The 57,671-nt window shown below is 40.2% G+C and carries 38 protein-coding genes (2 of these 38 running past the window's edge); 25 read left to right on the top strand and 13 right to left on the bottom strand.

Features of this window, described 5'->3' with window-relative positions; all coding sequences use genetic code 11:
- The 3 genes in view from FRX97_RS04160 to FRX97_RS04150 are tightly spaced (at most 21 nt apart) and all read left to right on the top strand, a layout consistent with a single transcriptional unit that may run on beyond the window.
- Positions 1–2,504, top strand: partial view of a gliding motility-associated C-terminal domain-containing protein gene (locus tag FRX97_RS04160; protein ID WP_147013699.1) — the 3' portion only. Its footprint begins 1,402 nt before the window's first position; 2,504 of the gene's 3,906 nt are visible here — the last part of the coding sequence; its start codon lies beyond the left edge, outside the window; it ends in the stop codon at positions 2,502–2,504.
- A gap of 5 nt (positions 2,505–2,509) precedes the next feature.
- Complete coding sequence (locus FRX97_RS04155) at positions 2,510–3,463, top strand: PorP/SprF family type IX secretion system membrane protein (RefSeq protein ID WP_147013697.1); 954 nt, start codon at positions 2,510–2,512, stop codon at positions 3,461–3,463.
- 21 nt (positions 3,464–3,484) lie between these two features.
- Positions 3,485–5,707: an OmpA family protein gene (locus tag FRX97_RS04150; protein ID WP_147013695.1), complete on the top strand. Its 2,223-nt coding sequence runs from the start codon at positions 3,485–3,487 to the stop codon at positions 5,705–5,707.
- 87 nt (positions 5,708–5,794) lie between these two features.
- Here the strand turns inward: FRX97_RS04150 and FRX97_RS04145 are convergent, their stop codons facing one another.
- Together FRX97_RS04145 and dnaX are read right to left on the bottom strand one after the other, a co-directional pair.
- Complete coding sequence (locus FRX97_RS04145) at positions 5,795–6,253, bottom strand: hypothetical protein (RefSeq protein WP_147013693.1); 459 nt, start codon at positions 6,251–6,253, stop codon at positions 5,795–5,797.
- A gap of 191 nt (positions 6,254–6,444) precedes the next feature.
- Positions 6,445–7,545 carry a DNA polymerase III subunit gamma/tau gene (gene dnaX / locus FRX97_RS04140; RefSeq protein WP_147013691.1) on the bottom strand — a complete coding sequence of 367 codons (1,101 nt, stop codon included), beginning with the start codon at positions 7,543–7,545 and terminating at the stop codon, positions 6,445–6,447.
- A 125-nt stretch (positions 7,546–7,670) separates the two neighbouring features.
- Between dnaX and rpsF the strand changes: the two genes are divergently transcribed.
- From rpsF to rplI, 3 genes are read left to right on the top strand one after another with little or no spacing between them, the layout of a single operon-like run.
- A complete protein-coding gene (gene rpsF / locus FRX97_RS04135; RefSeq protein ID WP_147013689.1) occupies positions 7,671–8,015 on the top strand; it encodes a 30S ribosomal protein S6 in 345 nt (114 codons plus the stop codon).
- Positions 8,016–8,029: 14 nt separating this feature from the next.
- The gene (rpsR, locus tag FRX97_RS04130) at positions 8,030–8,296 is read left to right on the top strand and encodes a 30S ribosomal protein S18 (RefSeq protein ID WP_147013687.1); all 267 of its coding nucleotides are present in this window, start codon (positions 8,030–8,032) and stop codon (positions 8,294–8,296) included.
- A 21-nt stretch (positions 8,297–8,317) separates the two neighbouring features.
- The gene (gene rplI / locus FRX97_RS04125; protein WP_147013685.1) at positions 8,318–8,764 is read left to right on the top strand and encodes a 50S ribosomal protein L9; all 447 of its coding nucleotides are present in this window, start codon (positions 8,318–8,320) and stop codon (positions 8,762–8,764) included.
- Positions 8,765–9,145: 381 nt separating this feature from the next.
- Here the strand turns inward: rplI and FRX97_RS04120 are convergent, their stop codons facing one another.
- Entirely contained in the window at positions 9,146–10,378 is a 1,233-nt protein-coding gene (locus FRX97_RS04120; protein ID WP_147013683.1) for an ABC transporter permease, read from the bottom strand.
- Between the two features lie 222 nt (positions 10,379–10,600).
- Between FRX97_RS04120 and FRX97_RS04115 the strand changes: the two genes are divergently transcribed.
- The 7 genes from FRX97_RS04115 to lhgO all read left to right on the top strand — a co-directional run bounded on the left by FRX97_RS04115 (position 10,601) and on the right by lhgO (position 21,553).
- A complete protein-coding gene (locus FRX97_RS04115) occupies positions 10,601–13,381 on the top strand; it encodes a bifunctional aconitate hydratase 2/2-methylisocitrate dehydratase (RefSeq protein WP_147013681.1) in 2,781 nt (926 codons plus the stop codon).
- Positions 13,382–13,670: 289 nt separating this feature from the next.
- A complete protein-coding gene (locus tag FRX97_RS04110) occupies positions 13,671–15,944 on the top strand; it encodes an aconitate hydratase (protein WP_147013679.1) in 2,274 nt (757 codons plus the stop codon).
- A gap of 159 nt (positions 15,945–16,103) precedes the next feature.
- Entirely contained in the window at positions 16,104–16,739 is a 636-nt protein-coding gene (locus tag FRX97_RS04105) for an outer membrane beta-barrel protein (protein ID WP_147013677.1), read from the top strand.
- Positions 16,740–16,850: 111 nt separating this feature from the next.
- The gene (gene hemE, locus FRX97_RS04100; protein WP_147013674.1) at positions 16,851–17,870 is read left to right on the top strand and encodes a uroporphyrinogen decarboxylase; all 1,020 of its coding nucleotides are present in this window, start codon (positions 16,851–16,853) and stop codon (positions 17,868–17,870) included.
- A gap of 1 nt (position 17,871) precedes the next feature.
- Entirely contained in the window at positions 17,872–19,023 is a 1,152-nt protein-coding gene (locus FRX97_RS04095; RefSeq protein ID WP_147013672.1) for an OmpA family protein, read from the top strand.
- Positions 19,024–19,029: 6 nt separating this feature from the next.
- Positions 19,030–20,319 (top strand): MFS transporter, encoded by a 1,290-nt coding sequence (locus FRX97_RS04090; protein WP_147013670.1) that lies wholly within the window; start codon positions 19,030–19,032, stop codon positions 20,317–20,319.
- A 7-nt stretch (positions 20,320–20,326) separates the two neighbouring features.
- Positions 20,327–21,553, top strand: coding sequence for an L-2-hydroxyglutarate oxidase (gene lhgO / locus FRX97_RS04085; protein ID WP_147013669.1), 1,227 nt, complete (start codon positions 20,327–20,329; stop codon positions 21,551–21,553).
- 7 nt (positions 21,554–21,560) lie between these two features.
- Here lhgO and FRX97_RS04080 read toward each other — a convergent pair whose 3' ends face one another.
- The 3 genes from FRX97_RS04080 to purB all read right to left on the bottom strand — a co-directional run bounded on the left by FRX97_RS04080 (position 21,561) and on the right by purB (position 25,362).
- Entirely contained in the window at positions 21,561–22,100 is a 540-nt protein-coding gene (locus tag FRX97_RS04080) for a hypothetical protein (protein ID WP_147013668.1), read from the bottom strand.
- An 89-nt stretch (positions 22,101–22,189) separates the two neighbouring features.
- A complete protein-coding gene (locus tag FRX97_RS04075) occupies positions 22,190–24,013 on the bottom strand; it encodes an ABC transporter ATP-binding protein (RefSeq protein ID WP_147013667.1) in 1,824 nt (607 codons plus the stop codon).
- Complete coding sequence (gene purB / locus FRX97_RS04070; protein WP_147013665.1) at positions 24,013–25,362, bottom strand: adenylosuccinate lyase; 1,350 nt, start codon at positions 25,360–25,362, stop codon at positions 24,013–24,015. Before purB ends, FRX97_RS04075 begins: the two co-directional genes overlap by 1 nt.
- A 72-nt stretch (positions 25,363–25,434) precedes the next feature.
- Here purB and FRX97_RS04065 point away from each other — a divergent pair, with 72 nt between their 5' ends.
- Positions 25,435–26,223: an EI24 domain-containing protein gene (locus tag FRX97_RS04065; RefSeq protein WP_147013663.1), complete on the top strand. Its 789-nt coding sequence runs from the start codon at positions 25,435–25,437 to the stop codon at positions 26,221–26,223.
- On the opposite strand, the gene FRX97_RS04060 is transcribed toward FRX97_RS04065, so the two are convergent.
- The 3 genes from FRX97_RS04060 to FRX97_RS04050 all read right to left on the bottom strand — a co-directional run bounded on the left by FRX97_RS04060 (position 26,216) and on the right by FRX97_RS04050 (position 28,909).
- Positions 26,216–26,824, bottom strand: coding sequence for a hypothetical protein (locus FRX97_RS04060; protein ID WP_147013661.1), 609 nt, complete (start codon positions 26,822–26,824; stop codon positions 26,216–26,218). The genes FRX97_RS04065 and FRX97_RS04060 overlap by 8 nt on opposite strands.
- Positions 26,825–26,936: 112 nt before the next feature.
- The gene (locus FRX97_RS04055; protein ID WP_147013659.1) at positions 26,937–28,148 is read right to left on the bottom strand and encodes a 3-deoxy-D-manno-octulosonic acid transferase; all 1,212 of its coding nucleotides are present in this window, start codon (positions 28,146–28,148) and stop codon (positions 26,937–26,939) included.
- Between the two features lie 2 nt (positions 28,149–28,150).
- The gene (locus FRX97_RS04050; RefSeq protein ID WP_147013657.1) at positions 28,151–28,909 is read right to left on the bottom strand and encodes a hypothetical protein; all 759 of its coding nucleotides are present in this window, start codon (positions 28,907–28,909) and stop codon (positions 28,151–28,153) included.
- An 82-nt stretch (positions 28,910–28,991) separates the two neighbouring features.
- On the opposite strand from FRX97_RS04050, the gene FRX97_RS04045 reads away from it, so the two are divergent.
- The 3 genes from FRX97_RS04045 (at position 28,992) to FRX97_RS04035 (ending at position 32,836) form a co-directional block, all read left to right on the top strand.
- Positions 28,992–30,119, top strand: coding sequence for a DegT/DnrJ/EryC1/StrS family aminotransferase (locus tag FRX97_RS04045; protein WP_147013655.1), 1,128 nt, complete (start codon positions 28,992–28,994; stop codon positions 30,117–30,119).
- Positions 30,116–31,438, top strand: a complete 1,323-nt coding sequence (locus FRX97_RS04040; protein WP_147013653.1) for a UDP-glucose dehydrogenase family protein — start codon at positions 30,116–30,118, stop codon at positions 31,436–31,438. Before FRX97_RS04045 ends, FRX97_RS04040 begins: the two co-directional genes overlap by 4 nt.
- Positions 31,439–31,564: 126 nt before the next feature.
- On the top strand, positions 31,565–32,836 hold the full coding sequence (locus FRX97_RS04035) for a sensor histidine kinase (protein WP_147013651.1): 1,272 nt from the start codon (positions 31,565–31,567) through the stop codon (positions 32,834–32,836).
- Here FRX97_RS04035 and FRX97_RS04030 read toward each other — a convergent pair.
- The gene (locus FRX97_RS04030; RefSeq protein ID WP_223266559.1) at positions 32,829–34,298 is read right to left on the bottom strand and encodes an MFS transporter; all 1,470 of its coding nucleotides are present in this window, start codon (positions 34,296–34,298) and stop codon (positions 32,829–32,831) included. The genes FRX97_RS04035 and FRX97_RS04030 overlap by 8 nt on opposite strands.
- Positions 34,299–34,344: 46 nt before the next feature.
- On the opposite strand from FRX97_RS04030, the gene FRX97_RS04025 reads away from it, so the two are divergent.
- From FRX97_RS04025 to FRX97_RS03990, 8 genes are all read left to right on the top strand, one after another.
- Entirely contained in the window at positions 34,345–35,328 is a 984-nt protein-coding gene (locus FRX97_RS04025; RefSeq protein WP_147013649.1) for a UDP-glucuronic acid decarboxylase family protein, read from the top strand.
- A gap of 1 nt (position 35,329) precedes the next feature.
- Entirely contained in the window at positions 35,330–35,899 is a 570-nt protein-coding gene (locus FRX97_RS04020; RefSeq protein WP_147013647.1) for an acyltransferase, read from the top strand.
- 5 nt (positions 35,900–35,904) lie between these two features.
- Positions 35,905–36,924: a Gfo/Idh/MocA family protein gene (locus tag FRX97_RS04015; RefSeq protein ID WP_223266558.1), complete on the top strand. Its 1,020-nt coding sequence runs from the start codon at positions 35,905–35,907 to the stop codon at positions 36,922–36,924.
- Between the two features lie 3 nt (positions 36,925–36,927).
- Positions 36,928–38,232 (top strand): nucleotide sugar dehydrogenase, encoded by a 1,305-nt coding sequence (locus FRX97_RS04010; RefSeq protein ID WP_223266557.1) that lies wholly within the window; start codon positions 36,928–36,930, stop codon positions 38,230–38,232.
- Positions 38,232–39,281 carry a dTDP-glucose 4,6-dehydratase gene (gene rfbB, locus FRX97_RS04005; RefSeq protein ID WP_147013642.1) on the top strand — a complete coding sequence of 350 codons (1,050 nt, stop codon included), beginning with the start codon at positions 38,232–38,234 and terminating at the stop codon, positions 39,279–39,281. The genes FRX97_RS04010 and rfbB overlap by 1 nt, the downstream gene beginning before the upstream one ends.
- Positions 39,282–39,732: 451 nt before the next feature.
- On the top strand, positions 39,733–47,193 hold the full coding sequence (locus tag FRX97_RS04000; protein WP_147013640.1) for a T9SS type B sorting domain-containing protein: 7,461 nt from the start codon (positions 39,733–39,735) through the stop codon (positions 47,191–47,193).
- Positions 47,194–47,340: 147 nt separating this feature from the next.
- Positions 47,341–47,793, top strand: coding sequence for a hypothetical protein (locus FRX97_RS03995; RefSeq protein WP_147013638.1), 453 nt, complete (start codon positions 47,341–47,343; stop codon positions 47,791–47,793).
- 1 nt (position 47,794) lies between these two features.
- On the top strand, positions 47,795–54,181 hold the full coding sequence (locus FRX97_RS03990) for a T9SS type B sorting domain-containing protein (protein ID WP_147013636.1): 6,387 nt from the start codon (positions 47,795–47,797) through the stop codon (positions 54,179–54,181).
- A gap of 88 nt (positions 54,182–54,269) precedes the next feature.
- On the opposite strand, the gene FRX97_RS03985 is transcribed toward FRX97_RS03990, so the two are convergent.
- From FRX97_RS03985 to FRX97_RS03975, 3 genes are all read right to left on the bottom strand, one after another.
- The gene (locus FRX97_RS03985; RefSeq protein WP_147013634.1) at positions 54,270–55,025 is read right to left on the bottom strand and encodes a methyltransferase family protein; all 756 of its coding nucleotides are present in this window, start codon (positions 55,023–55,025) and stop codon (positions 54,270–54,272) included.
- 243 nt (positions 55,026–55,268) lie between these two features.
- Positions 55,269–56,357: a sensor histidine kinase gene (locus FRX97_RS03980; RefSeq protein ID WP_147013632.1), complete on the bottom strand. Its 1,089-nt coding sequence runs from the start codon at positions 56,355–56,357 to the stop codon at positions 55,269–55,271.
- A gap of 75 nt (positions 56,358–56,432) precedes the next feature.
- Positions 56,433–57,671, bottom strand: the 3' portion of a protein-coding gene (locus tag FRX97_RS03975) for a hypothetical protein (RefSeq protein WP_147013630.1). It continues 165 nt past the right edge of the window; the window shows 1,239 of its 1,404 coding nt (coding positions 166–1,404); its start codon lies off the right edge, out of view — the gene reads right to left on this strand; the stop codon is at positions 56,433–56,435.

The following is a 57,671-nucleotide window of genomic DNA, read 5'->3' as shown; positions in this document are numbered from 1 at the left end:
CTTTAGGAGCATCTTTGTTAGAAACCTCAGCTTTTTTAGAACTTGGCTTTGATAACCCTAAAGCAGCAGGTTCAAATCTTTCTTTTTCGGTTCAATCATTAAATCAAACGCTAAATGCCGATGTGTTAGATCAACTGGTGATTACAGTGTTTGATATAGAAGGTAATGTGGTTGTGAAAAGGGAAAACATAAACACCACCGATGTGCAGCTTATATCTGCAGAAAGTGGCTTGTCTCTTATTACTATACCTACTCCTTTTGGAGCATACGAAATTCAGCGTGTACGTTTCGAAATTGAAGCTTTGGCTAACGTTGTTCAAGATTTGGCATTATTCTCGGTTTTTGCCGACTGTGCTTGTCCTGCAACCCAGGCAACCAAGGTTAATGACTTCGCTAACGCTAGCGATGTCGGAAATATCATTGATAACAACCCAAATAGCTATGCAACCCTTGACTTACCAGTTGGATTGGTTGATGACGCATTTGTAACACTTGAATTTTCATCTGCAGCTCAGTCGGGTGATTATGTTGGATTTGTTGTAGCTGCAAATAGCGATGTGCTTGATGCAGGAGTAATTGAAAATTTAACGGTTGTTCTTTTAGACGACTTAGGTAATGAACTAGCACAGTTCGAGGATTTCACTTTGTTGGATTTAGTGGCAGCTGAAAAGGCTGCAGGGATTTTAGGTTCTGTTTTAGGTTTAAGTAGCGGTTCTGCTTCTCCCTACGTTCTTGGAGGTATTGTTCCAGATAGCCTTCCTCCTGTTAAAGGGATTAAATTGGTGCAGGAACCAGTTATTGGATTGAACTCTAGTGTTCGCGTATACGCTGCATTTTACCAACCTGGTACGCAGGGTATAGAAGTGCTGGGAACATCCACTTTTGTTTGTGAACAATCGGCTGCAACGCTTTCCGCTCCAGAGGGGTACGCTGGATATTTATGGTCTAACGGAGAAACAACGCGTGAAATCACTACCAATGTTCCTGGTTTATATGGTGTAACAGTGTTTAGAGATAACGGTTGTAGCTTATTTGGTGCTTACGCACTTGAATCTAACAACATTGAAATTGATGCTCAGGTTACCCTTCCTACTTGTGGAAATGCAAATGGAAATATTAGCGTTGACTTAAACGTTGAAGAAGGAAGTTTCGAATTTATTTGGTCTAATGGAGCAACCACTCCAGAGCTATCTAATATCCCAAGTGGTATATATGCGCTAACTGTTACCGAAACTACTACAGGTTGTTCGGCTAGCGAGGAATTTATTGTAAATGATATCGATGCACCGAAGTTTGTTCATTGGGTGCGCCATTCAAATTGTGGTTCTAATGATGGAGCTATTTTCTTGACAATACCTAATGGTGCTATCGTTAATTGGTCCAATGGTGCTGAAACGCCAATTATTAGAAATCTATCTCCTGGGGTGTACATCGCTACCGTTACTTTCCCAAATGGATGTAAGCGAATTGAAAAGTATACTGTAATCAATCAAAGTAACTTCCAGCTATCAGCGGAGGTAACTCCAAGTTTGTGTTCGGAGCCAACTGGTGCTATTAATTTAACCATAGGAATTCCTGGAAACTATTCTATTGCCTGGTCGAACGGTTTGGATACCGAAGATTTGGTTGGACTCGCTCCTGGTATTTACACCGTGATTGTAACTAATGTTGCAACCGGTTGTCAGGATATCCTTCACTTGGAATTATCCACTGTAGGAGCTCCTGTTATCCGACAACTGCAATTGGTTGAGGAAACTTGTGCAGGTGACGCCAACGGTATGATCGAAATTGAAGTTACAGCTGCAACAGATGTTACGGTTGAATGGAATAATGGTGAATTTGGTCCTGTTCTGGAGAATTTAGGTCCAGGTTTCTTCACAGTGCGCGTGTACGATACCCTTGGATGCGAAGCCAATGGAATTTTCCCATTAGTTGCTCGCGATGCTATGGTAACCAGCATTTCCTCAACAGAAACAGGATGTGAGCCTCCATTTGATGGAACAGCAGTTACTTCAACAAACGGAGGTAGAGCTCCATATTTCTACGATTGGAATACTGGAGAAACAAGTTCTAGTTTGTCTGGATTGGGAGAAGGGGAGTACATCGTAACGATCTCCGACTTTAATGGCTGTGAAAGCATTTTATCTACTCTAGTAAACAAAAAGGAGATTTGTAAAAGCGATACCCTTCCAGAGCCAGAAGAGGAAAAACCAATTACAGTAACCGAGGATGACCTGTTTAACATCTATACTCCTAACGGTGATGGTAGAAATGATACTTGGGTTTCTGGCCTAGACTTACCTAGTTACGATAGAGTAGGAGTTCAGTTCTACAACATTTATGGTGATAAGGTTTATTCAGCACACAATTATCAAGACGACTGGGATGGGACTTATCTAAATTCTTCAGACCCACTTCCCGATGGAACCTATTACTACAAAATTAGACTAGAGCGTGGTCGACAGATTAAGGATTTAGCTGGATTTGTTACCATTAAAAGATAAGATTGATGAAAAGTTTATATAGAATTTTTATTGCATCGTTATTGTGTCTTCCCTTCATAGGTAATGCACAGCAACATCCACAGTACAGCTTGTTTATGTTTAACAAGCAAACGATAAACCCAGGTTATGTGGGGTCTAGAAATACATTTAGTATAAATGCTGATTACCGTACCCAATGGGTAGGTGTAGAGGGTAATCCCGAAACATTTAATATAGGACTTCATACTCCACTTGGAAAAGGGGCTACCATTAAAAGGTTGGCTGCTGGACTACTTTTTTCTAGTGAAAATATTGGTGTGCAAACCCGACAAGGGTACTCAGCTCAACTAGCTTACAGACTTCCTCTTGGTCAAAAAACGGTTTTGTCCTTTGGTGTAGAGGGATCTATTTACAACATAAGCTACGAAACCAGCAAGCTAAGGGCGGAGAATCCTGATGATCAAACTATCAACCAGTTGAATCAGGGAATTTCTAAACCAAATGTTTCTGCTGGGGTGTATGTTTATCATCCTAATTATTTCCTTGGGGCTTCTTCTATGCTTTTATTAAATAAGGAAAGAGAGGAAGGGAATGATAACGATTTAAGCTTCAGAAGGCATTACTTCTTTATGGGAGGATATTTACTTCCGGTAAGTAACAACTTTAAGCTAAGGGCTTCAACAATAGTGAAATACCTATTCTTGGCTGAGGCAAATGAATCTCCAAGTAACGGGGATATAAACCTTTCTGGAATCATCGCAGATCGATTCTTAATTGGCGCTTCCTATAGAACGGATGGAGCATGGGTGGCAATGGCTCAAATTCAGCTAAACAAGCATCTTAATGTTGCCTATGGTTACGACTTTAAAACCTCAAATTACGCATCAGTTGCTGGGGTTTCTCACGAAGTTTATTTAGGAATTGATATCGCTGGAAAGTCAAAACCCATGACTTCGCCTAGATTTGTTACTTACTTCTAATAAAAAAACGAACAAACCCCAATGAGATCGTTACGTTATTTGATCCTTTTGCTTATTAGCTTAAGCACCGTGGTTTCTTATGCTCAGTCTTCTAAACTAGTAAAGGCCGACGATAAATATTCCAACTTAAAATATGCCGAGGCTGCTGAAGTTTACAAGCAAGTTTTAGAAGAAGAGACCGAAAACCATTACGCCATGTTGCGTTTGGCAAATTGTTATCGCTTAATGGCTCAACCCGAAAAGGCTGTGGTTTGGTTCAAAAAAGGGATAAACAATGAAGCTCAACCAATAAACAGGCTTTATTACGCACAAACGCTAAAGCAGTTAGGTCGCTACGAAGAGGCCAGAACTCAGTTCGAAAGTTACCAGCAATGGAAGCCAGATGATAAACGAGCTGAAAGTGGATTAAACTCTATTGCTCAAGCAGAAAACCTTAGAAATAGACCTATTATTTTTCAGGTGGCGGCATTTAATGCTTTAAACTCGGAGTATAATGAGTTTGCTCCGGTAGTACACCAAAATAGCATTGTATTTACTTCGGACCGTTCCGTTCCATTTAAGTTGGATAATACTTTTGGATGGACTGGAAATCCTTATTCGGATAATTTTAAAAGTAAAATATCTGAGGACGGAACCTATGGAACACCAGTACTTTTCTCTGGCAAAACTAACGCGGAGTACAACGATGGACTTGCATGCTTTTCTCCTAATGGTAAGTTAATGGCTTTCACAAGAAACCAATATCAACCTGGTTTTATTTTTAGCAAAAGCACGGAAAGTAAAGTGGATAACGTGGTTAAGTTAAAAGTTATGTTGTCCGAATTAGCGGATGATGGGGCTTATGGTAAACCATTTGGAGCAAGCTTCAATGATCCAGCTTATTCGTATACACATCCTGCTTTTGGTTTGGATGGAAGAACACTTTATGTGGTTTCAGACATGCCAGGTGGTTACGGTGGAACCGACATTTGGAAAGCCGAATTAACCAACGATTTACTTTTTGGTGAGTTGGTAAACTTGGGTCCAGACATAAATACTCCTGGAGATGAAATGTTCCCTTTTGTAAGTGCTGCCGGTGACTTCTACTTTTCTTCTACAGGACACCCAGGAATGGGAGGTCTAGATATTTTCAGAGCGAAAATGGATACTTCGGGTAACTTCAGTAACATTTTTAATCTCGGAGCTCCTATAAACTCCACACGCGATGATTTTGGAGTTTACACAGGTAATAACCAAGATTATTACTTCTCATCCAATCGTCCTGGAGGAAAAGGTGGAGATGACATTTACCGCGGAAGACAACAAGGTATTATTGCAGATTTCCAAGTGGTAGATGCTACTACAGGTGTGGGGATAGATGCAGCTCAATTAATCGTTGAGCAAGAAGGACAAGTTTTTAGTCCCGTTAATACCAACAAATACGGTAGTGTTTCCTATCCATTAGCCATTGATAAGGAGTATAAAATCCTGGTTAGCAAAGAAAACTACCAGACTAGAAAGGAAATTATCAATACGGCTGGATTTAAACCTGGGGAAACCTTGAAGAAAAAGATTCTTCTCTATCCTAATTACGATGCGTTTGTAGAAGGTATTGTAATAGAGGAAAAGTCTCAACTTCCGGTTGCCGACGCCCAGGTTACGTTAAGAAACATGGATACGGGTGAAGAGGAAACTGTTACAACCGACTTTACTGGTTTATTTAAAATAGAATGGTACCCAAATTTCGATTATCAGCTTAGTGCAGATCGTCAGGGATACAAGCCAGATGTTGTGAACTTAAATACCGACAATATCAAGCCAAAATCTACTACCAAGCAGAACTTGGTACTAAAGGATGGGGATTTTATTTGTAATGTAGAGTTCAAACATATCTATTTCGATTTTGATAAATACGATATTAGAGAAGATGCTTCTACCGACCTCAATAAAATGTACCAGATTTTGAGTAACTCTAAGAATGTTAGAGTGCAGATTGCGGCTCATACTGATAGCAGAGGTAGCGACTCATATAACTATAACCTTTCTGATAAGAGAGCAGCTTCTGTTGTGAAATGGTTAGTGAAAAAGGGAATTAAAAAATCTAGATTAATCCCTAAGGGTTACGGAGAAACTGAGCTAAAAAACAGGTGTGGTAACTACGTAGACTGCACCGAAGAGGAGCATCAGAAAAATAGACGCGTTGAGTTTAAATTAATCAACGAGAAGGATGAGGTAATTTGCGAAAGCGAAGCTAAGAATTTCTAAACATCAGATGGTATTCAAAGAAAAAGCCGACTAAAATCTTAGTCGGCTTTTTTTATGCCTTAAAAATGGTGAGACCATGATGTGTAATTAAAAATCCAGTCCAAGTTTTTTAATAAGCGTTGCCAAGTGAGGATTTTTTTCCACCATGGCTTTTAATCGTTCTTCCTCGGAATATAAAATGGGTGTATTGATTGGAGCATTTTTAATGAGTTCCAATTCTAAACTGTAGTTATTGAGTTCAGACCTTAAAAAATCGAGTAGTGGCTGGCGGTTGAGTTCGAAATCTTTTTCCTGTACCGAATTGGCAATTCCAAATTTAATGGTGGTTCCATCAAGCTTTGGATCCGATAATTTTAGGGTACTAAAAAAGCTTTCGTTTTTGTTGGCTTTTACCCGCAAAGCATACTCGTCCCATTTTGCGATAAGCATATCTAGCGTAACCTCCGACTTGGGCATCTTGGCTCGCTCCTCAGCGCTTAATTCGGTTATTTCAGCCCCAGCTTCATCTTTTGCTTTAGGCTGCGCTTTAAGCTGTTTTATGGTCAATCCTATTTTTGGGACTTTTCCCTTCGCTTTTACCGCTTCCTTATCACCTTGGGGTTGAGGTTTAGTGTCGTTGCTTGGGTGCGGCGTTGGGCTAACACTGGTTTTTTCTTGAGGTAGGATGGGATTTTTAGCCGGTGCATCCGCCTGAGTCTTACCAGTAACGGACGGTGTCGATTTTTTGGAAGGCTCCTTTAATTTGGGCTCGCTACTTTTTTTTTTAGCTCTTCCATCTCAGATTCTAGCATTTCAATTAATGCCAGCTCTACTAATAACCTAGGGTGTTTACTAGCCTTGTAGTTATTGTCTGCCTTGTTACAAAGCTTCAACCATTTAACCAGTTTGTTGGTTCCACTTTCCTGGGCCTGCTTTGCATATCGGCCTTTTAAGTCGTCACCAGCAATAATTAAATCTATGGTTTTAGGATCTAAACCTACCAACAGATTTCTGAAGTGATCGGCCAATCCAACAATAAAGTTATGTCCATCGAAACCTTTTGATAAAACGTCGTTGAACAAATTTAGAACGCTCGGTAGGTCTCCACCATTTAGGCCATCGGTAATTTTAAAGTAGTATTCGTAATCGAGAAGGTTTAGGTTCTCGATTACCAATTCGTAGGTAATTTCTTTACCACCGAACGCCACCATCTGATCAAAAATGGAAAGTGCATCTCTAAGTCCACCATCTGCTTTTGTAGCAATAATGTGTAGCGCCTCTCTTTCAGCTTTTATTCCTTCTTTTTGAGCAATTTGTTCCAGGTGGTCGGTAATGTCCTGAACCTTTATTCTTTGGAAATCGAATACCTGACAACGAGAAAGAATAGTGGGAAGGATTTTATGCTTTTCTGTGGTAGCCAGTACAAAGATGGCGTATGAAGGTGGTTCCTCTAATGTTTTAAGAAAGGCGTTAAAAGCACTGGCAGAAAGCATGTGTACCTCATCAATAATGTAGACTTTAAATTTTTTCCCACCTGCAGGAGCAATTCTCACTTGCTCAATAAGATTTCTAATATCGTCTACGGAGTTGTTAGAGGCGGCATCCAGCTCAAAAATATTCATCTGATCATCAGCAATATCTTCGAGTTGATCTGGGTTTTCTGCGTTAACGGCCTTGGCTAATATTCGAGCGCAAGTGGTTTTACCCACTCCGCGTGGACCACAAAATAAAAAGGCCTGAGCCAGTTTATTATTTTTTATTGCGTTTTTTAGCGTATCAGTTACGGCGCTTTGTCCAACTACCGATTCAAAGGTTGCAGGTCTGTATTTACGGGCCGAAACGATAAACTGATCACTCATTCTAATTAGCTTTGTGCAAATATAACGGCATTTCTTAGCCGACAAGAAATTGTTAATAAGGTATATATGCTTGTTAAAAAACAAAAGTTTAATACCTTTGCAGTCCTTTTTTCAAAAATAATATTATGTCTAACCGTTACGAAACTGTTTTCATTTTAACTCCCGTTTTGTCTGAAGACCAGGCAAAGGAAGCAGTAGCCCGCTACAGAGACTCTATCAAAGAGGCTGGAGGGACTATTAAACATGAAGAGAACTGGGGCCTAAGAAAACTGGCTTACCCAATTCAGAAAAAAACAACCGGATTTTACCACTTGCTAGAGTTTGAGGTGAACGGAGAATTTATTTCCAACATGGAATTGGATTTCCGTCGCGACGAGCGCGTGTTGAGATTCTTAACCGTGAAACTTGACAAATACGGCGTTCAGTACGTAGAGTCTAGAAGAACTAAAAAAGCAGAGGTAGAAAACTAAAAAAGTATTAAATCATGGCAGGCGATTCAGATGTAAGATATCTTACCCCTATCGATATAGAAACCAAAAGGGAAAAGTATTGTCGCTTTAAAAAGCACAAAATCAAGTACATTGATTACAAAGACCCTAATTTCTTATTGAAATTTGTAAACGAACAAGGGAAAATTCTTCCAAGAAGAGTAACAGGTACCTCTTTGAAGTATCAGCGCAAAGTGGCTACGGCGATTAAAAGAGCGCGTCACCTTGCTTTACTTCCATACGTTGGAGACCTTTTGAAATAATCTTAAAAAGCGTAAAAGAAAATGGAAGTTATATTAAAGAAAGACGTTCAGAATTTAGGATATAAAGACGAGCTAGTAACCGTAAAAAACGGATACGGTCTTAACTACCTAATTCCTCAAGGATTTGCTGTTTTAGCTACTGAGTCTGCAAAAAAGGTGTTGGCTGAAAACCAACGTCAAAGAGCACACAAAGAAGCTAAAATTAAAGATGAAGCTCAGAAACTTGCTGACAAGGTAAGTGGAGTTAAACTTACTGTTGGAGCAAAAGCTGGTGAAAACGGAAAAATCTTTGGTTCCGTTAATACCATTCAGTTAGCTGAAGCTTTCAAAGGAAAAGGATTAGAAATTGATAGAAAGCATATCATTTTAAAGGATGATAGCGTTAAAACATTAGGTTCGTACAAAGCAACTGTAAAACTTCACAGAGAAGTTTCTGCAGAGTTCGAATTCGAAGTTATTGAGGAATAAGTACGTTGTAGGGTTAGTACTGTTCTCAATTTGCCCTCACGCTTTACGTGGGGGCTTTTTTTTTGCCCAATAATTAAAATTATGACCCTGTTTAACTTTTTTCCTGATTAGCCTCAGATTTCATTTTTCGAAATTAAAAACGAAGCATATTAGCAGCAGGAAACAGCAAGAGTAAGGCTATGACAAGTTCATAGTTGGTTCAAAAAATGGATTATCCGCAGTTTCTCTTCATTAAAGGATAATCCAAGGTTGGTGGTAAGGAGCGGGACCTGGTAAGTCCCGCTTTTCTTTTGCCCTAATGTTTCAGAAAAGATAGTAGGTAAAAGGCGCAAAGAATCTTCCGAATCCTGGCGCTTTAATCTTTAAAAAAGGAATTCTGGCTTATTCGTACCGCAAGGCATCAATTGGATCTAAGGCTGCTGCCTGTTTAGCAGGGTAATAACCCGAGGCTACACCTACAAAGAAACAAAGTGCAATTCCTCCTCCTATCCATAACCAGGGTACAATAAATCCACCCCCAACAACATTGGAGATGAGATTTCCTATGATGATTCCTAAGACAATTCCCAACAATCCACCCAATTGACCTATCAAAATGGATTCAATTAAAAATTGATTTCGAATTAACTGTGCGGTGGCACCTATGGCTTTTCGAGTACCAATTTCTCTGGTTCTTTCCTTAACGGAAACCAACATGATATTCATAAGTCCAATTGCTGCACCTAGCAAGGTTATTAATCCTATTGCGGTGGCAATAACAGAAATAAGAGATAGCTGCTCGATTACAAAGCTGGCAATTTGATCACTTTTCCTTATAGAGAATGTATTGTCCTTCCCCGGAGGATCCTTTCTTATTATTCTGAATAATCCCGTAGCTTCTGAAATAGCTGGTTCTAGATTTTCGGTGTTGTAAACCATAACGTTTACATTATAGCTTCCCTGATCCAATCCATAATTTAGCCGCAAATTAGAAAGGGGGATGATACATTGATTGTCGCCACTGAATCCCATGGAATTTCCTTTGGACTCCAGTACTCCAACAACTTTGTAAATACCCGCTCCAACTCGAATTTCTTCCCCTACAGGGTTTTCCCCTTTTTTAAACAGGTTGGATACCACATCGGCACCAATTACCACTACGTTGTTGGCTAATTGAACGTCTGTTTTGGTAATATTCCTACCTGAGCTTGTTTTGTATCCTGTGGTAAGTAAATAGTTTTCATCACCTCCAATTACGCGAACGTTAGGGTTGGTTTTTTCAGATTTATATTTCAATGTTGCGGCACCCGTAGCTACTTGAGAAATGGATACAAACCCAATGTTTTCATTGAATCTATCCTTAAGGTCCATTGCTTCGCGGTACGTGATTTTTCGGTTAATTTCCCTTTTGTCGGCGCGAGTAAGTCTTAAATTTCTGTGGGTGATACTAAATGTGTTGGAACCCATGGTGGCAAAATCGTCACGAAGTTTTCCCTTAATCGCATCTATTGCGGTTAAAATTCCCACCAAAGCCATAATCCCAATGGCTATGATTAAAACAGTGAGTATGGTTCTAAGTTTTTGACTTTTTACCGAGCGGAAAGCGAGCTTTATATTCTCTGTAGATACCTTCATGACTACAATTGTTGCGTGAAGAAAGTGAAAATTATTACGCTAGACCAAAATAAGGAGGAACAGTAAGGGCATTTTTTGATAAATGGTCGGGAAGAAATATTACTGGTAAATAGTTGCTGCTCATCTTATCTGTAGTTATTCTATATAGGTAAGTCACTGTGCGACTGCTTGTAAAAACACCTTGCATTGATTATTTTCGCGAGCCTTTAAAAACAGTATTTTATGCGCCTATACGACGAGTATCTTAAAGAAATTGAAGCAAGAAAAGCTCAAAATTTACATCCAAAACCTATTGAAAGCGCAGAATTACTGTCTGAGATTATCGAGCAGATTAAAGACCTTGATAATCCACACCGTGCAGATTCTTTGCATTTCTTTATTTATAATGTAGTTCCTGGAACCACTGCGGCAGCGGCTACAAAAGCCAAGTACCTAAAAGCGATAATTTTAAATGAGGAGTCGGTAGAAGAAATTACTCCTGATTTTGCTTTTGAATTGCTTTCACATATGAAGGGTGGACCTTCAATAGAGGTGTTGCTAGACCTAGCATTAGAGAATTCTGGTGATATAGCTAATAAGGCTGCGGAAGTCCTAAAAACACAGGTGTTTTTATACGAGGCAGATATGGCCCGTATCGAAAAAGCATATAAAGAAGGGAATGAAATTGCTAAGGAATTACTTAGAAGCTATAGCGAGGCAGAATTCTTTACCAAGCTTCCAGAAGTAGAGGAAAAAATCGATATCGTAACCTTTATTGCAGGAACGGGAGATATTTCAACTGATTTACTTTCTCCAGGAGCCGATGCTCATTCGCGCTCGGATAGAGAACTACACGGGCAGTGCATTTTCGAGCACAATAAGGAAATGCAGCAAGAGCTAAAAGAGCTAAAAGCAAAACACCCAGATAAGCGTGTAATGCTTGTTGCAGAGAAGGGAACTATGGGAGTTGGATCTTCTAGAATGTCTGGAGTGAATAACGTTGCCCTTTGGACAGGTATTCAGGCTAGTCCATATGTTCCATTTATCAACATTGCACCAATTATCGCGGGAACAAATGGAATTTCCCCAATATTCTTAACCACTGTTGGTGTAACCGGTGGGATTGGAATCGATCTTAAAAACTGGGTAAAGAAAACAGATGCCAATGGAAATACCGTGGTAGATGAAAATGGCGATCCAGTTCTAGAACAAAAATATTCTGTTGAAACCGGAACGGTTTTAACCATTAATACCAAAACCAAAAAGCTTTGTAAGGGAGATCAAGAGCTGAGAGATATCTCCGATGCGCTTACTCCTCAAAAAATGGAGTTCATTAGAGCAGGAGGATCTTACGCAGTGGTATTTGGTAAAAAACTACAGACTTTTGCTGCCTCTGTGCTAGGAGTTGAGGCTCCAGTTGTATATGCTCCAGCAAAAGAAGTTTCTCTTGAAGGACAAGGTCTTACTGCGGTTGAGAAAATATTCAACAAAAATGCAGTAGGAACTACTCCCGGAAAGACTTTACACGCCGGATCGGATGTGCGCGTTGAGGTAAATATTGTTGGGTCTCAGGATACCACTGGATTGATGACATCGCAAGAGTTAGAAGCGATGGCAGCAACGGTAATTTCCCCTATTGTAGATGCCGGGTACCAATCGGGGTGCCATACCGCTTCGGTTTGGGACGATAAGTCTAAAGCCAACATTCCAAAGCTCATGAAATTCATGAACGACTTTGGATTAATTACAGCACGCGACCCAAAAGGGAAATACCACGCCATGACCGATGTAATCCACAAGGTGTTAAACGACATTACTGTGGACGATTGGGCAATAATCATTGGTGGAGATTCGCATACGCGTATGTCTAAAGGAGTTGCTTTTGGAGCAGATTCAGGTACTGTAGCATTAGCTCTGGCTACTGGTGAAGCTACCATGCCTATCCCACAATCAGTTAAAGTGACTTTCAAAGGTGAAATGCGCAGCTTCATGGATTTCCGTGATGTTGTGCACGCTACGCAGCAGCAAATGCTTAAGCAGTTCGATGGTGAGAACGTATTCCAAGGTAGAGTTATAGAGGTGCACATCGGAACGCTTACTTCGGATCAAGCCTTTACGTTTACCGACTGGACTGCAGAAATGAAAGCGAAGGCTTCTATCTGTATTTCAGAGGATGAAACCCTTATCGAGTCTTTGGAAATTGCTAGAGGTCGTATCCAGATCATGATAGACAAGGGGATGGATAACGATAAGCAAGTACTACAGGGATTAGTAGATAAAGCTAACCAAAGAATCCAGGAGATTAAAACAGGCACCAAGCCTGCGCTTAAGCCTGACGCCAATGCAAAATATTATGCAGAGGTAGTAATTGACTTGGATGAGATTGCTGAGCCAATGATTGCAGATCCAGACGTAAATAACGAAGACGTTTCTAAGCGTTATACCCACGATACCATCCGTCCGCTATCTTATTACGGCGGAACTAAAAAAGTAGATCTTGGATTTGTAGGATCTTGTATGGTGCACAAAGGCGATATGAAAATATTGGCCCAAATGCTTAAAAATATAGAGGCACAGCAAGGAAAAGTAGAGTTTAAAGCTCCGCTTGTGGTAGCACCTCCAACCTATAATATAGTTGACGAACTAAAAGCCGAAGGCGATTGGGAAGTATTAGAAAAGTACTCTGGCTTTGTGTTCGACGATGCCGCACCAAAAGCTGCAGCTCGTACCAAATACGAGAACATGCTTTATCTAGAGCGTCCAGGTTGTAACCTTTGTATGGGTAACCAAGAAAAAGCCGAGCCCGGAGATACCGTAATGGCAACCTCTACCCGTTTATTCCAAGGTCGTGTGGTAAAAGATTCTGGAGAGAAAAAAGGAGAGTCTTTACTTTCTTCTACTCCGGTAGTGGTACTTTCTACCATTTTAGGTCGCACTCCAACCATGGAAGAATATGAGGCAGCAGTAGACGGAATAGTATTAACCAAGTTTAAGCCATCTGAGAAGAGTTTGGTACTGGCTTAAGTTGAGATTCATTTATTTATATGGAAAACCCGCGCTTTAACAAGTGCGGGTTTTTTTTGTGCCTAAAAATCGCGCAGAATGCAAAATTGTATTCTGGATATTAATGTTTGATATTGAATCCTTCTGTGCTTAAATGCATTTCGGCTATGCAAAGGAGAAATTGGTTGGATAAATGTACTTCTTCAACTACTCCTTAAATTTTCCTCCTCTTTAACATATCTAAAGGACTACTAGTTGTTCTAATCGCTTACAAATTGTATTTTACGGTCGCCCAAAAAATGACCTTAAGATGAGTAAAGTATTTGATTTAGATATGATTAAAGCGGTGTACGACCGTATACCGAAAAGAATTGCCGCAGCAAGAAAAGTGGTGAATAAACCGCTAACGCTGTCGGAAAAGATTTTGTACAGTCACCTTTGGGACGGAGAGGCCAAGGAAGCATTTACCCGCGGTAAATCGTACGTGGATTTCGATCCAGACCGGGTGGCGATGCAAGATGCAACCGCGCAGATGGCATTGTTGCAATTTATGCAAGCCGGAAAAGATAAAACGGCTGTACCTACTACAGTGCATTGCGATCACCTAATCCAAGCAAGAATAGGTGCTGATAAGGACCTACAGGAAGCATTTAATAAAAGCTCAGAGGTATTTAACTTCCTAGAAAGTGTTTCTAATAAATACGGAATAGGTTTCTGGAAACCTGGAGCAGGTATCATCCACCAAGTTGTACTAGAAAATTACGCCTTCCCAGGGGGAATGATGATAGGTACTGACTCGCACACCGTAAATGCGGGTGGATTGGGAATGGTAGCCATTGGAGTTGGTGGAGCCGATGCCGTAGATGTTATGGCAGGAATGCCCTGGGAATTGAAATTCCCGAAACTTATCGGTGTTAAACTTACCGGAAAATTAAACGGTTGGACAGCTTCTAAGGATGTGATCCTCAAGGTAGCAGGTATCCTTACGGTAAAAGGTGGTACGGGTTGCATAGTAGAATACTTTGGGGAAGGTGCAAAAAGTCTGAGCTGTACCGGAAAAGGAACCATTTGTAATATGGGTGCCGAAATTGGTGCAACAACTTCCACCTTTGGGTACGATGAAAGCATGGAGCGTTACTTGCGCGCAACCGACAGAAACGAGGTTGCGGACTTGGCTAATGGTATAAAGGAGCATTTAACAGGTGATGCCGAGGTGTATGCCAACCCAGAAAAGTATTTCGACCAAGTAATAGAAATAGACCTAAGCACATTAGAGCCGCACCTTAACGGTCCATTTTCTCCAGATATTGCTACTCCTATTTCTAAGTTGGGAGTAGAAGCCAAGAAAAACGGTTGGCCACTAGAGGTAGAATGGGGTCTAATTGGTTCTTGTACAAACTCATCCTACGAAGATTTAACTCGCGCGGAATCCATCGCGAGGCAGGCAGTTAATAAGAAACTAAAAACCAAAGCAGAATTTGGGATCAACCCCGGCTCGGAGCAGGTGAGATACACCACTGAACGGGATGGTGTACTGCAGGCTTTCAAAGATTTAGAAGCTAGGATTTTCACCAATGCCTGTGGTCCTTGTATTGGTCAGTGGGCTAGAGCTGGCGCTGAAGAGCAAAAAAAGAATACCATCGTGCATTCTTTCAACAGAAACTTTGCAAAAAGGGCAGATGGAAACCCCAACACCCATGCATTTGTTGGTTCACCGGAATTGGTCGCAGCAATGGCTATAGCGGGAAGGTTAGATTTTAACCCCTTAACCGATTCATTAGAAAACGAAGATGGCGAAATGGTGAAATTAGATCCCCCAAGTGGGATTGAGTTGCCAAAGTTAGGTTTCGCGGTAGAGGATAACGGTTACCAAGCTCCCGCTAAGGATGGATCTAGTGTTGAGGTTGTGGTAAAATCCGATTCGGAGCGACTGCAACTTCTTACCCCTTTTGATCCTTGGGATGGTAAAAACATCACGGGAGCCAAGCTTTTAATTAAGGCCTTTGGCAAATGTACTACCGACCATATTTCTATGGCTGGACCTTGGTTGCGTTATCGAGGTCATTTGGACAACATTTCTAACAACTGTTTAATCGGAGCAGTTAATGCTTTCAATAAGGAAACCAACAAGGTTAAAAATCAAATCACTGGCGAATACGGTGAGGTTCCAGCTACGGCAAGAGCTTATAAAGCAGCGGGAATTCCTTCTGTTGTAGTAGGAGATCATAACTACGGAGAAGGTTCCTCTAGAGAGCACGCCGCCATGGAGCCAAGACACCTCGGAGTTAGGGCGGTTATTGTTAAGTCTTTTGCAAGAATCCACGAAACCAATCTTAAAAAGCAAGGAATGCTGGGACTAACTTTTGCAAACGAAAACGACTACGACAAAATTCAGGAGGATGATGTATTTAACTTCCTGGATTTAGACCAGTTTGCAGAAGACAAACCCTTACACATAGAAGTAGTACATAAAGATGGTTCTAAGGATACGATAAAGTTGAACCATACTTATAATACCGCTCAGATTGAGTGGTTTAAGGCGGGATCCGCACTTAACTTGATAAAGGAAATGAATAAAGGCTAGGGTGCCAGGAATCTATTTTAACGCACGCTCTGTGTATTATTAACTCAGAGAATTTTATTTTCATAAAGCTCGGGTGGTTTTTTAAACTTATCTGGGCTTTTTTTTTTACGATTTCATTTTTAATGTAAATTGGTCTGATTAACTATAATTTTTGATTAAATGAAAAAGTCCCTACTTGTATTGATCACCTTTTGTTCCTTTGGCCTGTTTGCCCAAGAAATATCTCTTCAAGGTGGAGTTTCCTTTGGAGCGCTAGATTATGAAATTGCCGCATTTCCAAATTCCAATTTATATGAGGAAAGCACCACTGAGGCCAATTTTAGATTTAGTTTCCTTAAACCATTAAAGGAAGGACAGAGTTTGGATTTTGGATTGGGGTACTTGGTTAAATCTGGGCAAAACGAGTTCGTATTCACCAATAATCAGGGTGAAGAAACGGGGTCAACCACAACCCAGTTGCGTTTTAATTACCTTAGTCTATCGGGTTTATATACTTATAATATTAGTAGCGATGGAATTATTCCATATGTGCAAATTGGTCCTAAGTTGGATGTTTTGATTGACGACAATACGGGAGAAGGATTTGATAAAGACAACTTAAATTCCGTACAGTTTGGAGCTGTCGGTGGTCTGGGAGTCAAGAAGGAATTTGGTAAGATGGTTCTTGGATTAATTTCTAGATACCATTTAGACTTTAACAAAATTGGAAAGTGGCAAAATGATGGACAGGAAGGAACCAATAGTATTTCTGGAAATCGGTTTACATTAAACGCGTCTATTTCCTACAGACTTTAATTAAGGAATGATTAACTTGTTAGATAAGGGGCATTGTTGCCCCTTTTTTATTGTTAAAACTCAAAGGGTAATCAGGCATAGGCTGGCCAAACTTCCTTACTTTTGCCCGCGATGAAGAACGATTTATTTTTAAGAGCAGCAAGAGGTGAGCAGGTAGAGCGTCCACCGGTATGGTTAATGCGCCAAGCAGGTAGGTCGCTACCTGAATACAGAGCCGTTAGGGCTTCGGTTTCTGGCTTTAAAGAACTCGTAAAGAATCCTCAACTTGCGGCGGAAGTAACCGTGCAGCCCGTTGATATATTAGGGGTAGATGCTGCAATAATCTTCAGTGATATTCTTGTTGTGCCCGAGGCTATGGGGTGTAACTATGAAATGGTAGAATCGGTAGGTCCTGTTTTTCCAGATCCAATTAGCTCAGTAAGTGATATAGATAAACTTACCGTTGAAGGTGCAGAAGAAAGTTTGGCCTACGTTACTGATGCACTTCTTGAAACCAAAAAAGTTTTAAATGGTAGAGTGCCATTAATCGGCTTTGCTGGAGCACCATTTACCATTTTTACATACATGATAGAAGGGAAAGGTTCTAAGACCTTTTCAAAAGCCAAAGCCTGGTTGTATAAAAACCCAGAAGCATCGCATAAGCTTTTACAGAAAATAACCGACTTTACTATTTCCTATCTGAGAACTCAAATAAAAGCTGGGGCGGATCTTGTACAAGTTTTCGATTCCTGGGCTGGAGTTTTAAGTCCTGAAACGTTCAATACGTTTTCCCTTCCATATATCCAGCAAATATGCAAGGCCATTAATGAAGTGCCGGTAACGGTATTTGCTAAGGGTGCTTGGTTTGGAATGGAGGAAATGAGCAAATTAGATTGTCAGGTACTTGGATTAGACTGGAATATTGCACCTGAATTGGCGCGAAAATGGGCGCCGAATAAAACGCTACAAGGAAATTTAGATCCTTGTGTTTTATATGGTACGCGTGAAACCGTAGCCCAGGAGGTAACCAAGATGATCGATAGATTCGGTTCTCAAAAATACATTGTTAACTTGGGCCATGGTGTGTATCCAGATACACCAGTTTCTAGTCTTAAAACAGTCATAGAGACGGTAAAAGCTTACAAAAAATAATATGAGATTCTTTCTTTCTTTTTTTCTGCTTGGATTTGCGATAAGCTCCTTTGCTCAAAGTCCAAATCTAGTTGTCAATGGTGATTTCGAAGAACTTGATCAGAAAATTAAAGATTTAGGTGCCATTAGTGCCGCAAAAGGGTGGGCACCAGGAAATGGTGCACCGGCTGATTTGTTTTCGCCAGAATCCAAAATCGACGAGGCCAAGTCTCCCTCTAATATTTATGGGAAGGAGAAGGCGTACAGCGGTAATAACTACGCGGGTATTAGAGCTTACTCATATAAAGGTAAAGACCCAAGAACCTATATAACTGGTAAATTAGAAAAGAGCTTGGAAGCAGGTAAGCGTTACTGTGTTACTTTTTACCAGAGCTTATCGGAGGATAGCAAATTTGCCATTTCAAATGTTGCTGCTGTTTTTAGTTCAGAGCCTTTCGAAATGGGTGAAATGAGCTACAATATCCTTATGGAACCTTCGGTGCAATTAAACACCCCATCTATCATTACTCGCCAACTTTATTGGGATGACGTTTGTAATGTTTATGAAGCTGAAGGTGCAGAGAACTACATAACCATAGGTGTTTTTGAATCAGAAAAAAATATTGACTACAAAAAGATAAAAAGACCTGGAGACTTTAGTGGCGCCCAGCAAAATCACGCCTATTATTATATAGATGGGGTTGAGGTTAAAGAGCTAGAAGAGGGGGAAAAGTGTGACTGTGAAAAGCAACAATTCGTAGATACCCCTAAAATTGTTAGGGTTACCGTAGAATCTAACGTCTCAAAAAGCGATGTAGCCAAAGAAATAGAGAGTTTGGTTATTGGTTTTCCTCAGGGAAGCTTTAAGCTTGATCCCAACCAAAAAGGAGTGGAAGAATTGCTGAAATACGCAAAATTGGACTCGGATCTTAAACTGAAATTTGTAGGCCATATCTCCGAAGAAGAGGAGAAAATGGGAATGAAAAACCCAAGAATCAAAACCCTTGCAAAGGGAAGAGCCCAGGCTGTTGTGAATTACCTTGCAGAACAAAAATTAGATAAAACCAGATTTGTAATTGAAGAAGCTGATTATTTCGATACTGTTGGAACCAAAGAGAATCCAGATTTTACTGAAAAGAATCAATCGGTAACTATTAAAGTGCTAAGCAAATAATGTACTATGGGGGTAGTGGCAGATAAGAAAGTAACTAGAGCCTGGGCAATGTACGACTGGGCGAATTCGGTTTACCCCCTGGTTGTAACTACTGCTATCTTTCCCATATTTTACGAGAAAATATCTACGGGTCCTGATGGAAGTGACATCGTAAATTTTTTCGGATTCGATGTGGTTAACACCGCTTTGGTTAGCTATGTTTCGGCCACCATGTTTGTACTGGTATCTATATTATCACCCTTACTTTCTGGGGTTGCAGATTATACGCAGCGAAAAAAGTTTTTTCTAAAGTTTTTCTTTGTTCTGGGATCCATTTCCTGCGCTTCGCTTGCATTCTTTAAAATGGAATATCTAGAATTAAGCATGTTAATTTACCTGCTCGCTGGTTTAGGATTCTGGGCATCTCTGGTGTTTTACAATGGTTTTTTACCATTAATTGCTCCTAGAGAACAGCAGGATGCGATAAGTGCCCAGGGTTACTCCTTGGGTTACATCGGCTCTTCAATTTTGCTAATTATTTGCCTCGCCCTGGTAATGGGTGTGGGAATGGATGCTCGTTTGTCTTTTGTCATTACCGCCATATGGTGGATGGGCTTTGGATTTTGGTCGGTTAAAAAACTGCCAGAATTCCCAGTTAAAATAGACCCAAAGGTTCCAGTTTTTTCAAAGGGGTTTTACGAGTTACGACAAGTATGGAAAGGTCTTAAGAACACCCCACGTTTAAAGCGCTACTTATCGTCGTTTTTTGTTTTTAGTATGGGAGTACAAACGGTAATGATTATGGCCGTTTACTTTGGTACCAAGGAAATTACATGGGCGAGTGAAGACGAGAAAACGGTTGGACTTATCGTTAGCGTTCTTATCATTCAAATTATTGCGGCACCGGGATCTAAAGGTTTAGCTTGGTTAAGTACCAAAATTGGAAATGTGAAAGCCCTGGCTGTGGTTTTACTGATATGGTGCGTGCTCTGTATTTCTGCGTTGTGGGTAACTACTCCAGTTCATTTTTATGTAATTGCCGGATTTGTTGGGCTGGTAATGGGAGGCGTTCAATCCCTATCCCGATCAACTTATAGCAAACTTCTTCCAGATACGGAGGATACCACTTCATATTTTAGTTTTTACGATATATCAGAGAAAATTGGACTGGTTATAGGAATTCTTTCTTACGGTCTTATAGAGCAATTAACGGGAAGTATGCGAAACAGCATTTTTGCCCTAATTGTATTCTTTATAGTTGGATTATTAATTCTTTTAAGCATGCCCAAAGAAGAGCGTGCATACCTCAAAAAATAAGTTCCCGATGGAGAAAATTTATGATGTTGTTATAGTTGGAGGAGGAATTGTTGGAGCAGCAACATTTTATAAAATGGCTTCTAGGTTTCCAGACCTTAAACTAGCTCTTATTGAAAAAGAAGACCATCTAGCAGCACACCAAACGGGAAATAATTCAGGGGTAATCCACAGTGGATTGTACTATAAGCCGGGCTCCCAAAAGGCTACACATTGTGTGCAAGGTAGGAGGGAACTGGTAAAGTTTGCACAGGAGTATAATGTTACCCACGACGTATGTGGTAAAGTGGTAGTCGCCGCAGAAGATCGTGAAATCCAATACCTAGATAAGATATTCAACATCGGGTTGGAGAATGAGATTGAAGGGATAGAAAAAATCACTAGAGATCAGGTAAAAGAAATTGAGCCTTTTTGTGAAGGTATTGCCGGTATACGAGTTCCATGTACTGGAATTATAGATTTTAAGCAAGCTACACGCACCATGGTGGAAGTTGGTCTGTCTAAATGCAAACAGGCAGATGTTTTCATGGGTGAGAAAGTAGAGGCTGTTGTTAAACAAGATGGGATTTCCATCCTAAAAACGAATAAACAACAAGTTAAGGCGAAGCATGTTATATTCTGCGCTGGACTTTGGGCAGATAAAATGGCCAAGAAGGATGGCGTTAAGCTCAAGGAAAAAGTTGTAGGATTTAGGGGTGACTATTACGAGCTTACCGATCAAGGTAAACACAAAGTGAAGCATTTAATTTACCCGGTACCCGATCCGGCATTTCCATTTTTAGGAGTTCACTTTACTCGCATGACAGATGGAGAAATAGAATGCGGACCCAATGCTGTTTTTACCTTTAAAAGGGAAGGGTATGGAAAAACAGATTTCAGTTTAAAAGATACGGTTGATGCACTAAGCTATGGTGGGACTTGGAAGCTGTTTTTCAATAACATGTCTTTTGGAATAAACGAATACAGAAGAGCCTTTTCGAAAAAGAGATTTTTAGAAACCCTTCAACGACTTATTCCAAGTTTAACTATGGAGGATATTCGTCCGGGTAGATCGGGAGTAAGAGCACTTCTTTTAAGTGAGGATGGCGATACTAGAGACGATTTTAGAATAGCGCATGCCGATAATAACATCCATGTTCTAAATGCTCCGTCACCAGCGGCTACGGCATCATTGGCAATTGGAAATTCGGTGGTAAATATGGCCGAGAAGCATTTCGGGCTAGAAACATTGGTTTAGAAATATTCTACACTACTTTGTATTTCCCTATAAACTGTTCCCAGTTAAAGATGTAGGTTGTCATTACACTATCCAATCTCTTTTGGAACATTGGGTTAGGTACTTTTTGGGTACGGAAAAATTCTTCCTGACAATCATTTAATCCGTACTTTCTAAAAAATGATTTAGACATTGCATAAATCATGTTTTTAGAGGGGTGGTTAACCCTAACCATGAAATCTTTGTAGGTTTTAATTTGGGTTTTTAGGGTGGCTACATCCAGCTGGGTAGCCTTGGCAAACTTTTCAATGATTTTATCTCTGAGCCTTTGTTCTTGGTCCGGATTAAAGTAAATGGGGATGAAATTAAGATTCCCTACCAATACGATCATCAGAAAATCCTCAATATTTTCTGGATCTATATCGGGCTTTACGATAAACTCAGGTGTGTTTTCAACGATCTCAATTAGTTCAGGGAAACCGTTTTCGGTATGCTTAAAAATAAAGTTGACAACGATGTTGGCTACGTTATTTTCTGAGATTTTTTTCTTTCCAAAAATTGACAACATAACCGAGAAAAGCTTTTTGCTAAATTAATGATTTGTAGACCGATTATTCTTTTGCTGAAAATTGCCTTTTAACAAAGTTATTCACCGGTTTACAGCTGCTGGAGGGTATGGAGATTGTAGTATTTCCCTTTCTTATCTAGCAGCTCTTTGTGGGTACCTATTTCCGCTATTTCCCCATCGTGCATTACCACTATTCTGTCGGCCTGATTTATAGTAGACAAGCGATGGGCAATAACAATGGAGGTGCGGTTTTGCATTAACTTGGTAAGGGCGTCTTGAACCAGTTTTTCCGATTCCGTATCAAGTGCAGAGGTGGCCTCATCCAATAATAAAATGGGTGGATTTTTTAATATGGCTCTCGCGATAGAAACTCGTTGCTTTTGTCCGCCAGATAATTTCGTACCACCATCTCCAACTCTGTAGTCGTAACCGTTCTCAAATGAGCTGATAAACTCATGGGCATTCGCAATTTTTGCTGCTTGCTCAATCTCCTCCCTGGTTGCATTAGGATTCCCCACTGCAATGTTGTTTGCAATGGTGTCGTTGAATAAAATGGCATCCTGAGTTACTATGCCGAAAAGCTTTCTAAGGTCTCTTAGGTTGTAATCTGTTAGGCAAGTTCCATCAAGTAAAATAAGCCCTTTTTCAACTGGGAAAAAGGCGGGAAGTAATGAGATTAATGTGCTTTTCCCCGATCCCGATTGTCCAACCAAAGCAACAGTTTCCCCTTTTTTAATTTCAAGATTTAACTGCTTAAGAGCCGTTTTTCCGTTGGGGTATTTAAAGTTTAAATTCTTAAGTACTATTGAGCTATTGAACTCCTTCAAAGGAAGATTTTTCCCTTTAACAACAGGTTCTTCTTCCGCCAAAAACAATTCGTTAATTCTATTGGCCGACGCCATACCCTTTTTCAGCTTAAAGAAGGCCTCAGAAAAGGACTTTGCTGGCGGGATGAGTTGTGAGAAAATAATCAGAAAGGTTACGAAGAATGCTCCATCAAAATTGGAGGTGTCGTTAAGAATTAAATTCCCACCATAAAACAAGACAACAACAAGCGAAGTGGCTCCAAGGACTTCGGAGATTGGTGAAGCCATATATTGTCTTCTGAAAAGCTTAACCATTAGCGAATAGTAATGGTTGTTTTCCTTGTTAAACTTATCGTGCTGTTGCTCTTCAGCGTTAAAGGCTTTAAGAATGCGCATTCCACTTAGCGACTCCTCAATTATAGAAATAACTTCTCCCAGTTTGTTTTGACCTTGTTGCGCTGCTTTCTTTAATTTTTTCGCAATGCTGGAAATAATTATTCCCGAAATGGGCAGAAGAATTAATACAAAAAGCGTCAGTTTCCAATTCATTAGGAACATAGTCCCGAGGTAAATAATGAAGGTAATGGGATCCCTGAAAATCATTTCCAAAGAACCTATTATACTCCACTCTATTTCGGTAACATCACTAGTAACTTTGGTTATAAGATTTCCCTTTCTTTCCTCAGAAAAATAAAATATGGGAAGCTTAAGCATGCGCTGATGTATGCTCTCTCTAATGTCCCTTACCACTCCGTTTCGGATAGGAGCCATGTGGTAAAAAGCAAAGTAGCGGCAAATATTTTTCATTATAAACATGGAAACAATAAAGAAGCACACATAAAGGAGTGCCTCCATTTTTCCTTGTTCCGAGATAAATTGAGCAATGTGATGATTAAGTAAACCGAGGATATAATCTGACGAAAACTCAAACTCACCAGGGTGGGGTAGAAGCTCGGTTTTTCCACCAAATAGAATGTCCAAAAAAGGAATGATGGATGCAAAAGAAAATAAACTAAAAAGGGAGGTGAGGAGGTTGAAAAAGATGTTAAGCCCTACATGGAGTTTGTAGGGCTTAAGCTTGCTGAATACAAATTGAAATCGATTCATTACACCAAGGTTACTCCAGTGTAATTCCAAGGAGTAATTTGTTTTAGTTCTGCTTTAAGTTCTTCATTGATGTTTAGTCCATCCACAAAATTCGAAATACTATCTTGATTTATTACCGTATTATTTCTGGTAAGATCTTTTAAAGCTTCATAGGGTTTAGGGTAACCAATTCGTCTTAAAACAGTTTGGATAGCCTCGGCAACAACCGCCCAGTTCTGCTCTAGATCAAATCTTATTTTATCCTCGTTTACAATAACCTTATTAAGTCCTCTTAAGGTTGCGTTTATTGCTACGATCATGTGTCCCATTGGAACTCCGATGTTTCTTAAAACGGTTGAATCGGTCAGATCTCGTTGGAGTCTACTAACAGGTAATTTGTTAGAAAGGTGATCGAAAATTGCGTTAGCTAAACCAAGGTTTCCTTCACTGTTTTCAAAATCTATTGGATTTACCTTGTGAGGCATTGCCGAAGATCCTACTTCTCCCTTTTTAATTTGTTGTTTGAAGTAGTCCATGGAGATGTAGGTCCACATATCGCGATCTAAATCTACAATGATGGTGTTGATTCGCATCAACCCCTGAAAGTAAGCTGCAAGGTTATCGTAATGCTCTATTTGTGTTGTGGTTTGCTGACGTGTTAGTCCTAGCTTTTCAGCTACAAATTTGTTTCCAAAATCCACCCAGTTAATTTGCGGATAGGCAATGTGATGCGCATTAAATGCTCCGGTAGCTCCACCAAATTTAGCTTCGAAAGCAATGGTTTCAAGGTTCTTTAATTGCTTTTCGATACGCTCAACAAACACCATAATTTCCTTACCCAATTTTGTTGGGCTTGCAGGTTGTCCGTGCGTACGTGCTAGCATGGAAATATCCTTCCATTTTTTAGCAAGATCTCTTAAAAGATTCAGTAGCTCATTAACTTTTGGAACTACTACTTCCTCGTGGCAATCCTTTATAGATAATGGTACGCTGGTGTTATTTACATCTTGAGAAGTAAGTCCAAAATGAACAAATTCTTCGATTTGAGAAAGATTTAAATCCTGCAGTTTTGCTTTAATAAGGTACTCTACTGCCTTTACATCGTGGTTGGTAACTTTCTCAGTTTCTTTAACCTGGATAAGGTCATTTTCCTGGAGGTTTTCACCCCATTCAACCAGTTTATTTATTGAGCTTGGATCGATGTTTTCTAATCCTGGAACCTTTGCTTCTATTAGGGCAATTAGGTATCTAACTTCAACTTTTACTCTGTAGCGAATAAGTCCTGCTTCTGAAAAATACTTTCTTAGCTCTTCCGTTCCTCTTCTATATCTTCCGTCTAATGGTGATAAAGCGTTTAAGCTTTCCGTCATAACTCTCGATTAACTTTTGGCAAAATTATTATAATTGGCGGGGACACGAACACAATTCGATTATAATTACACATGAACCGATTTACAAAGCAGTTTTTATTAGGGGTAAGAAGTCATAAATTGGCGTACCAGCATATTCGAGAGCACGGTTTATGGCATTATTTTGTTTGGCCCATTTTATTGGCAATAGGAATATTGTGGGGTGGTGCAACGCTTATTACGGGTTTAACCGAATGGACGGTTGAAACGCTAAAGGCATTATTATGGGACCAGGACACTCCTGATGGCTTTTTAGATAAGGTTGTGTTTTATTTGGTCTGGATCGTATTTAAGGTGCTTTTCTTTTACACCTATTATATCGTTAACAAGTACATTGTTTTTATTATTCTTTCCCCAGTCTTAGCAATCATTTCCGAGCGGGTTGATACCCATCAAACCGGTAGGCAGTTTCCCTTTTCATTACCACAGTTATATAAGGATGTGCTTCGTGGGATAGTAATTGCGCTTCGAAATCTATTTCTTGAATATGCAGCAACCTTGGTGCTATTAGTAGTCTCAATATTTTTACCTGTTTTCGCTCCTTTTTACCCTATTGTAATTTTCTTCATTGCCGCATACTTCTACGGATTTTCATTCCTAGACTATAACTCAGAGAGGTATAGATATTCCTATTCTAAAAGTGTTCGGATAATTAGATCCAATATGGGACTATCGGTTGGAATTGGTACGGTATTTTCCCTTTTGTTTTTTATCCCGATTTTAGGTGGGATTGTAGCGCCAATTCTTTCCTGCGTTGCGGCGACTATAGCTTTCATTAAAGAGTTTAAACCCAAGTCAGATTCAACCCTAGTAACTACATAGCTTTACGAGTGGTTCGTTCTACTTTAAAATCCATAGGTTGAATGGCATCCACTATGCTCAGCATTGGTGAGGTCAGTCTGTTGTGGCCTATTTGATCGTAGGCTAAAAATGCAATTCTGAATTTGAGTAGCACCATTTCTTCGGGAACAATAGTAACGTGGCTATCGTAGGTCAACCCCATTTTTATACTAGCCTCTGCTATGCAGGGTGTACTAAAATCTTCTCTATAAAACTCTTTCGTAAAGTCCGTTTCAGAAAACTTGGGAAATGACTGGATGTCTGGAATTCTATATGCACGGTGAATATCTCGACGAGTAATAGGTAAATGATTTATTGTCGCAGAACCTGTTTTTAGAATGTGGTCAACTGCATTGATTTTGAATCTCTTGGGCTTTACAATTAAAGAAAGAAACTCTGGGTCGGTGTAGGGCTGATTGAGAGTTGAATATCGTAGTAAGTGTTCGTCATCCTCCGAATGAACTACTAAATAATTTAAGAACGAGTGATGGTTGAACAAGTGCTTAAGCCTGCTTAACAATATTTCGTTTTTCTCCGATATCTCAAATGCTTTCTCCGGTTGGAGGGAATTGAATACAACCATAACTCTTCGTTTACTATAAAGTAACTCTATTTGGGAGTAAACATGGAGTATAACAGGATTAACGATACAGAGTTTTAGTTTAACGACACAAATTCATCGATAAGTGAATTCACTATTTCAGGACGGCAATTCTGGACATAGCTTTAACCGCTCCTCCAGTATTGTCTATAATCCAATCGGTACAAAAGGGCTTCAGCTGCTTTAATTCTTCTTTTTTGGATGTTAAGGAGCTGAACTCTGTTGCGTTTGAAATTTCAAAATGCACTCCTTGGTGGTTGGCAGATTTAACTTCGGGATAATCGGAGTGTTTTGGACCTGTAGCTACAGGGATACCATATGCCAATGGCTCTAAAATATTGTGAACTTTATTCCTAAAACCTCCCCCTACAAAGGCAAAGTCTGCATATCGGTAGGCATATTTTAAAATACCTATGCTATCAATAAGCAATAAATTACTTTCCCAATCGCTTTGTTTTGAATGGATGTTTATGACGTTCCCCAATTTTTGCTGGATATACTTTATAAACTCAGGGTCTACACGATGCGGCGCTATGATAAATTTAAATGAATGGTTTGGATTGTTTTTAACGAAGTTGGATAGAATTTCCAGTTCTGGTTCCCAGCAACTTCCAAAAATGATGGTAAAACTATTTTTAGAAAATTCGGCGATGTATTCATCTTCCCATTTCGTGTTTGCAGTAGATAGTACCTGCTCAAATCGCGTATCGCCCATGTGATAGGGCTTCTCGTATATTTTGTCAATTAGTTTAAGGTTCTCTTTGAATTGAACCCCAATGGAATTAAACCTTCTAAGGGTTTGGCGGTAATATCCACCCCAGGGTTTAAAGTAGATTTGTTTTGCCTTAAAGTGGGCGGCTACCAAATGAAATGGAATATTTTCTTTAGAAAGGATACTGATTAGATTGGGCCAGATATCGTATTTAACAAATACAAAAACTACGGGCCGAACAGCTTTTAGTAACTTTTTTGCATTCCCTGTAGTATCCAGTGGCAGGTAGAACTTGAAGGTTATACAGGGCAATAATTTTGCGTTTTCGAAACCGCTGGGAGAAAAAAAACTCACCCATATTGGGGTGTCAGGATGGGCCGTATGATACTCCTTAATTAGTGGGACGGCCTGTTCATATTCGCCTAGGGAAGCACAGTGAAAAATAGCAGGGTTGCCTTGCTTTGCAGTGGCTGCTATTTTGGGAAATTGATTTTTTCTCCCGTGAATCCAAGTTCTTGCTTTAGAATTAAAAGGGCTTACCAATCTAATAGCAAAGCCATAAAGGCATACGGCAATATGGTGCAAAATCTGCAAGCTTAATCGATATAGTACTCGTTAGAAATTCTTGATTGAAGGAGGAATATCCAGCCAAATTTAATTCCAAAGGCCAAATCTAATCTCGCTCTTTTGTCTGGACCATCTAAATCGAAATTGTAGTCCCTTCTGTTTTTGGTAAATCCTTCGTACATCTCAAAATTGACATAAAAATTTGCCAGTTTGTTATTGCTGTAGTGGGTTATACCAATAGATTGCTTTAATACGAGTCCGTTTGTTAGCCTGTCATACCCCTTTTCATATTCCCCGTCAATAAAGGGTACTCTATTATTTTGGTTTTCAACTCGTATTTTATGTTGCATGTAACCCAATCCGAATTCTGCGGTTAAGCCCGAGTTGCTGTTTTGTCCCCAGATCTTAGGGAAGATTTTCCCACCAGTTGCCAGAAAATGAAATCCTCTCTGAAAGAAAAGTACGGTGGCCAACTGCCCGTCTTCATCAATAATCTCATTGTTTTTAGTTCTAACATGTTTCAGCATGTTTTCACTATCCACTCTGTTCCCAAAAACAAAATTCCCTTCCAATCCGAACTTTGTGTTTTGTAGGGTTTTATATGCGAATTTTCCTCCGATTTGAAAATGAGTACCAAAGTATTCATCGTAATCTGCAGCTGGGATGAAGGTTCCGAAATTGATTGAAATTTCGGGGAAACTCTCAGTTTTTGATGCTTTGGTATCCTGTCCAAATACAGTAGCAGTAATAAAAATTAAAGAGGCAACTAGACCTATTTTCTTTATCATTTCTAGAATTTTGCGGTGCAAAAAGAACCGATTATGGGGCGCTTTATTATGTATATTCGCCCCAAATTTAAATATTCCTTTCATGAAGGGTTTACCCATGGTGGATTTGGCCTCTCAATACCAAAAAATTAAGGGGCAAATAGATAAAGCAATTATCGATGTAGTTGAATCTACTGCATTTATAAATGGACCAGAAGTAAAGGCGTTTTCGGATGAACTAGCCAATTATTTAGGAGTTAAGCACGTAATTCCATGCGCAAATGGAACCGATGCCCTGCAAATTGCAATGATGGGCTTGGGGTTGAAGCCTGGTGATGAAGTAATTACTCCTAGTTTTACCTATGTAGCAACCGTTGAGGTTATCGCTCTACTTGGATTAGTTCCTGTTTTTGTAGATGTTGATCCAGATACATTTACCATGGATCTAAGCGCTCTAGAAAAAGCAATTACGCCAAAAACCAAAGCTATTGTTCCTGTTCACCTATACGGGCAATGTGCTGAAATGGAAGGAATTTTAAGTATTGCGTCGAAACATAATCTTGCAGTTGTTGAAGATACAGCGCAAGCCATTGGAGCGGATTATATTTTTAAAGATGGAAAAAAGGCCAAGGCAGGTACAATAGGAGATATTGGAACCACCTCATTTTTCCCTTCCAAAAACTTAGGTTGCTATGGCGACGGTGGAGCGTTGTTTACCAATAACGACGAACTGGCAACGGTTATTAGAAAAATAGCCAACCACGGTCAGGAAGTAAGATATTACCACAGCTTGGTTGGTGTAAACTCCCGATTAGATAGTATCCAAGCTGCCATTTTAAGAGTAAAACTTCCTCATCTTGATGGATACAACGATGCTAGAAGAAATGCGGCCGATTTATACGACAAAGCTTTTGCTCCGTACGAGCAAATCTCTACTCCTAAAAGAGCAGATTATTCAACGCACGTGTTTCACCAGTATACTTTAAAACTAACTGGGGTTAATCGCGATGGATTAATAGCTCATTTAGGTGAGCACGGTATACCAGCCATGTTATATTACCCTGTTCCTGTTCATAGGCAGGAGGCATACAAACATTTAACAACAGATGAATCTCATCTAAAAAATACCAATGATTTAACCGATGTAGTTTTATCATTGCCAATGCATAGCGAATTAGAGGAAAGCACGGTAAGCTTTATTTCTGAAACCTTGATTAAATTTTTAAAATGAAAATAGCAGTAGTTGGAACTGGATATGTAGGACTGGTAACAGGAACCTGTTTTGCAGAAACTGGTAACGAAGTAATTTGTGTTGATATTAATGAGGAAAAGGTAGCTGCAATGCAGCGTGGAGAAATTCCAATCTACGAACCTCATTTAGATGTGCTTTTTGAAAGAAATATAAAGCAAGGAAGACTGCATTTTACCACGGACCTAGCTTCTGCGGTAAAGGATGCCAAAATTATTTTCTTGGCTTTACCAACACCTCCAGGTGAGGATGGGTCTGCTGACTTAAGCTACATTTTAAAGGTGGCCGAAGATCTTGGTGGAATTATTCAAGATTATAAAGTAATAGTAGATAAATCTACCGTGCCAGTAGGTACGGCCGAAAAAGTTACCAACGTACTTAAGGATAAGACTTCGGTGCAGTTTGATGTGGTCTCAAACCCGGAATTCTTGAGGGAAGGATTTGCGGTGGATGATTTCCTTAAACCAGACAGAGTGGTAGTTGGAACTTCATCAGAGAAGGCTAGAAAAGTAATGGAAGAGCTTTATAAGCCTTTCGTTCGTCAGGGAAATCCTATCATCTTTATGGATGAAAAATCTGCAGAACTTACCAAGTATGCAGCTAATTCATTCTTAGCCACCAAGATTACCTTCATGAATGAAATTGCCAACTTCTGTGAGAAGGTAGGGGCAGATGTAGATATGGTTCGTAGAGGTGTTGGAACAGATACCAGAATTGGACCTCGATTTTTGTTCCCAGGAATTGGGTACGGAGGTTCTTGTTTCCCGAAAGATGTTCAAGCGCTAGCAAAGTCAGGAAAAGAAAGCGGTTATGAGTTTAAGATCTTGGAGTCGGTTATGGAAACCAATGAAAAGCAAAAACTTAGATTAATAGAAAAGGTAGATGCCCATTATGGCGGAGATATAGCAGGAAAAACCTTTGCGATGTGGGGATTGGCATTTAAGCCTGATACCGACGACATTCGCGAGGCACCAGCTTTGTATATGATAGATGCTCTGGTAGAAAGGGGAGCTAAAGTTCAGGCTTATGATCCTGAGGCTATGGACAATGTTAAGCGACTAGTTGGAGATAAAATTAGCTACGCCGAAAGCATGTACGAAGCGCTAGATGGAGCTGATGCTTTATTAATTGCTACCGAATGGAGTGCATTTAGAAATCCTGATTTTGAGAAAATTTCAGGGAAATTGAAGGAAAAAGTAATCTTTGATGGTCGTAACTTGTACGAGTTAGACCGAATGAGAGATTTAGGTTATAGCTACGAAAGCATTGGAAGATCTATGGATTTAGTGAATGCACACTAGTTGTAAATAATATTAAAGATTAAAGCCCGTTGGAGTTATCCATCGGGCTTTTTTTATTATTTAAAGAATAGTTTAAACCAAGAATGGACCAAAGAACGTAGATTCACTTAAAATTTCCCGTCCCTTTTGAAAAAGTTCGTGAACGCTTTATCCTTTTTTAAGTCAGGACCGCAGAGTGCTGATAGCCAGAGGTATGTGGTGGTTTACAATGTTAGTTTGTTCACCGTCTTTATTGGAGTTACTCACATCTTAGTAGGGTTTATTGTCGATTATCCTCAAAAACTGATGTGGTTTCTCTGGGAACTCATTTTTAGTTTTGGAATTATTGCCATACTTGCTAAGAAGGGAAAAGCAGAATTTGCAAAGCTTGCATATGCCATAAATGCATACCTAACCATCATTTTTCTTACTCCACTTATAGGCTATGAGTCCAATACCTATATCTACCTAATTCCAGCTGTTGGGATGCCCTTGATTTTTTTCGAGGGAGATGCAGGAATTAAGAGATGGATATTGGTGGGAATAGGCCTTCCTATCTGGTTTTTTATAGAGTTCTATGCAAAGCATATAGGCCCGTGGATAGCCCTTGATGAGGAGGTTTTGAGATTAATTGCACAAGTAAACACGGTGCTTACTATAGGTACGTCTATGTTTATGTTCTATATTTTTTCAACTCGTTTACTTACGCAGTTAAGGAAAATTGATGAACAAAAAGAACGACTCGAAAAGGCAAAGGAAAGATTAGAGCAGTTTAATTATGTACTTACTCACGATTTAAAAGCACCGCTGAAAAATATTTCTTCTACTATAGAACTATTAAAAAGCGATCCAGATTATTTGGGTAATGATGATGCTCGGTACATAATGGATGTATTGGATAAGAAGACATCTGGAACATTAGGTATGCTTCTTAAAATCATCGAATATTTTAAATCTATAGATGAGAAACCTGCGGAATGGATAGATCCAAATAAATCACTCGATAAGGTATTGGAAATTTTAGAAATTCCTGAGCACTTTGAAGTTGTAAAAACCCCACTACCTCAGGTTTATGTGGCAGATTTACCTTTTCACCAGGTGGTGTTGAATTTGATGACAAATGCCATCAAATACAACGATAAAGAAAAGGGTAAGCTAGAAATCTATTTTGAGCCAGGAAACCACTCTGGAGCTATCTGTTTTAAGGATAATGGAAGTGGTGTGGATGAAAATGAAATAGGGAAAATGTTCGACATGTATTCTATGTTCCATGAAATGAAAGAGGGTGGTTCGGGAATGGGATTGGCACTTAGTCAGCAGCTACTTGCTCCTTACGATGTATTTCTTAGGGTGCAATCTGAAAAAGGCGAAGGGGCTTGCTTTAAAATCGTCTTCCCCCTCGTTGCTATTTCTACTTAATTTCCTGATCGTAATCTATTCCTTGCTTTACCAAAGCTTTTTGGACGAAGGATCCATACAATGCGAGAATTAAAAAGCCAATAAGCGGTACCATATAACTGGCTTGGATATGGTCTAAATTATCTGCTATCGCTCCTTGAATTGGTGGGATGATAGCGCCACCTAAAATCATCATGATTAAGAGCGAAGAACCTTGAGTAGTGTACTTTCCAAGTCCAGCCAAGGAGAGGGAAAAAATACAGGGCCATAAAACAGAGCAAAAAAGTCCACCTGCAATAAAGAAATACGCAGCCATCATACCACTTGCAATCAATCCAGCGGTCATGCAGGCTGCCCCGAGAAGTCCAAACACAAACATGGTTCTCGCTGGTTTATTATTGGTTGCGATAAACATTAATATCGCTCCCATAATAAAGGGTAGGAAACTTAAGAAATCGTCGATTGGACTACCTTTAATCAAATTTACAATTACCACCAAGGCATAGGCTAGAAAAGGTGCTGCGATAAATAAGGGGTATTTCCATTTTGCCGAAGGTTTAAATACTTGTACCGATCCGGCCCAGCGTCCCACCATTAAACAACCCCAATACAATGAAATTAAATGTACCGAATCTTTAGTTTCCAATCCAGATAGCTCCTTGCACAACGCAGGCAAATTACTTTGAATAGTTACTTCTGTTCCAACGTAAACGAAGATTCCAACCATTCCCCAAATAAGCTGGGGGTAGCTAAGTGCTCCAAGACCTTTTGTAGTATCGGTTTCCGATTTTACCTCAGGTAAATTAGATCGATAGATAAATAATCCAACTAGTAAAAAGGCAACGGCGAGTATGGTATAAGGGATTTGTACTTTACTAATGGATACATCAACGCTGGCTGTTATAGCACCAAAAATAGCGTAGGATATCAGTAATGGGCCTATGGTGGTTCCAAGAGAGTTGATGGCACCGGCTAAATTAATTCTGTGCGACCCAGTTTTGGCTTCTCCCAGCGCAATAACAAAAGGATTGGCCACAATTTGTTGTAAGGCAAAACCAAGTCCCACTACAAATAATCCTCCTAACATAAGGGGGTAACTACCCAGTTTGGCGGCGGGAATAAAGCAAAAGGATCCGAGGGCAGAAATTACAAGCCCCAATATTAACCCCCTTTTGTAGCCTATCTTATTCAATGGGTCTCCAGAGGTTTTAGAGAGAATAAAGTAGATAAGAGAACCAATAAAATAAGCGCCGTAAAAGGCCAGATCTACTAATTGCGATTCGAACTGGGAGAGATTGAAATTTTCTTTAAAAATCCCTATTAATACGGTGTTGGAGGCGGCTACAAATCCCCAAAAAAAGAAAACGGTAATCAGCGTGCTCAACGCTTTATTATTGCTGGCCATGTTTTTTGAAATTTCTGGGCGAGAAGTTGCGAAAAAAGCAACAAAGTTATTCTGGTCGAAATAAATTGTTGCTAACAAGCCCTGTTGATCTTAATTCTTACTTTAGCGCCTCTATAATCGAACAATGAAGCGTGTATTAATAACTGGAGCTGCTGGATTTTTAGGTTCGCACTTGTGCGATCGCTTTATTAAAGACGGTTTCGAGGTGTTAGGGATGGATAATCTTATTACCGGAAACCTAAGTAATATCGAGCATCTCTTCGGAAATAAACATTTTACTTTTTACAATCACGACGTGTCTAATTTTGTGCACGTTCCAGGTGAATTACATTACATCCTTCATTTTGCCTCGCCAGCAAGTCCCATCGACTATCTAAAAATTCCTATCCAAACCTTAAAAGTTGGATCATTAGGTACGCATAATCTTTTAGGGTTAGCGAAGGCGAAAAATGCCAGAATTCTCGTGGCCTCAACTTCCGAGGTTTACGGAGATCCTTTGGTCCACCCTCAAACTGAGGATTATTGGGGGAATGTAAATCCTATCGGACCTCGTGGAGTATATGATGAAGCCAAGCGCTTTCAAGAAGCGATTACTATGGCTTATAATCGATTCCATGGAGTAGAAACTAGAATTGTTCGGATTTTTAATACCTACGGTCCTCGCATGCGCTTAAACGATGGTCGCGTTTTACCTGCTTTCATTGGACAAGCCTTGAGAGGTGAAGATCTTACCGTTTTTGGAGATGGTTCTCAAACGAGATCCTTCTGTTACGTAGATGATTTGGTAGAAGGTATTTATCGTTTGCTATTTAGCGACTATGATTTACCAGTTAACGTTGGTAATCCAGATGAAATTACCATTAAGGAATTTGCGGATGAGATCATTAAACTAACGGGAACCAACCAAAAGGTAGTTTACAAAGAACTTCCAAAAGACGACCCTACACAACGTCAGCCAAATATTAATGTTGCAAAAGAAAAACTGGATTGGTCTCCAAAGGTTTCAAGAGCCGAGGGCTTAAAAATTACCTACGATTACTTTAAGCAACTACCAAAAACCGAGTGGTACAAGAAGGAACACGATTTCAAAAATTTTAATAGGAAGTAAATTGAGCTATTACGCGCACGAAACTGCAGTTATCGACGAAGGTTGTAGTATTGGAGAGGGTGTTAAAATTTGGCACTTTACGCATGTTATGCCCAACTCGGTTTTGGGAGATAAATGCAATTTAGGTCAGAATGTTGTCGTTTCTCCAGGTGTTAAGTTGGGTAAGAATGTAAAAGTTCAGAATAATGTATCCATATATACAGGCGTAATTTGCGAAGACGATGTTTTCCTAGGCCCCTCAATGGTTTTTACCAATATTGTAAATCCTAGATCGGCAATTGTAAGGCGCGACCAATACGTAGAAACCCTAGTAAAGCAAGGAGCTTCTATTGGAGCGAATGCCACCGTTATTTGTGGGAATACCATAGGTAAGTTTGCCCTAATTGGCGCAGGAGCAGTGGTAACTAAAGAAGTTCCAGATTACGCTCTATTGGTAGGAAATCCAGCCAAACAAATAGGTTGGGTGTCTGAATTTGGTCATCGACTTAACTTTGAAAATAATTTAGCAACCTGTCCGGAGTCTGGACAAGAATATCGCCTTGAAAATAACAAGGTAATAAGAGTGAAATAATGGAGATGAAGACCATAAAATTTGCCGTTATCGGATGTGGACACATAGGAAAGCGTCACGCCGAAATGATTACCAGGCAGGATCATGCAGAGTTAATTGCTCTTTGTGATGTGAAAAGTGCATCGGAATTGGATGTTGAAAAATATCAGGTTCCATTCTATGCAGATATGAATGAGTTGTTGGCTAAGCATCAGGATATTGATGTAGTTTGTATCTGCACGCCTAATGGTTTGCATGCAGAGCAAGCTAACATAGCGCTAGATCATAAAAAGCATGTGGTGGTTGAAAAACCCATGGGCTTGTCTAAGGCCAATTGCGAAGAGGTTATTTTTAAGGCACTTAGAGTGCATAAACAGGTGTTTTGCGTTATGCAAAACCGCTATTCACCACCATCGGTTTGGATTAAGGATGTTATGGAGCAAGGATTGCTTGGTAATATTCACATGGTACAAATCAATTGCTACTGGAATAGAGATGATAGGTACTATAAAAAAGGCGGCTGGAAAGGAGTGAAGTCTCTAGATGGCGGAACCCTTTACACGCAATTTTCTCACTTTATAGATATTATGTACTGGCTGTTTGGAGATATAGACAACATCCAGGCTAAATTTAAAGACTTTACACACAAGCACTCAACAGAATTCGAAGATTCAGGTATGATTCATTTCGAATTTGTAAATGGTGGGTTGGGTTGTCTTAATTTCTCAACCGCAGTAGCCAACAAGAATTTCGAGTCTTCCTTAACCGTTATTGGAGAAAAAGGAACGATTAAAATCGGAGGACAGTACATGAACGAAGTCGAGTACTGCGAAATTGAAGGGTATGAAATGCCAGAGTTACCAGAGGCAAATCCTGCTAACGATTACGGTGCTTACAAAGGTTCTGCGGCAAATCACAATTACATATTCGAAAATGTAGTTGATACCCTAAATGGAAAAACAAATGCTACTACCAATGCGCTTGAGGGCTTGAAGGTGGTAGATATTATAGAGCGAATGTATAAGGCCGGGGAGGCGAATTTTTAAGCAATGGAAAAAAAGATTTACGATAGACTAAAAGACAAAGAGGCAAAGCTATCTGTAATTGGTTTAGGTTATGTTGGATTACCTATCGCCATTGAGTTTGCAAAAGATATTTCTGTAATAGGATTCGATATCAACCAGAAGCGCGTTGATATGATGCGCAAAGGGATAGATCCATCCAGAGAGTTGGGCCCCGAAGCATTCGAAGGTGTAGATATTGAGTTTACTGCTGATATTGAGAAGCTGAAAGAAGCTCATTTTCATATTGTAGCGGTTCCGACTCCTATAAACGAGCAAAAACTACCAGATTTAAGACCCGTTATTTCTGCCTCTAGAACCGTTGGAAAGGTTATTAAAAAGGGAGATTATGTGGTATTTGAATCTACGGTTTATCCAGGTTGTACCGAGGAAGATTGTATCCCTGTTATTGAGGAAGAGTCTGGATTAAAGTTTGGAGTAGATTTTAAAGTAGGATATTCTCCAGAGCGCATCAATCCAGGTGACAAAGTGAATACACTTAGAACCATTAAGAAAATTGTTTCCGGTTCCGATGATGAGGCTTTGGATCAAGTAGCCAAGGTTTATGAAATGGTGGTAGATGCTGGAGTTCACAGAGCTACTAGCCTTAAAGTTGCCGAGGCAGGTAAAATTATCGAAAACGTACAACGCGATTTAAACATTGCACTAGTAAACGAGCTCTCGATAATTTTCTCCAGAATGGGGATCAATACCCACGATGTGCTTGAAGCAGCTGGAACCAAATGGAATTTCCATAAATACAGCCCAGGTTTAGTAGGTGGCCATTGTATAGGTGTGGATCCATATTACCTAACGCATAAAGCGGCTCAACTTGGATACCACGCTAAGGTGATAAACTCGGGGAGATATGTAAACGACTCCATGGGGTTTTATGTAGGGAAACAAACCGTTAAGAAGATAATCGCAAAGGATAAAAATATCCTAGGTTCTCGTGTTCTGGTAATGGGAGCAACTTTTAAGGAGGATGTAGCCGATATCAGAAACTCAAAGGTGGTAGATGTTTATAAGGAGTTAATCTCCTTTGGTGTAGACGTAGATTTAGTCGACCCGCATGCGGATGCCGAAGAGGTACAGCACGAGTATGGAATGGTGTTAAAGCCAGAGCCAAAAGGTAAATATGATGCAGTTATCGTTTGTGTGGGGCATCAAGAGTACATTAACTTATCTGAAGATTACTTCCTTAAACTAATGCCAACCGATGGTATATTGGTGGATATAAAAAGCGTTTATCGCGGAAGAACTTTTAATAATATAGATTACTGGTGTCTGTAATGGAAAAGACGATTCTAATCACAGGTGGAGCTGGTTTTATTGGGTCGCATGTTGTGCGTCGCTTTGTAAATCTATACCCCAATTATAAAATCATTAACCTAGATGCCCTTACTTATGCAGGAAATCTAGAAAACCTTAAAGACGTAGAATCTGCCGTTAATTACGAGTTCTCTAAAGGGGATATCTGTGATTTGGAATTCCTAAACCAGTTGTTTCAAGAGAAGCAGATAACGGATGTTATTCATCTGGCAGCCGAGAGTCATGTAGATAGATCTATAACAGACCCTTTGGTATTTGTTAGGACAAATGTGCTTGGAACAGCAAACCTATTGCACGCGGCACTCAAGAGTTGGGAAAAAAGTAATCACAAAGGGCGCTTTTACCATGTATCTACAGATGAGGTTTATGGTAGCTTAGGACAGGATGGATTTTTCACCGAATCTACCCCCTATGAGCCAAAAAGCCCTTACTCAGCTTCCAAGGCTTCTTCGGATCATTTCGTAAGGGCATATCAAAATACCTATGGTATGGATGTGGTGCTTTCAAATTGCTCTAATAATTACGGGGCTTACCAATTTCCAGAGAAGCTCATCCCGCTCATGATTAATAATATCAAACACAATAAGCCGCTTCCTGTATACGGTAAGGGTGAAAATGTAAGAGATTGGTTATGGGTTGTGGATCATGCAATTGCTATTGATACCGTTTTCCATAAAGGTAAGTCTGGTGATACCTACAATATCGGTGGCCACAACGAATGGAAAAATATAGATATCGTTCATTTGCTGTGCGAAATAATGGATGAAGAGTTGGGTAGACCTGAGGGAACTTCAGCAAAGCTGATAACCTATGTTACGGATAGAGCAGGACACGATTTTAGGTACGCCATTGATGCATCCTATGTAGAAAAAGAGTTGGGCTGGAAACCCTCCATCACTTTTGAAGAAGGAATAAGAGATACCGTTAAGTGGTATTTAAATAATACGGAGTGGTTAGAAAGGGTTACTTCAGGTGCCTATCAGTCATACTACGAACAGCAGTATAGCTGATTCTAAATTTTTTGGTTAGATATTAAAGAGGGCTTCGGCCCTCTTTTTTTTGGCCATATATACGATTTTCAAATAGTCTATTTAATTAGTAGAATATTTAAAAGTTTAGTTATTACTAGTGTTTTGATATTAACTAAACTATGAGTCATTCCTTTTTCGCTTGTAATCCTACCAAATTTGCTCTTGCAAATTAGAGGCAACGAAAAGATAATGTTGCAGTCATCTCACAGTAAATTGCGTTTTCGATGAAATAAATGTGGTTTTCGCTGGATTGTAGCCAAATTATATTCGGATTAAAGCTAGATTGACTTAGAGTAAGGTGATATTTATCCTAGGTATAGAGTAGCTTATTTTAATTTGAAGTCTAATTGCCTAATAATAAGCGAGCTGACCAAAGTTTAAAATTTTCGATAAACGGAAAAATTTATAGAATCGACTTTAAGCTGTTGTCATGAGGATGTCCCCCTTTTTAAAGATTTTGTTCCTTGGTTTAATATTTATTCCTGTTGCCGGTTATACTCAATGTACGGTTAATGCAGGTGCGAATTACACAGATATTTTATGTGGAGAAAAGGTTCAATTGAGTGCTGTTGGATCTGGTATCACAGCTTTTCATGCAAACTTTAACTGTGGGCAAGTGGAGTGCCCAGAGGCTCCCAATTATGGTCAATGGGCACAAACCTCTTCTGCACAATATAACAACCCTTGTAATCCTCAGCATCCAAATGGAAATCCGTATTTATGGTTTAACCAAAGTTCGGCTTCACCTAGAATTCTAGCCACGGGTCCTCTTAATTTAGTGAATGGAGGGGCTATTACCTTTGATATGCGAATGGCCGATCCAGATTTTAATGGAAATAATTCGCCATGTGAAAACCCAGATAGTGAAGACGAGGGTGTTTTTATACAGTACTCCACCGATGGAACAAACTGGACTACGATAATTTATTACAGTCCAGAGGGCGGAAATCACCCAGTTCGTACCGCATGGACGACCTATCAGGCAAATATTCCTCCGGCAACTACTGCGACGAGAGTTAGAATTGCCCAGTTAAATAATACTGGGAGTATTGGGGATTTCCTAGATCACTGGGGAGTAGAAGATGTTACCATAGTTGCGAATCCACCCAATGCAACCTATACTTGGTCGCATACTGGTGTGCCAAAATCAGATGGTTCAACACCTGAAATCCAGCCCACATCTACTACCACCTATACCGTAACCTATAACGATGGTGCCAATACTTGTACTGACAATGTAACTGTAAACGTTAGCAATATCAACGTATCTGCAGCTGTAGATAAAACAACAGTTTGTCCTGGTGATCAAGTAAACTTAACCGCTGATTTTGGGCCACGCGAACCAGCACCTACCGCTTGTGCAGTAGATAACAACGTTGGTTGTAGAAGTACTCCTTCTACAGTGGTAATGAATACCGGAGGTCCAGTCGGTTATAACAACGGGAATATGAATTTTTTGGATGGTCAAGCATCTGGAAGAGTACAGTTTCTTTACACTCGAAACGAGCTCCTCAATATGGGATTAAAACCAGGTAAAATCGTTGAGGTTGGTTTTTTTGGAAACATTGATTTAACGTTTAGTGATGAGGTAGCATACGTAAGGAACTTCAACATTAAGCTGAAGTGTACCAACAGGGCTAATTATGACTGTTGCTCTAACGATCAATTTGAGGGAGGAATGAATACAGTTTATTCTGCTTCAAGAATCGATCTTAAAAACGGTTGGAATCTTTTTACCCTTGACAAGGCTTATGTTTGGGATGGTGTTTCAAATTTAGTGGTAGAATATTGCCATGATAATCCCAATGATGTTCCGACAGGTTTTGAAATTCAGACTAACGATCTCGGTTGTTGTGTGGATTATGTATATCGTACTACCAGTCCGTTCTCTGGAAACTCTAACTGTACCTCTTCAGGTGATTTCGGAGATTACAGAAGACCCGTTACCCATTTTGGTTTGTGTGAACCGTTCATCCCAGAAATAGACTGGGAGTGGGGGCCAGCAACGGCCAATTTTAATCCATCCAACACTACTCAAAATCCAAGTTCCAATCCTAATACGACCACTACCTATGAGGTAAAAGCTAAGCTAAAGGGTGCTCCAGATGCTTGCTATGTAAGTCAAACAGTTACTGTAAATGTAGTGGATGTAAGTAACATCACTCCCACTTCGAATAGCCCTATTTGTGAAGGAGACGATCTTCAGTTATCTGCTGGAATTTCTGGAGCGACTTATTCTTGGTCTGGTCCAGGTGGATTTACCTCAAATCAGGAAAATCCAGTTATAACTGGAGCAACGGCGGCAAATGCGGGTACCTATTCCGTTACCGTATCTTCTAATGGATGTTCTGGAAGCGGCTCGGTGGAGGTTACAATAGTAACTCCTCCAAACCCAGGTAATCCATCAACTTTATCGGTTTGTACCAACTCTGGTCTTGTTGCACTCCAAGGTTTAGTAAATGGTGAAGATGCAGGAGGTGCCTGGTCGGATGATGATAATAGTGGTGGATTAAATGGATCCAACTTCGATCCGTCAGCGGTTAATTTCTCCGAGTTACCCAAAACGTATAAGTTTACCTATACCGTTTCTAATCCAGAGTGTGGTTCTAGAAAATCTACGGTTGAGGTTACCGTAAATAAAGAGCCGGTGGCCGGTTCTGGAAGTGAGCTGACGATTTGTTCAGCAAATGGTTCTGTAGATCTTTTTGACTTTTTAACCGGACCGTATGATAATGGAGGATCATGGGTGGATGTGGATGCAACTGGCCAAGTTTCTGGTTCTTCATTAAATCCCAGTGGTTTAGGAGGTGGAACCTATAATTTCGATTACACTGTAACTGGAGTTTCACCCTGTACTGATGCTGTTGCGCGTGTGGAGGTAACCGTTGTTGATCCACTTAATCCGGGAACCCCTACGGATACGGTTTTGTGCTCGAATGGCGATCCGCTAAACCTTTTTACCCGAATTAAGAATCAGGATGAAAATGGAGTATGGGAGGATGAAAATGGAAGCGGTATGCTTTCAGGTTCCGTAATTGATCCAACGGTTCTTTCAAATGGTCAGGTGCCTGGAACATTTTACTTTACACATAAACTTACTGATCTATGTGGAGATCAAACTACTAGAGTTAAAATTGAAGTTAAGAAAGAGGCTTATGCCGGTACGGATAATACGCTGTCTGTTTGTGCGCAGGCCAATCCAGTGAATCTCAGACCTCTATTAGGTACAGGTTTCGACACCGGTGGAAATTGGGAAGATCCAGATGGTTCAGGACAGCTTTCAGGATCTGTTTTCGATCCTAATGGGCTTGGAGGAAATACCTATAGAATTTGGTACATAGTTGATGGAGTAGGACCTTGTGAAAATGATACTGCTGAAATAGTGGTCACTGTTACGCAAGATCCGAATACGGGTACTGGGAGCAACACAACACTTTGTAAAACCAGTGGAGATCTCGACTTGTTTTCACTTCTTTCTGGAAACGATCCAGGTGGTGTTTGGGTAGATAATAGTAGTTCTGGAGCATTGTCTGGATCTACATTCAAACCGAACAACTTAAATAATAATCTGCTTCCAAGAGACTTTTCTTTTATCTATAAAATAGACGATGGGTGTACCGTGGTGGAAACGGAGGTCGTAGTAAGAGTGGAGAGAAAGCCACAGCCGGGATCGGATGTTGCCAAAACCCTTTGTGCCGAGGGTGGTGCTGTAAACCTAAATAGTTTTAGACCAAGTAATAGCGATGCAAATGGTTCGTGGGAAGATCCAGGTAATTCAGGTGCACTTTCTGGTTCAACTTTTGATCCTACTGGGCGTTCAGGCGAAACGCATGAAATTTGGTACATCGTACCTGGGGTTGCTCCTTGTGTTCCTGAAACAGCGAAATATCAAATTTCTATAATCGATCAGCCGGACGCCGGAGAAAATGCACAAGTTGTCAAGTGTTTACCTGCCGATTTAAATCTTATAACCTTGTTGGGAGGCAGCCCAGATAATGGCGGTTCTTGGACTCAAATTCAAAATTTTGATACCACTTTCGATGTAAGCAATGGCTTCCTAAATGCTCCAGATAATGGCTCGGTGCCAGCAGGGATATATAAATTTCAATACACTATATCAGCCTCTGCTCCTTGTAATACGGTGTCTAGTGAATTGAGTATAGAATTTAGGGATGCTCCAAAAATTACAGATGTTCAAACCTTTTGTACCCCAGATTTAACAGGGTATACCGTAACATTTAAAGTTGCGGGTGGGGATGAGAATTCTTATGCCGTAAATTACTCAGGAAGCTTTGCGGCAGACGGGGTTACCTATACCACCGACCCCATCCCATCAAATCAATCTCAGACCATTGTGCTTAGCGATTCTTGGGGTTGTGCTACAGATCAAATTACAGTTACTAAAGATTGTGATTGTAAAACAAGGGCACCTCAAATGGATACCCAAGACACTATATCACTTTGTGGTTTGATAGATGTTAGCGGAAAAGAAATAAGTCCATTTAACAACGATGGTGACGACGTGCTTGCCTATTACTTGCACGACTCAGCTGGGGTTAAACTCGGAAACGTATTTGCTGCTTCGAATAATAACTTTTTCAGTTTCGATCCGGGAACCATGAAATATGGGCAGGTATATTATATCTCCTCGGCAGCAGGGGATGACGATGGTACTGGTTTCCCAAATCCACTAGATCCTTGTTACCAGTTTATGCCTGGAACGCCTGTAGTTTGGAATAAGCTACCTTCAATTTCCTCGACAATTGATAAAACAGTTATCTGTCCTGGTGATGAGGTAAATCTCACCATAAGTATTGCCAATCCAGAAGAGGGACCGTTTGAATATGCCTACAGTATAGGGGGGAATCAAATTGTAGATACCAGTGATGTAACTTCGGGAGTGGTTGTGATTACACGTAATCCGCTGGATGATACCCAAATCACGGTTGACTATATAAAATCTTTCGCAGGTTGCTTCTACAGTCCAGGAGATTCGTACAACGTAAATGTAAATATATCTCCAAGGGCAGATATTGTAACGGGTGTAGCATGTAGCGACAATAACCCGCTTCAATTCGATATTAACGTTAGTGGAGATGGAGATTCATGGGAGGTGGTCTATACCAACGATTTTGACAATACCGAACAAACACTGTCCAATATTTCCGCAGCAGGTACTTCGGTGCCATTAACCGAACTAAATCCCAACACAGCTGTAACATACACATTGGTAAGTGTGGCAGATAATTCAGGTTCAATTTGTCCGGGAGTTACAACTGGAAGTTTCACAGTTAATCCTAGTCCAACTGCCGAAATTGTTAACTCAGATGCTACCTATTGTCAAGGTGCTGAAATCACCCTTAACTTTTTATTTACGGGTATTGGGCCTTGGTCGGTTGATTTTAGTGATAACGCAGGTAATTCGGAGTCCTTTATTACGGACCAAAGAACCTACCAATATAAGTTTACCCCTGTTCTTGCTGCGGGTAGTTATCAATACAACATCGATAAAATTAGGGATGAAATCACTGGATGTATAGGACAGGTTATTGGGCAAGGGGCTCAAGTGGATATTAATCCAGGACCGCAGGCGCAATTAGGTTTTGGGATTAGTGGGAATCCAGATCCAAACCCATTAAAGCAAGTTGATATATGTGTAGGGAGTAATCAATCGGTTGATTTCCAGTATTTGTCCGGAGCGGGGCAAAACTTTGATGTGGTGTATCAATTCAACGGGGAGCCACTACAAAATCTGGTTTTGAATTCAGGATCAAAGTCCACGGTTACTATTCCTAGTAATCTTCTAACGGTTGGAGATCACAAACTTAAATTAGTGAGTATTCAGGATCAAAGTCCAGCTGCATGTAAGACCGTTGATGTAGATGCGGTAGATATCCATGTTAAGCCGCTGCCTCAGCTAACTATCTCATTGGATAAAAATCAGATCTGCGAAGGGGAAAGCGTGGTCTTTACCTATTCGGTTTCCGCAGAAAATCTGACCAATTTCGAGATTCATGACGCGAATGGCCTAGTGGCGACTTTAGATGCGGATCCAAATCTTACGGACCAAACATTTACATACACTCCGGCAAGCACCGGTAATTATACTTTCAGTATTCAAAATCTTAAAGAGAAATCTGTTAGTCCCGCATGTTCTGGAAGCTATCAAGGAACTTTAAATTTAGAGGTGGTAGAATTGCCAACCGCACAATTAGTGGGAGGACCAATTTCAATTTGTCAGGGTGCTGTTGTGGAGTTCGATTTCACCACGACGGGAAGGCCAGATCTAGAAGTTGATTTTGAATTAAAAGATTTAGTAGGTGGAGATTTAGTAGAGACGAAAACTACTCCAGGAGGCCTGGCTAAATATACCTTCTCTGGAGTTGCTCCTGGAAACTATGAAATTAGCATTGTTGAGGTTAGAGATGGGTCTAATGCGCAATGCGTAAATGCTGGTTCGGGTAAAATACCAGTTGAAGTAGTAGCAAACCCCGGTTTAATAACTAGTTACTTCGAAACTAATCCGGTATGCTATGGTGAAGGAAATAAGTTCAATTTTGAGATTCAGGGTAACGGTCCTTTCCAGGTTGATTTTACTGATGGACTGGGCAATAACTACTCTGAACAAACCGATGCGCAAGGAAATTTTTCACATGATTTTATAGCAACTGCTCCTACTGATTTTGTTATCACTAAAATAGAGGATGCGACATCCCAGACCAATGGTAATTCGGGTGGGTGCGTTGCTCAAAATATGCCAGCCACTGAGTCCTTGCAGGTTAATCCTTTACCTGGATTAAAGTTTACGGGTAGTGATTTGGTTTGTTCGGGTGAAAATGCTGTGTTGCAATTAAATGCATTTGGTTCCGACGGTCCGTTTACGGTGTACTTTAATGATAAGTTAGGTGGTAAGAACTTTACAAAGGCTTACGTAGGTTATGGCGATTTGGCGATAACAACTATCGATTACAATGGGTTTGATTCTTTAGAGTTACACCCGTTGAGAATAGTGGATAATCTTACCGGTTGTGAAGGTAATATTGCAAACGGACGTGTTGCTGATTACGCAACCGTGGTGGTTAAGCCTATTCCTGCAGCAAGTTTTAGTCTGAGTGAATTTGGAGGGTGTGCTCCCTTGGATATACAGGCCGTCTTTAAGCCTTCAGATAAGTATGACGATAGGGTAGAAAACTGGACATGGAGTCTAAATCAATTAGCGAATTATCAGGATGAGGATACCTTGGATTTAAGATTTACCGACCAGGGTTCAACACATGAGTTAACCTTAAACTTTAAAACCATCCACGGCTGTCAAGCTATTCCGGAAACCAAGAAAATTAATGTCTACGTAGATCCTGTTGCGGAGTTTAGTTACTCGCCAGAGAAACCAACAACACTTAATTATCAGGTTCGATTTACAGAAGAAACACTGGGGGCGATCGATTATGAGTGGGCAATAGAGAAAGACTCTATTCTACACCGTCCAACCTTTTTCTACGATTTCCCTCATGATACGGAAGGTTACTACGAAGTGTGTCTTAATGCGGTAAGTGCTTATGGTTGTATGGATACCATTTGTAAATCCATTTTTGTAGAAGGGGAAATCTTCGCTTATTTCCCAACTGCGTTTACCCCTAATAATGATGGGATTAATGATACTTGGAAACCTTCTTTAACACAAGTGATTGCAGATGACTTTAGGTTGGAGATTTTCAATCGCTGGGGCGAGTTGATTTATGCATCTGAAGATCCAGAAGTTGAATGGGATGGTGTAACCAAACTAGGAGAGTTAGCTCCAGATGGCGTGTATGTATACCGCTTGTTTGCGAAACCAGCGTATAAATACAGTTTCGACATCCTTGAAAAAGGAAGTATCACTTTGCTCAGGTAAAATTGGGCTTTGGTCGAAGTTTTTGGGTCGAATATTGAAAGGCTAGAGATTTAATAAAACCATAACAGTTAGGCAACAGAAGGGTACTCGGGGGTGTCTATTAAATAACTTGCAGTACCTGTTGCAAAAGAACCTTAATTGCTACCAATGAAGAAGTTAGTATTGATTTTCAGTGTGCTATTTGGATTGTGCGAAATGTCGAATGCGCAATTTGAATTGACTCCTGTTTCAGACTGGATGACAGTCAGTTCTACAAAAGATTTTAAAATCAGTTACACTTACGCTGATTGTAGGATTCCCAGTGAGGGGTTATTCGCGGAGTACATCCTACTGAGATTAGAAAATTTAAGTAAGGAGACCGTGGAAGTGACTTGGTATAACGATACTTATTATGATGGTGAATGTACCAATTGTGATCATGAATCTAGGGATCGATTAAGAAGATTGGTATTGGCGCCAGGTGAAGTAAGAGAAGGTCGCTGTAAAGTTGGATTAAACGAAGGATTACGAATACACAGAAAGTGGCTCGATCTGCAGGGCTATCCCGTACTAGATAAGGCGGTTATGACTGAAGTTTCTGTGAATAGCTTAGAGAAATAAGATGAAGAATTACCTAAAATATTTGGTGGCCTCGATACTTTGTATTGGCGCCACCTTTCATACGTTTGGACAAGGCTGTACTGTGGAGGCTTTTGCTTCTTCCGTTGATATTGTTTGTGGTGATACCGTACGCCTGGGTGCCGCAGGTTCTGGGGTTTTAGCCTTTAGGAATAATTTTAACTGTGGGCAGGTTCAATGTCCGGAGGGAGATCCCAACGATTCAACAGCAAATTACGGTACTTGGGCAAATTCCTCAACTGCTCAATTCGATAATCCTTGTTTACCCGATCATCCTGGCAATGGACCTCACATTTGGTTTAACCAAAATACTCCTTCGCCAAGGGCCTTAGAAACTACAGGGCTTCCCATTGCTAATGGCGCATTTATTTCGTGGGATATGCGATTTGCCGATCCCGATTTAAATGGGAATGCATCTCCTTGCGAGAACCCTGATGCTGGGGATGAAGGAGTTGCGTTGCAGTACTCAGTTGACAACGGACTTACATGGAATAACCTAGCCTATTATGGTCCAGGGAATGGTAATGACCCAGATAGAACGATCTGGAAACGATACCCATTTTCCACTCCAGCCAATTTAACTCCGGCTTTAACCAATAACACAAGAATTAGATGGGTACAGCTTGGTAATACAGGTACACCAGGAAATTATTTAGATCACTGGGGGATGGATAATGCTCAAATTATTGCCAATCCACCAAACGTTACCTACACCTGGCAACATACAGGTATTGCAAGAAACACTGGAGCCACCGATCCAGTGGTGCCGCTTAACACCACAACTTACACCGTAACCTATGATGACGGCACCAACACTTGTACAGATAATGTTACCGTAAATGTTCGTCGCCAAACAGTACAAGTAGAGCAAGTGCCTCCTGGCCCTCTGTGTCCCGGTGAAACGGTTACCCTAGTTTCGGAGGCAGAAATTGGAATTCCCAATTACTCTTGTGGTAAAACAACAGAATGCCAAGGTTCTACCAGACATGTACAACTTGGAATGGGTACAGTTACCGATAATACCTATCAGGCTCTTGGGGCTGGTACGGGTGGTGGTGTTTCAGTTTGTTCAAATGGATCTGGAAATTATACCAACTCCGCTAAAACGCAGTTCATTATTGAGGCATCGGAATTTCCCTCTTTTATAAATGGAGGCCAGATATATCAAATAGAGCTGAATTCCGCAACCAATGGTTCTTGGCCTAATTTCCAAGTTTCTATGGGCTGTACCAACAAATCATCCTATACCTCCAGCGCAAATGCTCAATGGGTTACAGGATTAGATGTTGTTTACACGCCCAAAAATACCAGCTTAGTCGATGGCTGGAATATTCTTGTGTTAGATGAAAATTTTGAGTGGGATGGAAAATCCAACCTAGTGGTGCAAATTTGTTGGCGAGGGGCAACATCTCGGGGACAATTGAGAAAAACAAATACACCGGGAAGAAATTCAGTTATTCATGCCAGTGGATGTAGCGATGTGGGATGTGGTTCGTACGGAGCGGTTAAGGAATTTGACGATAATAGACCCTCTTTCCAAGTGGATATGTGTTATCGTGTGGATCCCAAGTTAACCTACACATGGACTCCATCCACAGGTTTGGGAACGCCAAACGAGCAAAACACAACAGCTAGTCCTACCGCTAGTACTACATACACATTAACTGTTGGAGGAGAGAACCTACCGTCGCAGTGTGACGTACAACAAACCATAGATGTGAACGTAATTTCACTTGGTGCTTTCAATCCTAGCTTCGAGGAGCCTTGGTGTGCAGGAACAGATTTAAAACTGTTCGCTGAAGTTCCTGGTGCAGCAAATTACAGCTGGACAGGGCCAAATGGATTTACTTCTAGCGATGAAAATCCGGTGATTACAGCCGCGGATGCTAGTTACGAGGGGACTTATACACTTACCGTTTCAACTGCAGGTTGCTCGGGAACTTCAACCGTAGATGTTACGGTTACCCCTGAGCCTAATCCAGGAACGCCAGTGGATACCACAATATGTACCTTTGATGGTCCATTCAATCTAGAAGATGCCTTTGTTGGTGCGGACCCTAATGGGACTTTTATAGATGATGATAATTCTGGAGCACTAACCGAAAACATCTTCGATGTAGAGTTATTAGATCGTTCTACTTTGCCGGCAACCTTCCAATTTACCTACGAAGTTACTGGAGATTGCGGTACGCGTTCGGCAACGGTAAATATTACTGTAAATCCGTATTGGAAAGCAGGTGATGATAATTTCGGGAATATCTGTGAGTCATTGGGTACGGTGGATTTAAATGATTACCGTACTGGAGATTTTGATGAAAATGGACGATGGGAAGACCCCGATAACACAGGGCAACTTTCGGGCTCCATTTTAACGACTACTAATTTGGGATATGGCGAGTATAATTTCTGGTACATTCAGGAGTCTATTTTGCCTTGTGTGAACGATACGGCGGTGATCAATTTAATTATTGAAAATCAGCCTTATGCCGGAGAAGATGCAACCGGTTCGGTTTGCGTGGATAATACGGTGAACTTGTTCCAGCTACTAGGAAATAATCCTGATGGAAATGGAACCTGGACAGAGCTTACGGCTTCTGGAGGGGTAATTACTGGGAATGAATTCGATGCAACTGCAGTTCCCGCTGGTACGTACAGATTTAAATACGAAATCACCGCTGTAGATCCATGTATTGCATCCGAGAGCTTTATAGATTTAGATGTTCACGATAACCCAGTTATTACTGATGTTCAGGTGAACTGTGCTGGAGATAATGAAAATTACATTGTAACATTTAAAGTAGTTGGCGGTGATCCAAGTACTTATGCTGCAAATATTGGAGGAAGCTTCGATGGCAATGGTAACTTTACTTCAGACCTTATTCCAAGTGAAACACCAACTACTATAACCATTACGGATGCTAATGGATGCGGTGGAGCAACAATTGACGTAAACAAAAAATGTGATTGTACTACTGCTACATCCGACATGAGAACGGATACCACCGTAGTGGCTTGTGAGGGACAAACTGCTCAGGGAATTGATTTGGGTGGTTATTTCAGTGATGGAAACGATACGTTAGCTTATTACTTACATGAAGGTAATGGTCCTTCATTATCGGGAATTTGGGCCTCAAATCACACAGGTGAATTTGGGTTTCAAGCTGGGATGACTTACGGGAAAACATACTATATCTCCAGCGGTGCCGGGGATAATGATGGATCTAATTTCCCTCTGCAAAGTGATGGATGCTTTATTGTTAGCCAAGGAACACCCGTTATTTTTTACAGAAATCCGGTAACTACGCTAACAGTTAGTCCTAATCCTATTTGTCCTGGAGATCAAGCTACTTTAACCGCAACAACGGTAAATGCCGCTGCACCATTTGATATTATTATTAATGGTGGAAGCGCTGCTCCTTACAGTGGAGTCGGTCGTAGTGCTACCCAAACGGTTTCGGAAATAAGCAATACAACCTACACGGTTGCAAACGTGGTAGATAAGAACGGCTGTGTTGGAACTGGAAATTCAGTAAATCTAGATGTGAATGTGGCTCCAACAGCAACTATTAAAGCAGGAAGCGGTTGTGGAGTTTCTGGATCGCTTCTGGATATAGATGTAACCGGTTCGGGTACGCAGTGGACTATATACGTGAGTAACGATTTCAATGCCGTACAAGACGTATACACCTGCGATGCGAATGGATTTACTGGGGCTCCAAGCTTCGAGGATAATGAAAGTCCTATCACCTATACTATTGATTCAGTTGTAGATAACTCTGGTTCTATTTGCCCTGGAGTTGGTTTAGGTTCATACACCGTAAACCCACCAGTTTCGGGTGTGATTTTAGGAACGGACTCTGCTTACTGTCCGGGTAATCCTATTCAACTTATTGTAAGTCTTACTGGAATTGGCCCTTGGGATATTAATTTCCGTAATGGTTTGGGCGGGAACGTAGATGTAACCGCAAATAAAAGAGTGGATACACTGTTAATTCCTAACCCATATCCTGCGGGGAATTATTCATTCACCATAAATAGAATTGACGATCAAGCAACAGGTTGTTCAGGATCGGGATCTGGTTCTGCGAGTGTTACCGTAAACGATGGCCCTAATGCCCAGGTTGGTTTCAATCTTGTAGATCCTTTAGATTTAAATCCATCTAAGCAAGAAACAATTTGTGTTGATGAGACTATCAATATTGATTTTCAATACTTAAGCGGTAGCGGGGATTTAACTGTTAATTGGCTTATTGATGGATTTACACAAACCCCTGTTACAGTTAGTCAGGGTTCTAAAACTTCTGTGCTTTATAATCCACAGGGAAATACAGGTACTTATGAGATTAGGATATTAAGTGTTACCGACAATACTTCTGCGGGATGTACCGGCGGTGGCGATATCGCTAACATTACCGTAAAATCTTTGCCTACAGTTGTGCCCAACATTCCTACCGAAGTATGTGAAGGGGATATGGTAAACTTCACCTATTTCGCTAGTGGAGAAGGGAACGTAGATTTCGACATTGTAGATCAAAACGATAATGTTCTTGGTTCCTTCTCAAATCCAGCTGGTTCGGGAATAACAGAAAGTTTTCCAGCTCCTGCACCAGGCAATTACACCCTTAGAATAGTGTCGATTACAGACGGAGGAGTACATTCTTGTTCGGGGACAAATACCAGTTCGTTCCCACTACAAGTTAGTAGTACCCCTAAATTAACCCTTACCCAAGGAGTGGAAGAAATTTGTGAGGGATCAAACGCAAGCATACCATACACGGTTTCAGGAAATGGACCTTTTGATTTAGTTTTTAATGTATCTAATGGAGGTGCTTACGATGTTGATATCCCAAGAAATGATATCAACGGAAATGGTACGTTAAGTATTCCTGGTTTAGCGGCGGGAACCTACACCGTGACTGGAAAAAGTATAGCCGAAAGTGGTGGTGCCGGTTGTGTTGGTTCAGGGACGGGGTCAACGCAAATTGTTGTAAACCCTGCTCCCAAGGTAAAAAGTATGAGCTTTAGTCAAAACCCAATCTGTGAAGGTGAAAACACAACCATTTTATTCGAAATAGAAGGAAATGGTCCCTTTACGGTATCCTATACCGATGGGTTAAATGGTTCTTTTAGCGCAAACGTACCGGATGATGGACTTTTTGAATCACAACCTTTTGCTGGAGTGGCAACAAGTGAGTGGAGAATTACTGATATTAAAGACGGTAGTAATCCACAATGTCCCCCCATAGGATTGCCCGCTAAGTTGGAGCTAACCGTTAACGAAAATCCTGAAGTAAGATTTACAGTTGGGGACAAAATTTGTGCAGATGAAAATGCAGCAACTGTCGGTTACATCATTAGTGGTGGTAGCGGACCGTTTAATGTGAATTATAAAGACCACAATCAAAAGCCTTATTCCGTTAATTTAAATGGTGGTAGTGGTACATTCTCATTCAGTCAGTTGAGTGCAAACGACAGTTTAAGGTTGACTCCAACAGGAGTGGTGAATACGGTAACGGGTTGTGTAGGAACAGTTATAAATAACCCTGTAGATGTAGTATCTAAACCTTTGCCTGCCGCAAATATTCAGTATTTGCCAGCCTTGGTAGGTTGTGCACCATTTACCCCGGTTGCGTATTTCGACGAAGACATGAGTTACGATGCCAAGACAGCTTCTTTTCAATGGAACTTAAATGGTAATGTTCAGAATAACATAGACAGTGTATACCCTGTTTTAGACCAGCCTAATTCTTCTTTAGGGCTTGGGTTAGAGGTTACTACCATTCATGGATGTACCAACTCCGGTGAGGTTGTATTTAGATCATTCGACGATCCTATAGCTGATTTTGAGTATGGACCAGGAGAGCCTACCACCATGCAATCGGAGATTACCTTTAGATCTACCTCTTCAATGGACGCAACTAAATTTAACTGGATATTTAATGGCAGTGTTGTGGGAGCTAAAGGAAGATTGAAATACGATTTTCCTGCTGAACCGGGTCTGCATGAGATTTGTTTGGCGGTAAAGAATAATGGTGGATGTGCAGATACTTTGTGCAAGATGATAGAGGTAACAGGTGTTCTTCAGGTTTTCATTCCAAGCACATTTACACCAGATGGTGATGGAATAAACGATGTGTTCCGACCTATTGTAGATCAACCTATGGAAGGGAAGTATGAGTTTAAAATCTACAACCGCTGGGGAGAACTAATGTTTGAAACAAAAAATCCTGATGAGGGGTGGAATGGTAGAACGATTTCAGGAAACGAATTAGTTCCTCCTGGAGTATTTGTTTACCACATTAGCTTAACCTCTGCATATAACGAGAAAGTGGTGTTTAAAGAGCATGGAACTGTTACCGTAACCAGGTAAAACCGAGTTCTAAGGCATAAAAAAAGCGAAGCTAGAGGCTTCGCTTTTTTTTGTTGGGGTAAATTATAACTATTGAATAGCCGTTATTCTATCGTCCCTCTTCGTTAAGCAACGAAGTGTTTTTACGAATCACCTTGATGATTAAATACCAAACTCCAGTGGCCAAAGCACCATATGCTTGCCAAGTTGGGTTAACCTCTAATTCTCCGGTTTTTACGTAGTCTCCAAGCAATTGGAATATCCAGAATAATAGGAATAAAGCAAATAGTCCGTTTTTTTCCTTTTTAATCACTTTCTTCCAACTGAAAGAATAGGATGGCTTTTGGTAATTAAAATGCTTGGGTAAAAAGATGGGCGTTTTGCTGGCCCAGTTAAGGTAGGCTTCTCCAAATTTTCTTCTTAAAAAGGTTTCCTCTGCAAAAATAATGCGCTCGTAAAACATCCAAAATCCAAGAGTAAACAATAAAACAAACCAGATGTTACCTGTTAACATGGCTACCGCTACCCACATTAAATAGTTACCCAAATAGAGTGGGTTTCTTATTAATGAATAAATCCCAGAAGTATTTAGTGTATCGGCCACTTGACCCTCCTTGGCGTTTCTTCCAGAGGTATTTTTTGGTGTATATCCAACGGTGAAAACTCTTACTAATAAACCAAGAATACCTGTGCTTAGCGCCAATTGTTGTAACCAGTATCCAACAGTATTGCTCTCCAGATCTCCATAGGTTTTAATTTGGTAAACCTGAACTCCAAGACCAATGAAAATCAATAAAATAGGGATGTAAGATCTATACTTAAATAAAAAATCTCCTTGTTGCTTTAGCTCTTCTTGTAATGCCATTTCTGGTGGATGCTTTATTCGAACGGTAATCTCATTAATGAAAAGAAATTCCGAGTGTTTCGAAAATGAAAGCGCTAAATTAAGCTATGATTAACAATTAGTAGGAGAAATGTTATCCCAAAATATATTGGGCTGCTCAAATATGGCTGTGGGGCAGGTTGTAAGTAGCTGTAGTTTAATGATTTACGGGTGTGGTTTGCTTGTAGATAAAAATTTAGTTTAGGGTTTCACCTAAATGCATCATTAAGGTTTTGTGCAGTCTAAAGGCCATGTGAACCAAAAATCACTTCCTCTACCAGGCTTAGAATCTAGCCCTATGCTTCCTCCAACATCTTCAACTAGCTTTTTTACAATAGAAAGTCCTATTCCGGTACTTTCGGGGTTAGTAGACTGCAAGGTTTCTAGGAATTTGAAAACTTTCTCTTGATCCTCCTCGGGTATCCCTGGGCCATTGTCTATTACCTTAAATTTAAGGTGGTTCTCACCATCCATATTTATCTTAATGCTTACTTCTCCACCCGACTTATGGTGGTACTTTATTGCATTACCAATCAGGTTGGTTAATACTTGATGTAATTTGGTGTAAGGTCCCTGGATGCCAAAGCTTTCAACAGGTGTCTTAATTTCAATATTGTCTGGGATATTTAACAGATCTAAAATATCATCGAGAAGATCTGTGGTAGTAAAACTTTCAACATTAACATCCTTTTGCGCTGCGTTACAGTACTTTAAAATGTTTGTGATAAGCAGGTCCATTCTTTTGGCCTTATCACTCATTATTTTATATAAATCCAATAATTCGGGGGATAACTCCTCCTTATAGAAGTCCTCAATGATATTTACTGAGGCATAAATTCCCTGGAGGGGTGCCTTCAAGTCGTGAGCTACCATATGGGTAAACTGGCTTAACTCTGCATTTTTCTTCTCAAGATCATTTTTGGTTTTCTCTAAGTCGGTTACGTTGCGGAGCATAACGTACACATAGTTGTCCTTAATATGGTGTACTGAACATTCATATGTCCCAGCTACCATGTGGTTAGAATACTCTACAAGACCAAGGTTTACAGATCCTCCTTCCCGGGCAATTTTCATGTAAGTTTCTATCACAAATATTCCACCTTCATGTTCGTATGCTTCGGGCGCTACTTCAATAATTTTATTTCCAAATACTTCCTCCTGCGTTTTACGCATTTCATAAAGGAGTACTTTATTCATAAAAATGTACCGAATACTCTTATTGTTGTTAAGATCATCAATATGAAAGATCCCCACTCCAATGGGTAGGTCATCAACAGTCTTTGTGAGTATCTCAATTTCTATTATGTCTTTCATAGGGATTACTTTAACAACAGTAATAATTGTCGCGAAAAATAAGGCGGAGCTAGGTTAAATTAAACAATTCCTTTTTTAATTATAGAATCTTTCGATAAGTAAAAAGTCCTGTTGCTCGCTTGTTGCTAGAACTTTAAACGATTTCAGTTGGGATTTAACCAAAGCTTTTATCCCAACAATATCTGCATTGTCGGGTATTAAAATAAAAAGGTAATCAATCCTTTCTGGGATCCTGTTCCATTCAATTTCTTCAATGGTTTTTGTTTCAACGAGTGCGATTACCTCTTCTGATAACACTCCATCTCTCCACGAAATTGGAAAATAGCCTGTAGCGGCCTCATAGTTTTCTAGTACTACTATTGGTTTTGAAGCTCCTAAATAATTAGAGATATGGGCATTCCTCCATTGACCGTTAAAGTTTATTGGTAGAACAACTGATTTGGGCTTTATGACCTCTGATACGTCCTGGATTTGTGCAACTAATTGACTGCTTTTCTCAGAGGATGTGGCGTAAATATTTAAAAGTGCAATGCTCACGTAGCTAATTACAATGAAGGAGGGAATGGATATTAGTTTGGGCAGTGGAGCTGTGCTAATCCATAAAATTGTGGATAGGAAGAAAAACAAGATAAGCCTAGATTGAATAAATGTAGGATCCTTTGGGAAATAGAATACAAATCCTATTAGTATTAGACTTATTAATGCCCATTGGACATTTGTTTTACCCTTTTCCTTTTTAAACCAACTTACAAATTGGGTTAATACCGCAACACTTAATATCCAGAATATCCATTGAGTGAATATTCCTTCTTTTCCGTATAGGATGGCTCGTGCAGGCTCAATACTTTTGAGAGATTTCCAAGTATCAATAATGGACCAACTGCTCTCCGAACTCCCAATAATGGATGTTTGGTTAAAAATGAATACGGCACCAAGTAGGATCCCAGGAAAAACGATAGCAAGCAGGGGACTAATCGTTTGAAAAATATATTCTTTGGATCCTTCATTTTTCAATACCGCATTTATCCATGTTACCCCAAGTATTAGACCTAAAATGGCGAAGACAAAAATGTGTGCATAGCATACCAAGGTTGCCAGCAGGCTTAAAACAATAATCTTTTTCGTTTTGATGGTACCTTCATTTATGGCTATTAACCAAATACCCACCGTAAATAGCATAATCACCAGGGCTAAATGGAAATTGTAAAAACCGTAGAGAAATAGAAATGAGTACGTAAAAGGGAAAATTAGATAGTAAGAAAGAAGGTTAGGCTTTTTGGACGATTGGTTTATCAGAAATCTGAAAGCATACGG

Source organism: Luteibaculum oceani (assembly GCF_007995015.1).
Taxonomy (GTDB): Bacteria; Bacteroidota; Bacteroidia; order Flavobacteriales_D; family Luteibaculaceae; genus Luteibaculum; species Luteibaculum oceani.
This window is presented reverse-complemented; position numbering and strand designations above follow the sequence as displayed.

Excerpts from the sequence above, each read along its gene's own strand:
- FRX97_RS04155 (WP_147013697.1), top strand. The coding sequence starts at position 2,510 with ATGAAAAGTTTATATAGAATTTTTATTGCATCGTTATTGTGTCTTCCC.
- FRX97_RS04150 (WP_147013695.1), top strand. The coding sequence starts at position 3,485 with ATGAGATCGTTACGTTATTTGATCCTTTTGCTTATTAGCTTAAGCACC.
- dnaX (WP_147013691.1), bottom strand. The coding sequence starts at position 7,545 with ATGAGTGATCAGTTTATCGTTTCGGCCCGTAAATACAGACCTGCAACC.
- rpsF (WP_147013689.1), top strand. The coding sequence starts at position 7,671 with ATGTCTAACCGTTACGAAACTGTTTTCATTTTAACTCCCGTTTTGTCT.
- rpsR (WP_147013687.1), top strand. The coding sequence starts at position 8,030 with ATGGCAGGCGATTCAGATGTAAGATATCTTACCCCTATCGATATAGAA.
- rplI (WP_147013685.1), top strand. The coding sequence starts at position 8,318 with ATGGAAGTTATATTAAAGAAAGACGTTCAGAATTTAGGATATAAAGAC.
- FRX97_RS04120 (WP_147013683.1), bottom strand. The coding sequence starts at position 10,378 with ATGAAGGTATCTACAGAGAATATAAAGCTCGCTTTCCGCTCGGTAAAA.
- FRX97_RS04115 (WP_147013681.1), top strand. The coding sequence starts at position 10,601 with ATGCGCCTATACGACGAGTATCTTAAAGAAATTGAAGCAAGAAAAGCT.
- FRX97_RS04110 (WP_147013679.1), top strand. The coding sequence starts at position 13,671 with ATGAGTAAAGTATTTGATTTAGATATGATTAAAGCGGTGTACGACCGT.
- FRX97_RS04105 (WP_147013677.1), top strand. The coding sequence starts at position 16,104 with ATGAAAAAGTCCCTACTTGTATTGATCACCTTTTGTTCCTTTGGCCTG.
- hemE (WP_147013674.1), top strand. The coding sequence starts at position 16,851 with ATGAAGAACGATTTATTTTTAAGAGCAGCAAGAGGTGAGCAGGTAGAG.
- FRX97_RS04095 (WP_147013672.1), top strand. The coding sequence starts at position 17,872 with ATGAGATTCTTTCTTTCTTTTTTTCTGCTTGGATTTGCGATAAGCTCC.
- FRX97_RS04090 (WP_147013670.1), top strand. The coding sequence starts at position 19,030 with ATGGGGGTAGTGGCAGATAAGAAAGTAACTAGAGCCTGGGCAATGTAC.
- lhgO (WP_147013669.1), top strand. The coding sequence starts at position 20,327 with ATGGAGAAAATTTATGATGTTGTTATAGTTGGAGGAGGAATTGTTGGA.
- FRX97_RS04080 (WP_147013668.1), bottom strand. The coding sequence starts at position 22,100 with ATGTTGTCAATTTTTGGAAAGAAAAAAATCTCAGAAAATAACGTAGCC.
- FRX97_RS04075 (WP_147013667.1), bottom strand. The coding sequence starts at position 24,013 with ATGAATCGATTTCAATTTGTATTCAGCAAGCTTAAGCCCTACAAACTC.
- purB (WP_147013665.1), bottom strand. The coding sequence starts at position 25,362 with ATGACGGAAAGCTTAAACGCTTTATCACCATTAGACGGAAGATATAGA.
- FRX97_RS04065 (WP_147013663.1), top strand. The coding sequence starts at position 25,435 with ATGAACCGATTTACAAAGCAGTTTTTATTAGGGGTAAGAAGTCATAAA.
- FRX97_RS04060 (WP_147013661.1), bottom strand. The coding sequence starts at position 26,824 with ATGGTTGTATTCAATTCCCTCCAACCGGAGAAAGCATTTGAGATATCG.
- FRX97_RS04050 (WP_147013657.1), bottom strand. The coding sequence starts at position 28,909 with ATGATAAAGAAAATAGGTCTAGTTGCCTCTTTAATTTTTATTACTGCT.
- FRX97_RS04045 (WP_147013655.1), top strand. The coding sequence starts at position 28,992 with ATGAAGGGTTTACCCATGGTGGATTTGGCCTCTCAATACCAAAAAATT.
- FRX97_RS04040 (WP_147013653.1), top strand. The coding sequence starts at position 30,116 with ATGAAAATAGCAGTAGTTGGAACTGGATATGTAGGACTGGTAACAGGA.
- FRX97_RS04025 (WP_147013649.1), top strand. The coding sequence starts at position 34,345 with ATGAAGCGTGTATTAATAACTGGAGCTGCTGGATTTTTAGGTTCGCAC.
- FRX97_RS04015 (WP_223266558.1), top strand. The coding sequence starts at position 35,905 with ATGAAGACCATAAAATTTGCCGTTATCGGATGTGGACACATAGGAAAG.
- FRX97_RS04010 (WP_223266557.1), top strand. The coding sequence starts at position 36,928 with ATGGAAAAAAAGATTTACGATAGACTAAAAGACAAAGAGGCAAAGCTA.
- rfbB (WP_147013642.1), top strand. The coding sequence starts at position 38,232 with ATGGAAAAGACGATTCTAATCACAGGTGGAGCTGGTTTTATTGGGTCG.
- FRX97_RS04000 (WP_147013640.1), top strand. The coding sequence starts at position 39,733 with ATGAGGATGTCCCCCTTTTTAAAGATTTTGTTCCTTGGTTTAATATTT.
- FRX97_RS03995 (WP_147013638.1), top strand. The coding sequence starts at position 47,341 with ATGAAGAAGTTAGTATTGATTTTCAGTGTGCTATTTGGATTGTGCGAA.
- FRX97_RS03990 (WP_147013636.1), top strand. The coding sequence starts at position 47,795 with ATGAAGAATTACCTAAAATATTTGGTGGCCTCGATACTTTGTATTGGC.
- FRX97_RS03985 (WP_147013634.1), bottom strand. The coding sequence starts at position 55,025 with ATGGCATTACAAGAAGAGCTAAAGCAACAAGGAGATTTTTTATTTAAG.
- FRX97_RS03980 (WP_147013632.1), bottom strand. The coding sequence starts at position 56,357 with ATGAAAGACATAATAGAAATTGAGATACTCACAAAGACTGTTGATGAC.